58 protein-coding genes, 4 tRNA genes and 3 pseudogenes (2 of these 65 cut by a window edge) are annotated in these 55,451 nt (G+C 69.0%); 25 read left to right on the top strand and 40 right to left on the bottom strand.

Translation table 11 applies throughout. From position 1 onward, the window contains the following. Both CGZ93_RS06255 and CGZ93_RS06250 read right to left on the bottom strand, forming a co-directional pair. A tRNA-Lys gene (locus CGZ93_RS06255) sits at positions 1-32 on the bottom strand (it extends 42 nt beyond the left edge of the window). A gap of 36 nt (positions 33-68) precedes the next feature. Further along, the gene (locus CGZ93_RS06250; protein ID WP_176451650.1) at positions 69-437 is read right to left on the bottom strand and encodes a substrate-binding domain-containing protein; all 369 of its coding nucleotides are present in this window, start codon (positions 435-437) and stop codon (positions 69-71) included. Positions 438-1,069: 632 nt separating this feature from the next. Between CGZ93_RS06250 and CGZ93_RS06240 the strand changes: the two genes are divergently transcribed. The 3 genes from CGZ93_RS06240 to CGZ93_RS06230 are packed head-to-tail and all read left to right on the top strand — an operon-like array spanning position 1,070 to position 3,559. Then, positions 1,070-1,552 carry an NfeD family protein gene (locus tag CGZ93_RS06240; protein ID WP_094363286.1) on the top strand — a complete coding sequence of 161 codons (483 nt, stop codon included), beginning with the start codon at positions 1,070-1,072 and terminating at the stop codon, positions 1,550-1,552. A 10-nt stretch (positions 1,553-1,562) separates the two neighbouring features. Next, complete coding sequence (locus tag CGZ93_RS06235; protein WP_094363285.1) at positions 1,563-2,861, top strand: SPFH domain-containing protein; 1,299 nt, start codon at positions 1,563-1,565, stop codon at positions 2,859-2,861. Between the two features lie 17 nt (positions 2,862-2,878). Further along, positions 2,879-3,559: a hypothetical protein gene (locus tag CGZ93_RS06230; protein ID WP_094363284.1), complete on the top strand. Its 681-nt coding sequence runs from the start codon at positions 2,879-2,881 to the stop codon at positions 3,557-3,559. 118 nt (positions 3,560-3,677) lie between these two features. Here CGZ93_RS06230 and CGZ93_RS06225 read toward each other — a convergent pair whose 3' ends face one another. Then, the gene (locus tag CGZ93_RS06225; protein ID WP_094363283.1) at positions 3,678-4,031 is read right to left on the bottom strand and encodes a metallopeptidase family protein; all 354 of its coding nucleotides are present in this window, start codon (positions 4,029-4,031) and stop codon (positions 3,678-3,680) included. Between the two features lie 272 nt (positions 4,032-4,303). On the opposite strand from CGZ93_RS06225, the gene CGZ93_RS06220 reads away from it, so the two are divergent. Continuing rightward, positions 4,304-5,662: an SH3 domain-containing protein gene (locus CGZ93_RS06220; RefSeq protein WP_141211103.1), complete on the top strand. Its 1,359-nt coding sequence runs from the start codon at positions 4,304-4,306 to the stop codon at positions 5,660-5,662. A 199-nt stretch (positions 5,663-5,861) separates the two neighbouring features. Here CGZ93_RS06220 and CGZ93_RS06215 read toward each other — a convergent pair whose 3' ends face one another. Continuing rightward, complete coding sequence (locus CGZ93_RS06215; RefSeq protein ID WP_094363281.1) at positions 5,862-6,779, bottom strand: SDR family oxidoreductase; 918 nt, start codon at positions 6,777-6,779, stop codon at positions 5,862-5,864. Positions 6,780-6,897: 118 nt separating this feature from the next. On the opposite strand from CGZ93_RS06215, the pseudogene CGZ93_RS20035 reads away from it, so the two are divergent. Next, positions 6,898-7,176 (top strand): annotated as a pseudogene (locus CGZ93_RS20035) (integrase core domain-containing protein); the annotation flags it as partial. A gap of 160 nt (positions 7,177-7,336) precedes the next feature. Here CGZ93_RS20035 and CGZ93_RS06205 read toward each other — a convergent pair. The 4 genes from CGZ93_RS06205 to CGZ93_RS06190 form a co-directional block, all read right to left on the bottom strand. Further along, positions 7,337-8,506 carry an NAD(P)/FAD-dependent oxidoreductase gene (locus tag CGZ93_RS06205; protein ID WP_229117242.1) on the bottom strand — a complete coding sequence of 390 codons (1,170 nt, stop codon included), beginning with the start codon at positions 8,504-8,506 and terminating at the stop codon, positions 7,337-7,339. 112 nt (positions 8,507-8,618) lie between these two features. Next, positions 8,619-8,915, bottom strand: a complete 297-nt coding sequence (locus CGZ93_RS06200) for a putative quinol monooxygenase (RefSeq protein WP_456073005.1) — start codon at positions 8,913-8,915, stop codon at positions 8,619-8,621. 2 nt (positions 8,916-8,917) lie between these two features. Continuing rightward, positions 8,918-9,487: a type 1 glutamine amidotransferase domain-containing protein gene (locus CGZ93_RS06195; RefSeq protein WP_094363278.1), complete on the bottom strand. Its 570-nt coding sequence runs from the start codon at positions 9,485-9,487 to the stop codon at positions 8,918-8,920. A 1-nt stretch (position 9,488) separates the two neighbouring features. Next, entirely contained in the window at positions 9,489-10,655 is a 1,167-nt protein-coding gene (locus CGZ93_RS06190) for a glutathione-independent formaldehyde dehydrogenase (protein WP_094363277.1), read from the bottom strand. A gap of 524 nt (positions 10,656-11,179) precedes the next feature. On the opposite strand from CGZ93_RS06190, the gene CGZ93_RS06185 reads away from it, so the two are divergent. Next, positions 11,180-11,647 carry a hypothetical protein gene (locus CGZ93_RS06185; RefSeq protein WP_229117241.1) on the top strand — a complete coding sequence of 156 codons (468 nt, stop codon included), beginning with the start codon at positions 11,180-11,182 and terminating at the stop codon, positions 11,645-11,647. Here the strand turns inward: CGZ93_RS06185 and CGZ93_RS20030 are convergent. From CGZ93_RS20030 to CGZ93_RS06150, 7 genes are all read right to left on the bottom strand, one after another. Next, positions 11,592-11,903, bottom strand: a complete 312-nt coding sequence (locus CGZ93_RS20030; protein WP_094363276.1) for a type II toxin-antitoxin system RelE/ParE family toxin — start codon at positions 11,901-11,903, stop codon at positions 11,592-11,594. The genes CGZ93_RS06185 and CGZ93_RS20030 overlap by 56 nt on opposite strands. Continuing rightward, positions 11,903-12,145, bottom strand: a complete 243-nt coding sequence (locus CGZ93_RS06175; protein ID WP_229117240.1) for a type II toxin-antitoxin system ParD family antitoxin — start codon at positions 12,143-12,145, stop codon at positions 11,903-11,905. Before CGZ93_RS06175 ends, CGZ93_RS20030 begins: the two co-directional genes overlap by 1 nt. Positions 12,146-12,571: 426 nt before the next feature. After that, positions 12,572-12,644: transfer RNA gene (locus CGZ93_RS06170), tRNA-Glu, on the bottom strand. A gap of 122 nt (positions 12,645-12,766) precedes the next feature. Then, the gene (locus tag CGZ93_RS06165) at positions 12,767-13,714 is read right to left on the bottom strand and encodes a sucrase ferredoxin (RefSeq protein ID WP_094363274.1); all 948 of its coding nucleotides are present in this window, start codon (positions 13,712-13,714) and stop codon (positions 12,767-12,769) included. After that, on the bottom strand, positions 13,711-14,955 hold the full coding sequence (locus CGZ93_RS06160) for a cupin domain-containing protein (RefSeq protein WP_094363273.1): 1,245 nt from the start codon (positions 14,953-14,955) through the stop codon (positions 13,711-13,713). Before CGZ93_RS06160 ends, CGZ93_RS06165 begins: the two co-directional genes overlap by 4 nt. 9 nt (positions 14,956-14,964) lie before the next feature. After that, positions 14,965-15,225 carry a hypothetical protein gene (locus tag CGZ93_RS06155; RefSeq protein ID WP_176451649.1) on the bottom strand — a complete coding sequence of 87 codons (261 nt, stop codon included), beginning with the start codon at positions 15,223-15,225 and terminating at the stop codon, positions 14,965-14,967. Between the two features lie 95 nt (positions 15,226-15,320). Beyond that, positions 15,321-16,082, bottom strand: a complete 762-nt coding sequence (locus CGZ93_RS06150; protein WP_176451648.1) for an HpcH/HpaI aldolase family protein — start codon at positions 16,080-16,082, stop codon at positions 15,321-15,323. 207 nt (positions 16,083-16,289) lie between these two features. On the opposite strand from CGZ93_RS06150, the gene CGZ93_RS06145 reads away from it, so the two are divergent. The 6 genes from CGZ93_RS06145 (at position 16,290) to hglS (ending at position 21,541) form a co-directional block, all read left to right on the top strand. Beyond that, positions 16,290-18,182 (top strand): hypothetical protein, encoded by a 1,893-nt coding sequence (locus CGZ93_RS06145; protein WP_141211102.1) that lies wholly within the window; start codon positions 16,290-16,292, stop codon positions 18,180-18,182. A 27-nt stretch (positions 18,183-18,209) separates the two neighbouring features. Next, positions 18,210-19,007 (top strand): SUMF1/EgtB/PvdO family nonheme iron enzyme, encoded by a 798-nt coding sequence (locus tag CGZ93_RS06140; RefSeq protein WP_229117239.1) that lies wholly within the window; start codon positions 18,210-18,212, stop codon positions 19,005-19,007. Between the two features lie 105 nt (positions 19,008-19,112). Then, positions 19,113-19,186 (top strand) — tRNA-Asp (locus tag CGZ93_RS06135). 67 nt (positions 19,187-19,253) lie between these two features. Further along, a tRNA-Phe gene (locus CGZ93_RS06130) sits at positions 19,254-19,327 on the top strand. 60 nt (positions 19,328-19,387) lie between these two features. After that, the gene (locus CGZ93_RS06125; protein ID WP_094363270.1) at positions 19,388-20,137 is read left to right on the top strand and encodes a fructosamine kinase family protein; all 750 of its coding nucleotides are present in this window, start codon (positions 19,388-19,390) and stop codon (positions 20,135-20,137) included. Positions 20,138-20,140: 3 nt separating this feature from the next. Next, the gene (gene hglS, locus CGZ93_RS06120; protein WP_229117238.1) at positions 20,141-21,541 is read left to right on the top strand and encodes a 2-oxoadipate dioxygenase/decarboxylase; all 1,401 of its coding nucleotides are present in this window, start codon (positions 20,141-20,143) and stop codon (positions 21,539-21,541) included. 67 nt (positions 21,542-21,608) lie between these two features. On the opposite strand, the gene CGZ93_RS06115 is transcribed toward hglS, so the two are convergent. Then, positions 21,609-22,889: an NAD(P)/FAD-dependent oxidoreductase gene (locus CGZ93_RS06115; protein WP_324252435.1), complete on the bottom strand. Its 1,281-nt coding sequence runs from the start codon at positions 22,887-22,889 to the stop codon at positions 21,609-21,611. A 97-nt stretch (positions 22,890-22,986) separates the two neighbouring features. Between CGZ93_RS06115 and CGZ93_RS06110 the strand changes: the two genes are divergently transcribed. Genes CGZ93_RS06110 through CGZ93_RS19335 form a run of 7 tightly spaced genes read left to right on the top strand, consistent with a single transcriptional unit; the run spans position 22,987 to position 26,519 of the window. Further along, positions 22,987-23,862, top strand: coding sequence for a TIGR00366 family protein (locus tag CGZ93_RS06110; protein WP_094363268.1), 876 nt, complete (start codon positions 22,987-22,989; stop codon positions 23,860-23,862). 2 nt (positions 23,863-23,864) lie between these two features. Next, positions 23,865-24,188, top strand: a complete 324-nt coding sequence (locus CGZ93_RS06105; RefSeq protein ID WP_094363267.1) for a hypothetical protein — start codon at positions 23,865-23,867, stop codon at positions 24,186-24,188. 35 nt (positions 24,189-24,223) lie between these two features. Next, positions 24,224-24,682 (top strand): WXG100-like domain-containing protein, encoded by a 459-nt coding sequence (locus CGZ93_RS06100; protein ID WP_141211101.1) that lies wholly within the window; start codon positions 24,224-24,226, stop codon positions 24,680-24,682. A 1-nt stretch (position 24,683) separates the two neighbouring features. After that, positions 24,684-24,944, top strand: coding sequence for a hypothetical protein (locus CGZ93_RS18310; RefSeq protein WP_141211100.1), 261 nt, complete (start codon positions 24,684-24,686; stop codon positions 24,942-24,944). Next, entirely contained in the window at positions 24,832-25,311 is a 480-nt protein-coding gene (locus CGZ93_RS06095; RefSeq protein WP_094363265.1) for a DNA/RNA non-specific endonuclease, read from the top strand. The genes CGZ93_RS18310 and CGZ93_RS06095 overlap by 113 nt, the downstream gene beginning before the upstream one ends. Before the next feature lie 20 nt (positions 25,312-25,331). After that, a complete protein-coding gene (locus tag CGZ93_RS06090) occupies positions 25,332-25,790 on the top strand; it encodes a hypothetical protein (protein WP_094363264.1) in 459 nt (152 codons plus the stop codon). Between the two features lie 9 nt (positions 25,791-25,799). Then, positions 25,800-26,519, top strand: coding sequence for a TIGR00366 family protein (locus CGZ93_RS19335; RefSeq protein ID WP_229117237.1), 720 nt, complete (start codon positions 25,800-25,802; stop codon positions 26,517-26,519). On the opposite strand, the gene CGZ93_RS06080 is transcribed toward CGZ93_RS19335, so the two are convergent. The 18 genes and pseudogenes from CGZ93_RS06080 to CGZ93_RS05995 form a co-directional block, all read right to left on the bottom strand. Beyond that, the gene (locus CGZ93_RS06080) at positions 26,448-27,485 is read right to left on the bottom strand and encodes an alpha/beta hydrolase (protein WP_094363263.1); all 1,038 of its coding nucleotides are present in this window, start codon (positions 27,483-27,485) and stop codon (positions 26,448-26,450) included. The two genes, CGZ93_RS19335 and CGZ93_RS06080, sit on opposite strands and share 72 nt — an antisense overlap. A gap of 9 nt (positions 27,486-27,494) precedes the next feature. Continuing rightward, positions 27,495-27,713 carry a DUF3073 domain-containing protein gene (locus CGZ93_RS06075; protein WP_094363262.1) on the bottom strand — a complete coding sequence of 73 codons (219 nt, stop codon included), beginning with the start codon at positions 27,711-27,713 and terminating at the stop codon, positions 27,495-27,497. A 106-nt stretch (positions 27,714-27,819) separates the two neighbouring features. Further along, complete coding sequence (purM, locus tag CGZ93_RS06070; protein ID WP_094363261.1) at positions 27,820-28,920, bottom strand: phosphoribosylformylglycinamidine cyclo-ligase; 1,101 nt, start codon at positions 28,918-28,920, stop codon at positions 27,820-27,822. After that, a complete protein-coding gene (gene purF / locus CGZ93_RS06065; RefSeq protein WP_094363260.1) occupies positions 28,913-30,406 on the bottom strand; it encodes an amidophosphoribosyltransferase in 1,494 nt (497 codons plus the stop codon). Before purF ends, purM begins: the two co-directional genes overlap by 8 nt. A 10-nt stretch (positions 30,407-30,416) precedes the next feature. Next, positions 30,417-31,343, bottom strand: a complete 927-nt coding sequence (gene glsA / locus CGZ93_RS06060; RefSeq protein WP_094363259.1) for a glutaminase A — start codon at positions 31,341-31,343, stop codon at positions 30,417-30,419. Between the two features lie 20 nt (positions 31,344-31,363). After that, on the bottom strand, positions 31,364-31,783 hold the full coding sequence (locus CGZ93_RS06055; protein WP_094363258.1) for a DnaJ family domain-containing protein: 420 nt from the start codon (positions 31,781-31,783) through the stop codon (positions 31,364-31,366). A 3-nt stretch (positions 31,784-31,786) separates the two neighbouring features. Next, positions 31,787-33,118 carry a dipeptidase gene (locus tag CGZ93_RS06050; RefSeq protein WP_094363257.1) on the bottom strand — a complete coding sequence of 444 codons (1,332 nt, stop codon included), beginning with the start codon at positions 33,116-33,118 and terminating at the stop codon, positions 31,787-31,789. Positions 33,119-33,128: 10 nt separating this feature from the next. Then, complete coding sequence (locus CGZ93_RS18305) at positions 33,129-33,905, bottom strand: hypothetical protein (protein ID WP_141211099.1); 777 nt, start codon at positions 33,903-33,905, stop codon at positions 33,129-33,131. Between the two features lie 187 nt (positions 33,906-34,092). Then, positions 34,093-35,043 (bottom strand): hypothetical protein, encoded by a 951-nt coding sequence (locus CGZ93_RS06040; RefSeq protein ID WP_141211098.1) that lies wholly within the window; start codon positions 35,041-35,043, stop codon positions 34,093-34,095. Positions 35,044-35,207: 164 nt separating this feature from the next. Beyond that, on the bottom strand, positions 35,208-35,744 hold the full coding sequence (locus CGZ93_RS19720) for a hypothetical protein (protein ID WP_176451647.1): 537 nt from the start codon (positions 35,742-35,744) through the stop codon (positions 35,208-35,210). 93 nt (positions 35,745-35,837) lie between these two features. Then, a complete protein-coding gene (locus tag CGZ93_RS06030; RefSeq protein WP_229117236.1) occupies positions 35,838-36,476 on the bottom strand; it encodes an RNA polymerase sigma factor in 639 nt (212 codons plus the stop codon). Between the two features lie 196 nt (positions 36,477-36,672). Continuing rightward, positions 36,673-37,737 carry a hypothetical protein gene (locus CGZ93_RS06025; protein ID WP_094363252.1) on the bottom strand — a complete coding sequence of 355 codons (1,065 nt, stop codon included), beginning with the start codon at positions 37,735-37,737 and terminating at the stop codon, positions 36,673-36,675. Positions 37,738-37,905: 168 nt separating this feature from the next. Beyond that, positions 37,906-38,769, bottom strand: a complete 864-nt coding sequence (locus CGZ93_RS06020) for a hypothetical protein (protein ID WP_094363251.1) — start codon at positions 38,767-38,769, stop codon at positions 37,906-37,908. A gap of 112 nt (positions 38,770-38,881) precedes the next feature. Next, complete coding sequence (gene purL, locus CGZ93_RS06015; protein ID WP_094363250.1) at positions 38,882-41,146, bottom strand: phosphoribosylformylglycinamidine synthase subunit PurL; 2,265 nt, start codon at positions 41,144-41,146, stop codon at positions 38,882-38,884. A 9-nt stretch (positions 41,147-41,155) separates the two neighbouring features. Then, on the bottom strand, positions 41,156-41,605 hold the full coding sequence (locus CGZ93_RS06010; RefSeq protein ID WP_094363249.1) for a hypothetical protein: 450 nt from the start codon (positions 41,603-41,605) through the stop codon (positions 41,156-41,158). A gap of 508 nt (positions 41,606-42,113) precedes the next feature. Beyond that, entirely contained in the window at positions 42,114-42,797 is a 684-nt protein-coding gene (gene purQ / locus CGZ93_RS06005) for a phosphoribosylformylglycinamidine synthase subunit PurQ (RefSeq protein ID WP_094363248.1), read from the bottom strand. Positions 42,798-42,880: 83 nt separating this feature from the next. After that, a pseudogene (purS, locus tag CGZ93_RS06000) lies at positions 42,881-43,117 on the bottom strand (phosphoribosylformylglycinamidine synthase subunit PurS); the annotation flags it as partial. A gap of 50 nt (positions 43,118-43,167) precedes the next feature. Continuing rightward, positions 43,168-43,716 carry a hypothetical protein gene (locus CGZ93_RS05995; RefSeq protein WP_141211097.1) on the bottom strand — a complete coding sequence of 183 codons (549 nt, stop codon included), beginning with the start codon at positions 43,714-43,716 and terminating at the stop codon, positions 43,168-43,170. On the opposite strand from CGZ93_RS05995, the gene CGZ93_RS05990 reads away from it, so the two are divergent. Continuing rightward, on the top strand, positions 43,685-43,888 hold the full coding sequence (locus CGZ93_RS05990) for a hypothetical protein (protein ID WP_094363245.1): 204 nt from the start codon (positions 43,685-43,687) through the stop codon (positions 43,886-43,888). The genes CGZ93_RS05995 and CGZ93_RS05990 overlap by 32 nt on opposite strands. A 256-nt stretch (positions 43,889-44,144) precedes the next feature. Here CGZ93_RS05990 and CGZ93_RS05985 read toward each other — a convergent pair. Further along, positions 44,145-45,017: pseudogene (locus tag CGZ93_RS05985) on the bottom strand (phosphoribosylaminoimidazolesuccinocarboxamide synthase); the annotation flags it as partial. A gap of 73 nt (positions 45,018-45,090) precedes the next feature. Between CGZ93_RS05985 and CGZ93_RS05980 the strand changes: the two are divergent. Both CGZ93_RS05980 and CGZ93_RS05975 read left to right on the top strand, forming a co-directional pair. Next, on the top strand, positions 45,091-46,062 hold the full coding sequence (locus CGZ93_RS05980; RefSeq protein ID WP_229117235.1) for a diacylglycerol/lipid kinase family protein: 972 nt from the start codon (positions 45,091-45,093) through the stop codon (positions 46,060-46,062). Positions 46,063-46,095: 33 nt separating this feature from the next. Further along, the gene (locus CGZ93_RS05975) at positions 46,096-46,389 is read left to right on the top strand and encodes a hypothetical protein (protein ID WP_141211096.1); all 294 of its coding nucleotides are present in this window, start codon (positions 46,096-46,098) and stop codon (positions 46,387-46,389) included. Between the two features lie 149 nt (positions 46,390-46,538). On the opposite strand, the gene purB is transcribed toward CGZ93_RS05975, so the two are convergent. The 4 genes from purB to CGZ93_RS05955 all read right to left on the bottom strand — a co-directional run bounded on the left by purB (position 46,539) and on the right by CGZ93_RS05955 (position 51,255). Beyond that, positions 46,539-47,972 (bottom strand): adenylosuccinate lyase, encoded by a 1,434-nt coding sequence (purB, locus tag CGZ93_RS05970; RefSeq protein WP_094363242.1) that lies wholly within the window; start codon positions 47,970-47,972, stop codon positions 46,539-46,541. Further along, a complete protein-coding gene (gene purD / locus CGZ93_RS05965; RefSeq protein ID WP_094363296.1) occupies positions 47,969-49,285 on the bottom strand; it encodes a phosphoribosylamine--glycine ligase in 1,317 nt (438 codons plus the stop codon). Before purD ends, purB begins: the two co-directional genes overlap by 4 nt. A 106-nt stretch (positions 49,286-49,391) precedes the next feature. Further along, positions 49,392-50,675: an adenylosuccinate synthase gene (locus CGZ93_RS05960; protein WP_094363241.1), complete on the bottom strand. Its 1,284-nt coding sequence runs from the start codon at positions 50,673-50,675 to the stop codon at positions 49,392-49,394. 88 nt (positions 50,676-50,763) lie between these two features. Further along, entirely contained in the window at positions 50,764-51,255 is a 492-nt protein-coding gene (locus CGZ93_RS05955; RefSeq protein WP_094363240.1) for a DUF3151 domain-containing protein, read from the bottom strand. Between the two features lie 79 nt (positions 51,256-51,334). On the opposite strand from CGZ93_RS05955, the gene CGZ93_RS05950 reads away from it, so the two are divergent. The 3 genes from CGZ93_RS05950 (at position 51,335) to CGZ93_RS19715 (ending at position 54,883) form a co-directional block, all read left to right on the top strand. Further along, positions 51,335-52,099, top strand: coding sequence for an SGNH/GDSL hydrolase family protein (locus tag CGZ93_RS05950; RefSeq protein ID WP_094363239.1), 765 nt, complete (start codon positions 51,335-51,337; stop codon positions 52,097-52,099). A 210-nt stretch (positions 52,100-52,309) separates the two neighbouring features. Beyond that, a complete protein-coding gene (locus CGZ93_RS05945; protein ID WP_094363238.1) occupies positions 52,310-53,080 on the top strand; it encodes an SGNH/GDSL hydrolase family protein in 771 nt (256 codons plus the stop codon). A gap of 165 nt (positions 53,081-53,245) precedes the next feature. Further along, positions 53,246-54,883, top strand: a complete 1,638-nt coding sequence (locus CGZ93_RS19715; RefSeq protein WP_094363237.1) for a M23 family metallopeptidase — start codon at positions 53,246-53,248, stop codon at positions 54,881-54,883. A 120-nt stretch (positions 54,884-55,003) separates the two neighbouring features. On the opposite strand, the gene fbaA is transcribed toward CGZ93_RS19715, so the two are convergent. After that, a protein-coding gene (gene fbaA / locus CGZ93_RS05935; RefSeq protein WP_094363236.1) for a class II fructose-bisphosphate aldolase crosses the window boundary here: on the bottom strand, positions 55,004-55,451 show its 3' end. The gene runs 581 nt beyond the window's last position; only the last 448 of its 1,029 coding nucleotides appear in the window; the start codon falls outside the window, past its right edge; its stop codon occupies positions 55,004-55,006.

The following is a 55,451-nucleotide window of genomic DNA, read 5'->3' as shown; positions in this document are numbered from 1 at the left end:
TCCGCTGCTCTGACCAACTGAGCTATAGGGGCCCGTCAACTCTAGCGTGGTCAGGTATCGGGATTCACTCAATTCGCCTGGTCGACTGCCGCACGATCAGCTTGGGCGCCAACACCAACGTGGGTGCTGTCGACCGTCGAGCCCTCGGCCCGGGCGAGGGGCTCGGCGGCCCACTCGGCGAGTTCGTGGATCGGCTGCACGATCACGCCGACCTGGGGGTTCACCAGCCGGGCCCAGTGATCGTTGTCCACCCCGATCAGGGCGAGGTCATCGGGCATCCGGTGGCCCAACCGCTGCGCCGCCTGGTACGGCCCGGCGGTCGAGAGCCCGTTCACGCAGAACAGCCCGTCGATGCGCTCATCGGCGAGCAGGCGTTCGGACACCTGCTCGCTGACCTCGACGCGAACGTTGGTGGTGACGACGTGCTCGTCGGCCACCGGGCGGTCAGCCGAGCTGATCGGCGGGAAGCGCCCAGGTGTTGCAGCCGGCGTACCCGGGACCAGACCGACCCGCGGCCGCCCAGCGCGCCTAGGTGTACCCGCTAGTGTGGGGCCATCTCTCCGGCGGTTGGCGCATGGGGCTCCGATCGCCGCTGAGCACGGCCGTGGTCAGGCAGATCGCCTGCCGGTCCACCCGCCGCTGAAAGGTCGGGACACTTCCGAGGTGCAGGTGCAGGGACGCGTCCCAGGTGATCCCGCCGGCCGCTTGCAGATGGTGGGCGAACGCGAACGCGATCGGGTGCTCGTCGACGCTCGGGTCCGGGTCGAACCCGAGCTCGGGCGGCACCCGATAGCCGATCGCCTGCAGATCGGCGCAGTAGCCGAGCTCTCCGCCGACCAGCCGGCCCGGGCAGTAACTGCCCAGCGTCGCCCGTCACCACCTCCAGCAGCACCGCCCTCGGCTGGTGGTGATTGGCCCGCTCGAGCTCGGCCTGGTGGGTCGTCACCAGTCATCCGAGCATGTCCCGCAGGTACGCCACCCACTCGGGGAGGCGGCAGGGACCTGGCGTACGCCGACCACCCGGAGGCTTGGAAGGATCTGGGACAATGGAACCGGAGGAGGTGGCTCGATGGCGGAGTGGTTCGGTCAACACCTCTGGGCGATCTGGCTCTGCCTGGCACTGCTGCTCGGCTCCGCGGAGATGTTCAGCGGTGATCTGATCCTGCTGATGCTCGCTGCAGGCGCCCTCGCCGGGGTAGCCACCTCGTTGATCGCGCCCGGGCTGATCCTCGTCCAGGTCATCGTCGGCGTACTGGTGGCAATCCTCACCATGTTCCTGCTCCGTCCGGTGCTGTTGTCGCGGATGCGCAACAGCGTCGGCTATCGCTCCTCGGTGGACCAGATCGTCGGGTCCGAGGGCGTCGCCACCCGCGAGATCACCGCCGCCGCAGGTGAGGTCAGGGTGCGCGGGGAGACCTGGAGCGCCCGGGCGTACGACCCCGACCTGACCATCGACGCGGGCGAGCCAGTCGACATCTTCGAGGTCGACGGCGTCACCGCACTGGTCCACCCCCGCAACCGTCCCATGCCGGAAATCCCACCCTACAACTGAAAGGCGCCCGATGGAGTTCATCTGGATCCCGATTCTGCTGGTCTTCCTGATCGCACTGCTCACCTCATCGATCAAGGTGATCCGACAGCAACAGGTCGGTCTGGTGGAACGGCTGGGCAAGTTCCACAAGACGCTTGAGCCGGGACTGCACTTCGTGGTGCCGGTCATCGACCGCATCTCCTACAAGATGGACATGCGCGAGAATGTGGTCTCGTTCCCCCCCCAAGGAGTGATCACCGAGGACAACCTGATGGTGGGGATCGACTCGGTCATCTACTTCCAGATCGTCGACCCGGTGCGGGCGGCATACGAGGCGCAGAACTACGAGTCCGCGATCGAGCAGCTCACCATGACCACGCTGCGCAACATCATCGGCGGGCTCGACCTGGAGCGCACCCTCACCTCGCGCGAGGAGATCAACCAGCAGCTGCGTCTGGTGCTCGACGAGGCGACCGGCAAGTGGGGCATCAAGGTCAATCGGGTCGAGCTGCGCTCGATCGAGCCGCCGGCAACCATCCGCGACGCGATGGAGAAGGGGGCCCGCGCCGAGCGGGACAAGCGGGCCCAGATCCTGCTCGCCGAGGGCCAGCGCCAGTCGCAGATCCTGCAGGCCGGCGGTGATCGCGAGTCCGCGATCCTGCGGGCCCAGGGTGAACGCGAGGCCGCGGTGCTGCGCGCCCAGGCCGACCGGCAGTCGGCGATGCTGCGCGCCGAGGGCGAGGCGCAGGCGATCACGACCGTGTTCGGCGCAATCCACGCCGGGGAGCCGGACCAGGCGCTGCTGTCCTACCAATACATGCAGATGCTGCCGAACCTGGCCAAGGGTGACTCGAACAAGATGTGGATCGTGCCCAGCGAGCTGAACGATGCGCTCAAGGGGCTCGGCAACACGGTCAACCAGCTGAACGACGCGATTCCCACCCAGAGCAACACTTCCGGTCGTTTCAAGGCTCCCGAGAAGGTGGACGTGTTCGCCGAGATCCAGCAGCAGAAGTCCGAGGACGAGGAGCGGGCCAAGCGCACCGTCAACGAGGCGGTCGAGGAGGCCCAGGCGCTGGAGAACCCGGCGGCTCGGGCCCGGCGGCACGAGAAGCAGCAGCACCAGCAGCCTGCCGAGGCCCAGCGCGATGCGGACGAGCAGGGCCAGCCGGCACTCGATCGCGGGCCGCAGCAGCCGCCCTACCAGGGACAGCACCAGCAGCCGCATGAGCAGCCTCAGCACCAGGGTCAGCATCAGCAGCAATACCCGCAGGGACAGCCCGGCCCGCAGCACTACCAGCAGCCGCCGAACGAGGGCGGGTGGCGCTGACCCCGGACGGCTGAGCCGTGGAGACCTGGCAGGTCGTGCTCGCCGTGGTGATGGGGCTCGGCACCGCGGTCATCCTGCTCGGCGGGTTCTGGGACCGGGAGCGCCGGTTGCGTCATCAACGCGCCGCGACCCTCCCCCCCGAGCGCCCCATCCCGGGGTTGGCGAGCGACGCGGCACCGCCGAACTACCTCGACCGCGCCTCGGCCATGCGTACGCCCGAGGGCGCCCCTTCGCTCGCCCTGGCGGATCCTGCCCGCGCGGTGCTGCGCTCGCGGATCGCCGCCAGCACGGCGGTCGAGGCTGGGCTGCTCAGTGACGCCTTCGTCACCGACCCGGAGACGGGGTGGGCCGTGGCCGACGACGCTCTGGTGGTGGTCTGCTCCGAACGGGTGGACACCGTGCGCGAGCTGCTGGCCGTGCTGGAGTCGGCGGTGTCTGAGGAACGCCCCCTGGTGGTGGTCGCCCCGCAGCTGCTGCCCGAGGTGCGCGCCACCCTCGAGGTCAACCAGACCCGGCGTACCCTGCGGCTGATCGCGGTGACCGCCGATCACGAGCGCCTCTATCGCCTCGCCGAGTTGAGCGGGGCCACACCGTTGGAGCGCCACGACCTCCAGGCCGGGTACGCCCCAGCGGCCGCCCTCGGCGGCGCGCGCACCTGGGTCTCCTCGGCTCGCCAGACCTGGGTGCTGAACGACTGAGAACGAATTCTCATCACCCGTACGGGCGAATCTCACCTGTGGCTTGAGGCTTTCTGGGCGAGCGATCATCGAGCCCGGGAGGAGCCCGGCCGAGCGGTCCGCGCACGCTGGCCGGGGCTCAGGCGTACCCCAACTCGTGCAGTCGTTCGTCGTCGATCCCGAAGTGGTGCGCGATCTCGTGGACCACCGTGATGTGCACCTCCTCGACCACCTGATCATGGTCCTCGCACATCTCCAGGGTGGGGTTCATGTAGATGAAGATGCGATCGGGAAGCACCATCGTGTAGTCAGTATTTCGTTCCGTCAAAGGGATTCCGTCATAGAGCCCGAGCAGTCCGGGCTCGTCGGCCGGCGGGTCTGGTTCGATGATCACGATGCAGTTGTCGATCAGCGCGACGAGCTCGTCGGGCACCTCGTCGAGGGCGGTCGCCACGAGCTGCTCGAACTCCCCGAAGGTCATCTCCACGGCCATGCAGCGAACCTAACCCAGCCCGCAAATCACAGGTGCGTAGTTTTTCCGGAGATCGCGGCGTGTCGAGTTGCTTCTGTGACAAAAGAGTCTCGATCGCATTGCTGATGAAGCTGATTCGAAACTAAAGTCCTGCGCAGTCTGGGGTGAGTGTGACGGACGGGGTTGCGTAAACCGGGGAAACGGCCAAGGCACCCACCCGAGGACTTCCCGACCCTGGGGAAGGGGCCGGGCCCACTGACGCGATGACCGACGGTCATCGGGGAGGAAACCCTGTGACTGTCCTGCGCAGATTCAGGACAGCGGCCGCACTTGCCGGCGCCGCTGCCCTGCTGTCGACCGGTGGCGTCGTCGCCGCAATCGCCCACGGCAAAGCCGCCGCCGCCGACCCGTTCTCGGTCCGCGCCAACGGCGGGCTGAACGTCCGATCCGGACCTGGCCTGAGCCACCCGATCATCGGCAACCTGCCCAGCGGCGCCCGGATCGATTCGGTCGGCCGCGCCCAGAACGGGTGGATGCCGATCAGCTTCGGTGGGCGGACCGGGTGGGTCTCCGACCTCTACCTGACCGCGCAGGGTGTCGGGCAGACTCCCGCCAACAACGCCGTGCCGAGCGGGTCGGCGTACACCACCGCCGCACTGAACGTGCGGACCGGCGCCGGGATCAGCTATCGCGTGGTCACCGTGCTCGCCAAGGGCGCCCGGGTGCAGACGACCGGTGTCCAGACGAACGGGTACGCCCAGATCGTGCTCGACGGACAGGTGCGCTGGGTGTCCAGCCAGTATCTGTCCGGCAGCGCGGCCCCCGCGCCGACACCGGCGGGCCCCGGCCTGCCCGCGATCACCGGACGGGCCACCGCCACCGCCGAGCTGATGATCCGGACCACTTCCGGCGACGTGTTCCAGGTGATCCGCGACGTCCCGGCCGGGACCGTGCTGCAACTCACCGGCGTCACCGAGAACGGCCGGACCCAGATCGTCTTCGAAGGGGCCGTGCGCTGGGTGAACAGCCTCTACCTCTCCGACAGCGCCACGGTCAGCCGACCAGTGACCGGCGGATTGCCGGCCGTGCGAGGACAGCGGTACGCCACCACCGCGCTCATCCTGCGTTCGGGCTCAGGGGACGTGTTCACCAGCTATGGTGACGCGCCGGCCGGGGCGCGGCTGGACGTGACCGGCGTGGTCGAGAACGGCCGGGCCCAGATCGTCTACAACGGCGCCGTGCGCTGGGTGACCGCGAAATATCTCAGCGACACCGCACCCGGCCCGACCGGCGGCGGGGGCGGCAGTTCGGTGAGCGGGCAGGGTGGCCTGTCCCCGAACGCGCAGCGCGTGCTGGCGCAACTGCAGGGCCGTTTCCCGCAGGTGCGCAGCTACATCGGCGTACGCCCGGACTCCCTACCGGACCACCCGTCGGGTCGCGCCATCGACGCCATGGTCTACAACGACGCCGCGACCGGTCAGGCGATCGCCGACTATGTCCGGGCGAATGCAGCGTCGTTGAACGTGGACTACATCATCTGGAACCAGCGCATCTGGTCGGTGGCACGCTCGTCGGAGGGTTGGCGCTACATGGCCGACCGCGGATCGAACACCGCCAACCACCGCGACCACGTGCACATCACGGTGCGCTGACCTCCCGGGGCCGGCTTCCGGAGCGCTATCTTGCCTCGGTGTCGGGCTGGTGGATACCGAACACGTTGTTTTCGGTGTCGTAGAAATAGCCTGCCAGGCGCGGCCGCGCGATGGACGTCGGCGGCGTGGATCTCGAAGTGGACCACTCTGGTCATGGGCCAAGGGTGACACCGAGGACTGACAGCGCGCCAGAGCAGGGTCAGCCGGGCAAGGCGGTCCCGGTGAGCGACTCGGCGACCGCCCAGAGGGACGCGGCCAGGGTCGGGCCCTTGGCTCTGCGATAGATGGCGGCCTCGCCGGTGGGTCCGACCGATCCGAATCGCCCGGTGGGTCCGTAGTAGCGGCCACTGACCGCCGTCGGGTCCGCTGCGGCGTACAACAGGGGTTCGCTGCCGGTCTCCACCTCCTGACTGGGGACCAGGTCGACCTTGGTCAGCCGCCGCAGCATCGTGTCGCGGCCCGAACCGAGGGCGGCCCCGGCGGCCTGCAGGTTGGTGCGGGTGTAACCGGGGTGGGCGATCGTCGACAGCAGCGGCCAGGAGCGTTCGTCAGCGGCCTTCGCCAGGTGCAACCCCATCAACAGGTTGCCGAGCTTGGACTGGGCGTACGCCAGCGCCGGGCGATAGCGCTGGGACCAGTTCAGGTCACGGAAGCGGATCGAACCGAATCCGGCGACCGCGCTCGACATGGTGGCCACCCGCGGCCGCTCCGACTCGAGCAGCAGCGGCAGCATCAGGTTCGTCAGTGCGAACGGTCCGAGGAAGTTGGTCCCCCACTGCAGCTCGAACCCGTCCCTGGTGAGCAACCGGTCCGGTGGGGCCATCACCCCGGCGTTGTTGACCAGCGTGTGCACCGGTCGGCCGTCGGCCCGGAGGTCCTCGGCGAACCGACGTACGCTGGCCAGATCCGCCAGATCGAGTTGGCGGATCTCCAACCTTGCCTGGGGAACCAGCCGCACGATCTCGTCGTGGGCGACGAGCGCCCGTTCGTGGGAGCGGCAGGCCAGCACCACCTCGGCCCCGGCCGCCGCCAGTCGCTTGGCGGCCTCCTTACCGGTACCGCTGTTGGCACCGGTGACGACGATTCGGCGGCCGGTCTGATCCGGGACGTTGTACATGGGTCATTGATAGCACCGGCTCTGATGGGGCCGACCGGCGGTGGTCTGATCCGGCACCTCGCACGGATGATCACCACCGTGCCGCTCAGCCCTAGTTGGACTGGCCTGACCCCGGTTCGGCGAGCCGTGGCGCAACGGCTACGTCGAGTCGTTCAACTCCCGGATCCGCGACGAGTGCCTCAACATCACCATCTTCTGGTCCCTGGCACAGGCCCGGGTCGTGATCGCCGACTGGAAGGAGGACTACACCAGACCCTCGCGGGTGGCCGAGCTGACCCGCACCGCCGTACACGATGCCGTGCAGCCGGATCGCGTCGGAGGAGCCAGCCGGTACGAGCTGGTTGTCTCCGGTCAAGGCAAGGCGTCGTGGAAGAACAGGCCGACCGTACGACGGTGAACGCGGGGCTTGGCGGTGAAAGCGGGCTTCCTTTCCCGCTTTCACCGGCAAAGCCCGCTTTTGGGAGGCACGAGCAGCCATTCGAAGCGTGTCGGGTAGATCCGCTCACTCCGGGGGGCCGCATGATTCACCCCAGCTGGCTGAGGGCGGCACCCGTGGGTCACATCTGCTGGTCCTGGGCCTCGCCGAGGCGCGCTTCGGGCGTGAGCTCGGCGGAGAGACCGCCGCCGGTCGCAGCCCGGGCGAGGGCGCGGCCCAGCGATGGTGCCTGCTTGAACAAATTGTGCCCGGCCACGAAGAAGACAGAGCCTGCCTCCCACACGGCCACGCCGTCCTCACTCCACGGGAGGTCGGTCACCCAGCAGTGGAGGAAGTCGCGCGGCTCTGGGTGGAGGCCGGGCAGCGCCCGTGCCACGTAGTCGCGTGCGCGTTCGTCCAGTGATCGAATGGCCGCAGGGTCGATGAAGGTTCCGTCGTTGCGGACGCCGACGGTCTCGCTGAGTCCGACGGAGTAACTGCTGTTGCCCGGTAGTGGCGTCGCGTAGACGCCGACTTCGCCGAAGACGCCGCTGCTGTCCTGCAGGCACGCGACTCGTGCCGGGGCGGTGGCTTTCACGTCGAAGGTCAGGCGTACGTGTGCGGCGAGGCGAACCGGCAGCGACAGGCCGATGCTGCGTGCCAGGCGGGCGGTTTCGCGGCCGGCGCACACGACCACCTTGGAGTAGGCAGCCCGGTCGGTGACGCTGCGCACCTCGACCGTCCCATTGGTGCGGGGTTCGATGGAGATCACTTCTCCGGTGGTGACGGCGTCTCCGAGGGCACCGACGAGTGCCCTGATCGCGGCGCGGGTGCGGATCGCGCCGCCGGACTCGTCGAGCACCGCTGGCCCCGAGTACTCCGCAAGCAGCGGCATTCGCTGGGCGACCCCGGCTGGATCGAGCTCGTGCGCTTGCACGCCGCCGACCTGGTCGAGCACACGGAGCCGTGCCAGTGCGCTGTCGCCGATCGCCACGACACCGTCTGATGAGATCAGCTCGACGCCGAAGTGGTCAGCCCACTCATCCCACACGCCGCGGCTCTCTCGCGCGAACGCCACGAGCCGCGGGTCGTCGTGAGCATGCCGGAAGATCCGCGACTCGCCTGCGGACTGACCCGTGCCGGGCAGACCGGCCTCATACAGGCGCACCGGTACGCCCTGCTCTCGCAGCGCGTACGCCGTGGACAGGCCGACGATCCCTCCCCCGATCACTGCCACCTCGGGTGATCGCGTCGTGGCGGCGCCGTTGTCAGGTTTCGTCAACGAGGTTCCCTTGTCTATCTGTTGGGACATGCGATAGGCACAAGAGAAGGGGCCGCTGCGACGCCGTCAGCGGGCTGGGCAAGCCCGAAGTTGGCGTGTGCAGCGACCCCTCCTCTCTGGCCAGTACTCCCGGTCTGTGGTGTCAGGCGGGGAGCTTGGTGGCCAGTACGTCGAGCTTCTCGATCGTGGGTTCGGAGAACAACGTGCCGGTCTGCTCGCCAAGAGCTACCGCTACGGGGCCGGACAGGTGGGCGTCACGTCCGGCGTCATCGGGGAATACGTCGAAGATCCCGAACGAGGACGGCCCGAGGCGGATCGCGAACCACGCGGTGGTCGCCTGCTCTTCCTCGACAAGCGCACGACCGCTGTCAAGGAACTCCCTCACGTCGTCCTCCTTCCCGGGCAACGCGTCAAACCTGACCAGCAGTCCCTTGGTCACACTCATGACTTCTCTTCTTCCTGTTTCGGGGTGCCCGCGAGTTGGGACACTATTGCGTCGGAGAACGCAGACAGGTCCTCCGGCGAACGGCTGGTGATGAGATTTTTGTCGACCACCACGTCTTGGTCGACGACGTCGGCGCCGGCGTTGCGCAGGTCCGTGCGAATGCTCGGGAACGACGTCAGGGTACGACCGGTAACCACGCCGGCCTCGATCAGCGTCCACGGCCCGTGACAGATCGCCGCCACTGGCTTGCCGCTCTCGACGAAGTCGCGGACGAAGGAAACGGCGTCCTTGTCGACCCGGAGCTGGTCGGGGTTAACCGTGCCGCCGGGCAGCAGCAGGGCGTCGTAGTCGCCCACCGAGGCGTCGGCGACCAGCCCGTCGACAGTGAACGTGCCCGCTTCATCCAGGTCGTTCTCACGGGCCTTGATCTCGCCGTCGTGGATCGAGAGGACCTCGGTCCGAGCGCCGGCCCGGTCCAGTGCCTCTCGGGGCTGCTCAAGTTCGACGCGCTCGACCCCGTCCGCGGCGAGAATCGCGACCCTCCTGCCCTGCAGATCCGCTGCCATATTAGCTCGCCTTCTTTCCGCTCGACATGCCGGGCTTGATGACGACCTTGGTCCAACCCTCAGACCTGGCGTCGAAGTTCCTGTAGGCGTCGGCAGCCTGCTCCAGCGAGATCTCGTGGGAGACGATCCAGGACGGCTTCGCCTTGTCAGCCGCAATCAGATCCCGCAGCCGGCGGTTGTACCGCTTGACCGGGGCTTGACCGGTTCCCATGGTCTGCCCCTTCAACCAGTGCATGCCGAAGTCGATTGCCGCCTTGCCCTGCTTGGCCAAGTCGCTCTTGGCCCCTGGATCCTGAGGAATGAACACGCCGACGGTGCCGATCCCGCCGGTGAAACGAACCGCGTTGATGAGCATGTTCAAGGTGGCAGCAGTGTCTTCGTTGCCCTGAGGATCGTGTGCCTGATAGCCCACGCACTCGCAGCCACGGTCGGCACCGAGTCCCATCGTCTCGTCCAACACAGCCTGCACAGGATCGGTCTTGGAGTCGTCGATGGCGATCGCCCCGATCTGCTCGGCCAGCGCGAGCCGGTCGGGGTGGCGATCGACCACCATCACCTTCGAGGCGCCCTTGATCGTCGCGGACAGGGCAGCCATCAGCCCCACCGGTCCGGCCCCGGCGATCACGACGCTGTCGCCCGGGATCACGCCAGCCATCTCGGTGGCGTGGTAACCGGTGGGGAAGATGTCGGAGAGCATGACGTAGTCGTTCTCCTTCTCCTGCGCGTCCTCACCCAGGCGCAGCGCGTTGTGGTCGCCGAAGGGCACCCGGAGCAGCTCCGCCTGCCCGCCGCCGTACGGGCCCATGTCTGCGAACCCGTAAGCCGCACCGGCGAACGACGGCTCCGGCTGCGTCGTCAGGCAGTAATTCGTGAGCCCGCGCTCGCAGTTCTTGCAGAACCCGCACGAGATATTGAACGGCAGCACGACCCGGTCGCCCACCTTGACCTTCTCCACGCCCTGACCGACCTCAACCACCTCGCCCATGTTCTCGTGACCGAACGTCCGGCCCTTTTCGAAAGAGGTCCGCCCCTCATACATGTGCAGGTCCGAGCCGCAGATGTTGGTGGTCGTAACCTTGACCAGTACGTCGGTGGGTCGCTCGATCTTCGCGTCCGGAACATCCGTGACCGCGACATCGCGAGGTCCCTGATAGACCACAGCCTTCATGGTGAGTCTCCAATCGTCGTGCGTGGCGAACTTCCAACCTCTTCACACTCACAGTGGGACGTCGGTGAGTCAAGTGAGAGTGTCCCGCGTCAAGATTTGGCAGGATTTCCTTGGTTCGAAAGGCGGTGTTCTCCGGTCGGCCCAGCCGAGGTGGACCTCCTTGGGCCGGTTCCAGTCGATGGCCTCGTGTGCAACTTCTGGCGCGCGCGGTTCTTACCCAACTAGACGTCGCCCAACGCGTGAAGTTGAGTCCCCGATAGCGTTACCCACGACCGACGTGAGCGAGTTGACGGCCGGCCATCTTCAATCGGCTCGTCGTGAGCGATGCGATGGATCGAGCCCGCCGCGCAGAACTCTCAGGAAGTGTGTCAAAAGTGTGTAACAGCGCCCCTGATTCTCGAAAGGATTGTGTCAAAAAGTGTGTAACAGAAGACGCTCGATGTTCGATTGATCCGGCGCAGCTGAATGCCTCGTCGAAACCACCCAAGGTTCACTAATTTGCCGCTGACCTCAGGTGGAACACGATGACCGCAACAACCACCACTCTGTGGCGCCCTTGCAACGATGCCGAGTTGGCGATCGTGGCAGAGAGCGGCTGGCAGCGGTGTCCACCTCGCTTGGACTGGCAACCGATCTTCTATCCGGTCCTGAACGAGGACTATGCGACGGAGTTGGCCCAGGAGATTCAGGTGCCAGCCCACGGCGTGGGCCATGTCACCCGATTCGAAGTCGAGACCAGCTACCTCGACCGTTACGACGTGCAGCGAGTCGGCGGCGACACGATCCTCGAGTATTGGATCCCGGCCGAGGACTTGGAGGAGTTCAACGACCACATCGTCGGGCTGATCAGGGTCGTTGCCACACATCGCGGTGACCCCGACACACCGATGCGTGCGCGAATGCCACCAGACCGCGGAACGTTGCTGGGACTCGGGTTCATGAGTCGCCCAGAAGCGACTCATAGTCCTGGCCCCCAGCAAAGATCCCGATGACGGTCAGAGTGCCGGCGCTGTCATCGACCACAAAAGCGACCATCACCCGCTTGCGGAAACTCGTGACCCGCAGGCCCTGGCGAATGTCATCCCGACTCGTACCCCGATGCGGAAACACCCCCAGGCCCTCGCAATAGGCAATGATCGAGTCCACGTACTGAGCAGCTATCTCAGGTGCACTCGCCGCCGCGACATAGCGACGCAGAGCGACGAGTTGGTCGGTTGCCTCGGGTGCGAATGAGACCGTGACCGCCACTATCCAGCATCCTGCGCCAGTCGAGCACGCACCTGATCTGCGGTCATAGCGCGCGCGGGATCCTCGACAAGCCGGTCGTACGCCGGACCGACCTGATCATGCAGCCACGCCTCGACCGCTCGGTCGCGTGCCGCCAGAGCGCGCAAGCCCTCACGAATGACCTCGCTCTCCGAGGCGTATTCCCCCGAGGAAACTCGGGCGCGGACCATGTCTGCCATCTCGTTGGGCAGGGTCACGCTCATTTGCCTGGTCGTCCGCATGGTCAGCCTCCTACGGGTAGGATTCAATCCTACTCTAAGAGGGCGATCCATCGCGGCGGAGCCGCAGTGACGCCCATAGAACCTGCTGAGAGCGAGTGTGATTATGAGCATTCGGCTTGTCGAGATCTGGCGCCACTCCGACTAGTGTGACGCAATAGTCGACTTAGGGGTGCGGGGCCGATGTGAAGGTCGTCCAGCAGATGCTGGGACACAAGTCGGCGACCCTGACGCTGGACAACTATGGGCACCTGTTCGGGGACCGGCTGGACGAGCGATGCGATGGACCGCGCCCGCCGCGCAGAACTCTCAGGAAATGTGTCAAAAGTGTGTAACAGCGGCCCTGATTCGACCAGAATTGACGCCGAGGTGATTTCCATCTCCCCTGGTCAGGACCAGTTTGATCATGAGTATCCCCTACGGGATTCGAACCCGCGCTGCCGCCTTGAAAGGGCGGTGTCCTAGGCCGCTAGACGAAGGGGACCCGTCCGGGCGTACTCCACCGCGGACCGGACCAGCATAGGGCAGTTGCCGCGGGCCCACCAACGCAATCCCCTGGGCTTCGACTTGCTCGTTCCTCGCCGCTCAGCCAACGTGGGCGACTCCTCAGTCCACCGCCGCCAGGGGCCGCAAGTCGTCGACGACGGCCAGCAGCATCCGTTTCGGCAGGTCGGCCTTGCAGGTCAGGAAATCCGCCTCAGTGACCCGCTGGTGGCCGGTCACCTCGACCAGGACCTCGTCGACGTCGAGCACGACCCGCCACTGCTCCCCGTCCGATTCCTCGGAGATCGGGTGCACCTGGTCCCAACGCAGCGGTCCCATCTGCCGGTATGCCGCCACCGCGGCCGCCTGCGCCCAGGCCGGGTGGCCGGTCGGCCCACGCAACTGGGTGGGGTCGACCCGACCGGCTACATGAGCCCGCACGATCGCCTCCACCGACTCCGGATCGATCCCGCCATAACAGGCACCGTCCGGAAGCAGGAGCAGATTACCGGCGAACCGGTCCCCGCCGGTGTGCGTGCACTCCCAGGTCGCCTCGGGCCACAGCTCGGCCGCTCGTGCCGCGACCGGACGGCCCCGGGTGGCGCAGCAGACGTCCTTGCGGCCGTGGGTGCACACCATCAACAGCTCCGGCTCCCCCGGACTCACCTTGACCGGCTCGAGCTCGTTCAGCTCAGGGTTCGCCCCGGCGAACAGTTCCGCCGCGCGCAGCACATCGGCGTCGGAGTCGGCGACCCCCCAGCGGACCCGTCGCGGCGCAAGAGGATCCACCACACACCACCGCCGCCGGCCACCCCCGGTCACGGTGTCGCGCCCGTGCCCCGGTCGGCGGATCAGCATCAGCCGGGCCTCGGCCAGGTTCAACACCCCCTGCAGCAGGTCCTTCATCGGCGCCGCCACGTCCAGCCCCGCCCACGCGGTCGCACCCCAACCGCCCGGCTGCTCGACCAAAAACCAGCGCCGCGCTGGCGGTGCGGTACCGACGAGCTGATCACCCCGGGCACGGGCCGCCGTGGAGCAGGCGAAATCGGCGGGTCGTTTTGGAGAGCTCATCGATCCTCCCCGATCTGCGCCAAGCCGTGTCGGACGAGCATACGCAGCCCGTTCAGGTCAGCTCCGCTCACCCCGTACAGCTCCTCGACGGTGGCGGGTCCCTGCTCCAGTCGTCGGAGCGCCCGGGCCACCGAATCTGGCAGCACACACTGCCCCGCCCGTGACTCCGCCCGCCAGTCACCATCTCCGGCCGACTCCAGCCGCAGCATCAGCCCGGGCCGCAGCCGCAACCGATTCGCCGGCGCCAAGGATTCGGCCGCGGACAGGGTCGCGAACGGGGCAACCGCGGCAGGGCGCTGCGTGCGGGCGGCCCGGCGCCCCAGCACCTCGGCGACCTCTTCGGCTGACACCTCGGCCAAGGTCTCCAGCAGCCGCCGGCGTACCAGCTCCAGCTCGGCCTCGATCCCGGCCGCCTCACCAACAGCGACTCCCGGAGCCAGCGACCGCCGCAGTTCCGGATCCTCGCGAAGCCGGGCGGTCGCCGCGTCGACCAGTTCGGTCGCCAGCGCCTGCGGCGTCCAGTTGTGTACGCCGACGGTCAGGTGGGCGGCCAGACCGCCGGTGGCCCGCGCCGCGTGGACGAAACCGCGGGGCAGATAGAGACAATCACCCGGCTCCAGCACCACCCGCAGCAGAGGCTCCTCGATCCCCCGCGCCCGCACCTCGTCCGCCCGATCGGTCCAGGGCTGGTCGCGCAGCGGGTGCTGCAGCACCGGCTCGTGCACCACCCACTCCTTGCGGCCGTGCAGGTGCAGCACGAACACGTCGTGCACGTCGTAGTGATGGCTGAACCCCTGCTGTCGATCCGGGGTGAGATAGCAGTTCACCTGCACCGGGTGCCCCAGCTCGGCGACCAGGTCGTCCACGAACCGGCGTACCGGCGGCCAGGTCCGGTGCAGCGCCTGCAGCACCAGGGTCGCGCCGGAGTCGAGCTGTCGGCGTACCCTGTCCTCGTCGACCTGATCGGCGATCCCCGCCCCTGCTCCCCCACCCGCGGTGAAATCCTTCTCCGGCAGGGTTTTCCCGTCCTTGGCCATCCGCACGAACGGGGTACGCAGTCCCCGATCGGCGATCAGTTCGTCGGCGGCGGCCAGCGAGAACAGCTCCCCGAAGTCCCCGCCCCCGCGCTCCTGGCGTCGCGCCAGCAATGGCGAACGGCCCCAGAACCGTTCCGCGAAATCCGCGGCGGTGTGCCCGGTCAGCCGGGCGAGCACCGAGGTCTGGGGCCGTTCGTCGTTCACTGCGTGGTTTCAGTTGGCGCCGGAGTCGGCACCACCATCGGCCCCACCGTCACCGGCAGCACCGCTCTCGGCGCCACCGTCGGCCCCACCGTCACCGCCGGCAGCGCCGTCCGCGCCGCCATCACCGGCCGCACCATCCGCGCCGCCGTCGTTGGCGGCCGCGCCCTGGCTCCTCTCGGCACCGCCGTCGGCGCCACCGTCTCCACCGGCGCCCGCGTGGCCGTCGGAGCCCATCGCCTGGTCCTTGTCCTCGTTAGCGAAGTCCGTCACTGCACATCTCCCTCGGATCTGGATGGATGCGGCGAACTGCCGCAGACCTCAGTCTTCTCCCCGATGTCGACACCGCGCAAGGGTCAGTTTTCGGATCAGTAGCCGGTCCGTCCCCGCTCCTGTCCGGCGGCCTGTCGGAACCCGTGGGTGAGCACGTCGAAGTCGGTGGTGGCGGTGACCAACCGGAACCCGAGACCGGCCCATTCGGCAACCGGCGCCGAGGTGCCGTGGATCCCGGGCACCACCCCGTGCGCGCTGGCGGTCTCCGCAATCCGTTCCAGCGTCGGCATCAGGTCGCGGATCGCCTCCGGGGTCGGCGTCCCCCCGAGGCTGATCGACAGGTCGAACGGCCCCACATAGATCGCGTCCAGCCCCGGTACCGCGCAGATCTCCGCAGCCTTGTCCAGGCCCGCCCGGGTCTCGATCATCGGGATCACCAGCACCCGCTCGCTGGCGGTGTCGGCATAGTCCAGGCCATAACGCACCATCGCCCCGATCGGACCATAGCTGCGCTCCCCCTCCGGCACGTAGCGGCACGCGGTGACGGCCTCCTCGGCCTGGGCAGCTGACTCGATCCCGGGCACCACGATGCCCATCGCCCCGGCGTCCAGGGCGCGCCCGATCAGCCCCTTGTCCAGCGACGGTACGCGGACGATCGCGGTCGCCTTGCCGGGTTGCAGGGCGCGGATGGCGGCGACCATCTGCTGGTGGTCCATCATCCCGTGCTGCATGTCGATGCAGACGAAGTCGAACAGCGCGGCGATCGACTCGATCACCACCGGGTCCAGCCTGGTGAACAGGAAGGCGCCGATCGCCGGCCGCCCCTCGTCCCACGCCTCACGCACCCGCAACGCCATCTCGTGCCCTCTCCTGCTCAGCCCGCCGCTGCACTGCCTCCGGCGTTCGCCGGCAGCGGTGCGACGAGACCGAACCCTCATCCTCCCCGGGTACGCCGACCCTCGCCAGTCCGCGTACCGCTGGACGGTCCGGAGCACCGCCCAGCGTGTCGGCCGCCACGTTGTCGATGCACCGGATCGCTGTTTCGGATGGATACGATGGCCGACATGCCCACGCCGGAGGACTTGTCGACTCAGGACACGTCCCCCGCCGCGAAACAGTCCACGAAGCCCGGCACCGACGCCTCGGGACCCCCCGCGAAGGGGCGCGACAATCACGATGGCAGGGGCAGCGGCGACGGCGTACCCGGCTCCCACCTGGGCCGCGCCTGGTTGGCCCTGCGGATGGTCTTCACCCCCAACCACGTGGCGCTGGCCGCGCCGATCCTGATGGTGGCCTATCTGGGTTGGCAGCAGCGCTGGGTCTCCGACGACGGCTGGATCAACATCCGGGTGGTCGATCAGGTGCTGGGCGGCAACGGGCCGGTGTTCAACTTCGGAGAGCGGGTCGAGGTGACCACGTCGACGATCTGGTTCTGGATGCTGTTGGCCGGGGCCCGGATCCTGCCCGGGACCGAGGCTCAGATCACCGGGGTGGTGGTGGGGTGGTTGCTCACCCTGCTCGGCATGGTGACCGCCACGGTGGGCGCCACCCGACTCTTCCGCGACCGCGGGAAGACGATGCTGCTGCCGGTCGGCACCCTGGCCATGGCGGCCATTCCGCCGTTCTGGGATTTCGCCACCTCGGGCCTGGAAACCGGTCTGTCGTTCTGCTGGCTGGGGGTCTGCTTCTGGTTGCTCACTCGGCGGATCGGATCCGATCGCCCGGTGTTGCGGCTCCGGCCGCTGCGCCGATGGCCCTTCGTGGCCGCGGCGTGGATCGCTCTCGGGCCGCTGATCCGCCCGGACTTCGGGCTGTATTCGGTGGCCTTCGCGCTGGCCCTGCTGGCGACCGACTTCCGCGGCTGGTGGCGCTGGATCATCTGCTTCACCGTGGGTGCCCTGCCGCTGGTCATCTACCAGATCTGGCGGATGGGCTACTACGCCAGCCTGGTTCCCAACACTGCGCTGGCCAAGGATGCCGGGACTGCGCGGTGGGACCAGGGCCTGATCTATCTGATCGACTATGCCGGCCTCTACACCCTGCTGGCACCGATGCTGATCTGCCTGATCGGGAGTTATCTGCACCTGTTCGACGCCTGCCGGGCCCGGGACTTCGGCCGGGCCGCGGTCGTCCTGGCTCCCGTCCTCGCCGGCCTCGCCCACGGCCTCTACATCGTGCGGGTGGGCGGGGACTTCATGCACGCCCGCTTCCTGCTCCCCGACACCTGGGCGGTGATGCTGCCGCTGGCGGTGATCGGGGTCGGCCGGATCCGCCGTGAGGCGGTGCTGACCACGGTGGCGTTCGTGGCCGGCTGGGCCGTCGCGGTGGCCGGGGGAACGCGGATGCCCTACGAGGGGATCGGGCCCGACGGCATCTCCAACGAGCGAGGCTACTACGCGGCACTGACCACCCGGCACAAACTGGTTACCCGAAACGACTGGTTGGGCAACCCGTTCGCCCGGGGTGGTCTGCTCGCGAAGTGGGACTTCGAGGCGGGCTGGAGCTACTACGAGACCGGTGACGAACGGATGCCTTCGCGCACCGGAAGCGGCGTCTATGTCGCGCACTACAACATGGGCATTCTGGCGGTGCTGGCCGGCAACAATGTGGTGATCGTGGACAAGTTGGCGTTGGCCGACCCGGTGACCTCGCACAGTGTGGTCGACCCCCGACTGCGGGACCCCAAGGAACGGGTCGGGCACGAGCCACGCCCGGAGGCCTGGCGTACCGCCCGCTATGCGGCCGCACGTCCGGACGAGCCGCCGTCGGTCGAGCACGCCCGGCACGCCCTGAACTGCGGTGACCTGGCGCTGCTGCAGCTGGCCATCTCCGAGCCGTTGACCCCGGAGCGGTTCTGGGCAAATGTCGCCCTGGCACCGCGATTGACCAGCTTCACCTTCCCCGCCGACCCGGCGGAGGCGCGCAAGGCGCTGTGCGGGTGGCAGCCGGGCTGGTGAGAGGCCGCGGCCCTGGGCGAACACGGCGTGGAGCAGGCGACGATCCCCGCCGGGGTGTTCACGATGGGAGGTCGCCACGGCGACCAGAGCCCCGCCGACGGCGTCCGACCGGTCCACCCCGTTGAGTTGTCGCGCTGGCAGATCGACACCACCTGCGTGACCAACGCCGACTTCGCCCGATTCGTCGACGCGACCGGCTATCGCACCGAGGCCGAGCGGTTCGGATATTCGGCCGTCTTTCACCTTGCCGTCGCCGACCCGAAGGCAATCCTCGGACAACCGCCGACGACTGCCTGGTGGCTGGGGGTGCGGGAGGCCAGCTGGCCAGCCGGGTGGTCCGGGTCCGGCCTCGCGGGCCTGGAGGACCATCCGGTTGTGCACATCAGCCACACGGACGCGGAGGCCTATTGCGCCTGGGCCGCACGGCGGTTACCCACCGGGGCAGAATGGGAGTACGCCAGCCGCGGCGGTCTGCCGGATGCCCGATTCCCGTGGGGAGACGAGCTGCTCGACGCCGACGGCACCTGGCGATGCAACGTCTGGCAGGGCGACTTCCCGCGCGAGAACACGCTGGAGGACGGCTATCTCACCACCGCACCGGTGCGCTCCTATGAACCCAATGGCTTCGCCGGTGGCTGGCAGCCCGGAGTGACCTATGAGGTCGGGGCCAGCTCCGGCTCCCAGGGGTTCGTCTGGTCGCGCACCTTTACGGTGGGCCGATCCTCCGGCGGGTCCAAGGATTCCGCCACCTCGAAGGACACCTCGCCCTCGAAGGCACCGAAGGACACCGAGGCACCGCGCGGGCTACCGCACACGGGCGTCTGAGGCGGGTTGCGCCGGCCCGGAAACCGATTTGGTGAACCCCCAGATGGGTGCGCTATAGTTTCCGGGCTGGCGCAGGCCAGCGGTCCGGACCAGTTCCGGTTCCCAGGCCCCGTAGCGCAGTTGGTTAGCGCGCCGCCCTGTCACGGCGGAGGTCGCGGGTTCGAGTCCCGTCGGGGTCGCGGAAGCGGTGGTGCACCAGCATCGCCGCTTTTGCAGCAGATAAGGCCATTTCGGCCGTGTCTGTGCGGCCAGGTAGCTCAGTTGGTAGCAGCGTTCGCCTGAAAAGTGAAAGGTCGCCGGTTCGAACCCGGCCCTGGCCACGATCGAGAAGCCCGTCCCAGCAGGGGCGGGCTTCGGCGTCTTCGCGAACGGAGGAACCGATGGACTTCCGCAAGCAGAACCCGCACGCCCCCAGCGGGTTCTTCGCCGTCGAGGCAGCCGGTCTGCGCTGGCTGGCCGCCGCGGGCGGGGCGCGCGTGGTGGGCGTACGCCGGGTCGACGAACGGTCGATCACCCTCGATCGGTTGCGGTCGGTCTCCCCCACCGCCGAGGCGGCCGAGGAGTTCGGCCGGGCTTTGGCCCACACCCACGCGGCCGGCGCATCGGGTTGGGGTGCTCCGCCACCGGGCGCGAACGAGACCGGTTTCATCGGACCGCTGCCGCAGCGCAACCGGGTCGAGGAGCGTTGGGGGCAGTTCTTTGCTGAGCACCGGGTGCGCCCGTTCGCCGAACAGGCGTACGCCGCCGGCAGCCTCGACGACTCGGGCCGGGACGCGGTCGAGCGGGTGTGCGAGCGCCTGAGCGCCGGCGATTTCGACGACGTCTCCCACCCGGCGCGCATCCATGGCGACCTCTGGTCGGGCAACGTGATCCCGACCGCCGACGGTTGGACGCTGATCGACCCGGCCGCCCATGGCGGGCACCCGGTGACCGACCTGGCGATGCTGGCGCTGTTCGGGAATCCTTACCTGGACAGGACGTTTTCGGCGTACGCCGAGGCGGCAACGTTGCCCGACGGATGGCGGGAGCGGATCGAATTGCACAAGTTGCACCCGCTGCTGGTGCATGCGGTGCTCTTCGGGGGCGGGTACGCCGACCGCGCGGTCCGGATGGCGCGGGCGTACGGTTGAGTGGTGGAAATCGTTGCACAGTGGCAGCTGCGGGCGAGGCTGGCCTCCTCCCTGTCCTCGCTCTATGGGCGTGAGGTGCCGGCGTACCGCACGCTGGTGCAGGTCGCCGAAGCGGTCAATCACCGGGTGCTGGGGCGTGACGGTTCGGCCGCCGAGCGGCTCGGTTCGATGGAGCGGGTGACCGCGGAGCGGCACGGTGCGATCCGCGTCGGCACCCCGCGCGAGCTGTCCCAGGTGGCCAGGATCTTCGCTGCCGTGGGGATGTATCCGACCGGGTTCTATGACCTGCGCGACGCCGCCCCCAACCCGATCCCGGTGGTGTCGACGGCTTTCCGGCCGCTGCGGCGCGAGGAGCTGGCCCGCAACCCGTTTCGGATGTTCACCTCGCTGCTGATCACCGACGACCGCCGCTTCTTCGACGCCGAAACCCAGCAGCGGTTGGACGATTTCCTGTCCAGACGAGAAATCTTTGCCCCCGAACTGCTGCGGCTCGCCGACCGATCGATCGCCGGCGACGGTCTCAACGCCGCCGACGCGGACCGCTTCGTCGCCCTGGCCACCGCCACCTTCGCGCTGTCCGACGAGCCGGTCGATCGGGCCTGGTACGCCCACCTCGAACGGATCTCTGGAGTGGCGGCCGACATCGGTGGGGTCGACTCGACCCACCTGAACCACCTCACCCCGCGGGTACTGGACATCGACGACCTGTACGCCTCCATGCAGGCGGCCGGAATCACCATGATCGAAGAGATTCAGGGGCCTCCCGCCTGGCCCGGCCCCGACGTGCTGCTGCGCCAGACCAGCTTTCGCGCGCTGGCCGAACCACGCCGCTTCCGCGAGGCGGACGGACGCCAGGTCGACGGTGAGCTGCGGGTCCGCTTCGGCGAGGTCGAGGCCCGCGGGGTGGCGCTCACGCCGACCGGGCGACGGCGCTATGACGCCATGCTCGGCGAGGTCGCCCGCCGCGTCGCCGAGACGCACGCTTCACGCGCCGAGGTCGCCGCCGCCGTGTGGCACGAACAACTCCCCGACACCGACGCCGAGCTGGCCGCCCAGGGCCTGGCCTACTACACCGCGGCGCTCAGCCCTAGCCCGCCCGCGGGCGAACCGCCGAGCGACCTCGCCACCCTGGTGCGGCAGGGATGGCTCGATCTGGAACCCGTTGTCTACGAGGATTTCCTGCCGCAGTCGGCCGCTGGAATCTTCGCCTCCAACCTGACCGGGGCCGGCGAGCTGGACGCGTCCGGGGCCGGCTCACCGCGCGACGAGGGGTGGCTCGCCGAGGTGGTCGGCGGCACTCTGCACGACCCGCACGACGGGTACGCCGCCCAGCGCGACGCCGCCCTCGACCGGGTGGCGCGGGAGCTGAACCTGCCGGCCATCACGCTTCCCGACGGCGCCTGAGCGACAGCGGCCCTTCGACTCGCTCGTTCCTTGCTTGCTCAGGGAACGGATCGTCGCGGCGTACGCCTCAGGAGCCGTGCTTCCGCGGGCCGGGCAGTTCCCCGGTCTCGGAGTCGGCCAGGTCACCGACGATCGCGTTCGCGTTGCGCGGATAGAGCAGGTAACGGAAGCCCAGGTTGATCATCGCCTGGATCCGGTTGCGGCCACCCAGCAGGAAGGACAGGTGCAGCGCCACCCACATGCTCCAGGCGGTGAAGCCGGTGAACTTGGTGCCGTTGGGCAACTCCACCACCGCGGCGCTGCGACCGATCGTGGCCATCGTCCCCTTGTCCTTGTAGCGGAACGATTCCATCGGCTGGCCGTGATCGAGTGCCTTGATGTTGCGCGCCACCAGCTTCCCCATCTGGATCGCAGGCTGGGCCAGCTGCGGAGACGGGTCGTCCTCGACGACGGCTGCGTCACCGACCGCGAACACCTTCTCCTGGTCGCGGACCCGCAGATCGGGATCGACGATGATCCGTCCACCCCGGCCCTGTGGTATCCCCCACTGCTTGACCAATTCGTGCCCGCCGATACCGGCGGCCCAGATGACCAGGTCGGCCCGCTCCACCTGGCCGTCCTTGAACTCCACCTCGTGTTCGCGTACTTCGGCGATCGCGGTGTCCAGGCGTACGTCGACGCCGCGCTCGCGCAGCTGGCGCAGCGTGTAGCGGCGCAGCGATTCGTCGAACGGCGCGAGCACGTGTGGCGCCATCTCGACCAGCATCACCCGCACCTGCGTCGGGTTGATCTCGGGATAGGCGACGGGCAGTCCCTGCATCCGCATCTCCGCCAGGGTGCCGGCCATCTCCACCCCGGTCGCACCTCCGCCGACCACGACCACCGACAGTTCCTGGTTGGGCGCGGCGACGGTCAACCCCTCGAGCAGGCCGAACAGCAGGTCACGCACCTCGAGCGCCTCACCGCGGGTGTAGATCGACCGGGCATACCGATCGGCCCCGGGAATGCCGAAGAAGTTCGCCCCCACCCCCTGGGCCAGCACCAGATAGTCATAGTCGACGGGCTCGCCGACATCGGTCATCACCCGCTGCTGCTCGGTGTCGATCCCGGTCACGTTGGCGCGGCGGAAACGTACCCGGCCGCGCTTTTCCGCGGCCAGGGCGCGCAGCGAGTAGGTGACGTCACCGGGGTTCAACCCACCGGTCGCCACCTGATAGAGCAGCGGCTGGAAGGTCGTGTAGGGGTGCCGGTCGATCAGGGTGACTCTGGCACCGGCGGCGACCAGGTCATTGGTGGCATGCAGGCCGGCAAAACCGGCTCCGACGATGACGACATTGGGAGCACTCACCTGTCCATTGTGACGTCCGCGGACACTGACCGTGTACGCGCCCCCTCGAGGTTGGTTATCGTGCCCGAGAGCCGGCCCGCAACGATGAGGAGCAGCCATGTCCAGTCAGGTCACCGAGGAGACCGAGCCCGACAACGAGGGGATGATGGCCCGCACCGCGCAGGCGCTGGCCCGCTTCACCGAGAAATGGTTCCCCGACGCGTTCGTGTTCGCCGCCTTCGGCACCGTGCTCGTGGCGATCCTCGCCCTGGCCAACGGAGGCAGCCCGGTCCAACTGGTGTCCACCTTCGGCGACGGGTTCTGGGACCTGGCGGCGTTCACCCTGCAGATGGCGATGGTGGTCCTCACCGGTTATGTGGTGGCCACCTCGCCGCCGGTGATCAAGATCATCGAGGCGTTGGCGCGGATGCCGAAGGGCCCCCGTTCGGCCGTGGCGTTCGTCGCACTGATCGCCCTGCTGGTGTCGCTGCTCAACTGGGGCCTGTCCCTGATCACCGGTGGCCTGCTCGCCCGGGCGGTCGCCCGGCGTACCGATCTCAAGGTGGACTACCGCGCCCTCGGCGCCGCCGCGCTGATGGGGTTGGGCGCGGTCTGGGCACTGGGGTTGTCCTCCTCGGCGGCCCAGCTGCAGGCCACCCCCAAATCCATCCCGCCGGCGGTGCTGAAGATCACCGGCGTGCTCGACTTCGGCAAGACGATCTTCACCTGGCAGTCGATGCTGTCCGCCCTGATCCTGATCGTCATCACCGTCGCCATCGCCTATTTCTCCGCGCCCCGCGGCAACGCGGTACGCACCGCCGAGGCGATGGGCGTCGACGTCACCGACGAGGTGGAGGAGCCGGAGCCGCGGACCCGGCCGGCGGAGTGGTTCGAGTACAACCCGATCCTTTCCATCGGCGTCGCCGTCCTCACCGCCGGCTGGGTGGTCTACCAGTTCGCAACCAAACCTCAAGAATGCCAAGGAGATGGGTAAACATGGCTGACCAACTGCAGTATGACTTCACCAGTCTCGACGGTTCGAGCAAGCGGATGGAGGCGGCCGCCCAGGACCTGGCCACCAAGACCAGTTCGCTGATGGGCGAGGTGTCCGATGCCACTGTGCTCGGCACCAACGACACCTTGGGCTCGATCGCCTCGATGCTGTACAGCCTGGCCGTGCAAGCCGTGCAGGAGTCGGTGGACCCAGTTCAGGAGGAGTACGGCGTCCAGGGCGGCAAGATCGCCAACGCCAGGGCGGCCTTCGCCGCCGCCGAAGAAGGCTTCGCCGAGGCCGGCGACAAGATGGTGGGTGACGAGTAATGGCTGTCATGTTGCCCCCAGAGGCGTCCAAGCTGTTGAACGAGCTCGGTTTCGAGTGGCCAGAGGGAAATGAGGACAAGGTCTTCAACTATGGCAACCGGTGGATGGCTTACGGCGGCGAGATGGGTGGGGTGGTCACCACCGCCACCGATGGCGCCAACACCGCGCTGACCAACAACCAGGGTGACGCCATGGAGGCGTTCCAGAAGTCGTTCACCAAGACCGAGGGCGTTGACGACGTCGCCAAGCAACTGCAGTTCGGGTCGAACCTGGTGGGGGGCTGCCTGTTCGTGATCGGCGTGGCCATCATCGCCTTGAAGATCGCCTTCGTGGTCAACCTGGTCATCACCGTGATCCAGATCGCCATGGCTATCGCCGCCGCGATTCCCACGGCGGGTGCCTCGCTGGGCTGGATTCCAGTGGCGAGGCTGTTGTGCAAGCTGGCCCTGGACATGGCGATCAACTTCGCCATCAGCAAGTTGCTGGGGGGCTGAGGTGCCAAAGGTCGCCACGCCCCTGAAGGGCTTGTTCAAGAACATGGTGGGTGACTACTTGCGGGTGGTGGCCAAGGAGGGCGGTCAGGCGGCTGGTCGCGAGGGCGGTCAGGCTGCTGGACGAGAGGCGAGCCAGGCTGCGGTGAAGGCTGCCGACGCCCCGCTGCCCAAGGCCAAGCGCAGCCGCTCGACCGAGACCGGGCTGGGCCCCCAACCAGCACTACAGCGGCGGCAAGACCGGCAAGGGCAAGCCGCGCTATGAGTACGTCACCGACGACAAGGGCCGCATTCGCGGTGCCTATGGCGACCTGAAGCTCAAGCCCGAGGGCCAGAAGCGCGGCAGCCACAACTCCAAACCAGCCGGCAAAGTCACCGGAGATGACGCTGGCCACCTGTTCGCTGACCGCTTCGACGGCGCTGGCGGGTTGGACGACATCGTCGCCCAGGCCCGTGATCTCAACCAGGGCGCCTGGAAAAACATGGAACAGGACTGGGCCGACGCGTTGAACTCCGGCAAGAAGGTCGAGGTGTTCACCGAGGTGCACTACGGTGGCGGCAGCAGACCAACCGGCTTCACTGTCACCTACGAGATTGATGGCCGACGCGTCATCCAAACTTTCGATCAGTAGCCAACGACCAGGAGGTCACGTTGAACCAGGATGCAACCGACGCCGTCAAGACCGCCTACGAGGCCTACACCCAACACGCCCTGCAGACTGCGGTCAACTACATCGAGGGTGACCCAGCCGTGGACACGATCTGGATCTACACCCTGATCAACCACGGCGCCCTGGAAACCACGGCCTTCTTCCGCTTCAACGGCAAGTTCGTGGACGCCTACGACCTCGCCGAGGCCGACGCCAACCGGGACTACGACCCCCACCAACTGGTCAGCGACCTGGCCCGCGACGAACATCGCGCCCTGGGCAAGGCACTGAAACTGCTGCCGCAGCCCCCCGAGCGCATCATCACCACCTACAACCCACAGTCTGGCGAAGTCAAGGGCGACTGGGACTATGAGGGCGTCATCCTTGACGAGGACGACACCCCGGGGCGGGCCCGCGACCGCTGGATCACGTCCATGGGCGGCACTCCGCTCCTCACCTAGGCTGGGTTCATGGCCCACGCCCAGATGTTCGACGAGGACGACCCCACACTGGCTCGCCTGGAAGAGCTGTGCCTGGGCTTTCCCGACGCCAAGATGAAAGTCAGCCACGGCCGTCCGGCGTTCTACACCACCAACGTGTTCGCCTACTACGGCGGCTCGATCAAGGTGGACGGCAGCTACGTCCAGCACGGTCAGTCGCTGGTGTTCCTGCCATCACCCGACGAGGCCGAGGCCTTGGCCCAGGACGAGCGGATCTATCGCCCGGCCTACTTGGGCGCCTACGGTTGGCTGGGCCTGGACCTGGGCCCCGACCCCGACTGGGACGAGGTCGGCGGGCACACCGTCTCGGACCGGCTGGCCACCATCTTCACCTCCTTCGGCGGTGGCGGCGGGTTCGCCGTGGTGCTGGCCATCTACACCGCGATCCTGGGCCTGCTCGTCCCCTCCGGTGGCGGCAAGTGGCTGGTCGAGGCGCCCTATGTGATGCATGCCGCCAACGACCTGCAGTACAACCTGGGCTGGACGGTGCAGATCTACAACATGGCCGAGGCGCTGCCCAACCTGATCAACCCGTTCTTCATGCTGCCGCTGCTTGCGATCCTCAAGGTGCGCGCCCGCGACCTGGTCGGGTTCACCTTCCTGCAGTTCATCTTCCACCTACCGGTGGTGCTGCTCCTGGTCTGGCTGCTCGGGATGACGTTCAGTTACCAGCCCCCGATCATCCCCTGACGCCTCGGGACCGTACGCCCGCAGCCAGCGTTCCAGCTCGCTGAACACCGTGGCGCGGACCGGTTCGGCCGACAGCACCAGGTCGTGCATCCCGTCGACAATGCGGACCACGGTCACGGTGTGGCCGAGCCGGGTCGCCTTGGCGGCGATCTGCTCCACATCGAGCACGATGTCGGCCCGGGTCAGCTCGTCCGACCAGCGCCGGGAGAAGTCCGAGCGGGTGGAGCACAGCACCAGCACCGGGCAGTCGATCTCGAGTCCGGTGGCGATCCGGGCGTGACCCCGCAGCACCGCCCGCAGCCAGCCGACTCGGATCGGCGCGGCCGGGGTGGACTTCAGCGTCAGGTCGTAGTCCCACTCACCCCCTTCGCTGGTGTGCAGCGCCCGCTTGTAGAACCCGGAGTCGGGCAGCTTCAGCACCGCGGTCGGCAGCTGCTGGCCCAATCCCTTGACCAACGGCGCGCCGAGGGTGCGCACCAACGGGGAACCCTGGAGGTCGAGCCAGGGCGAGTTCAGCACCACCGCCGCCAACCGGCCGGGTCGGTGGGCGGCGTACAGGGACGCGACCAGGCCGCCGGTGGAGTGCCCCATCAGGATGACCTGATCATGGTCTTCCATGATCAGATCCAGGCTGCGGTCGATCTCCTCGGCATAGTCGCCGAGCTGCGTGGTGAACCCCAGATATTGCCCGTCGACCCAGGAGCGGCCGTAGCGGCGCAGGTCGAGCGCGTGGAAGGCAAACCCCAACTCGGCCCAGGCGTCGGCCAGGTGCCGTTGGAAGAAGTAGTCGTTCCACCCGTGCAGATAGAGCACCGCACGCCGCCCGCTCGGGCGCTCGCCTGGGCGTACCAGGACGGCACGTAGGGACCCCTCGGGTTCTCCGGGCGCCACTTCGGCGTCGGGAAGGGGAAGCACCAACTGCTCGAAACCGTCGAGCAGGTCAGCCTGCCAGGCAGAGGCGGTCACGCGGCGGGACTAACCGGACTTGCGCAGGCCCTCATAGCCGTCGTCATCATCCCCGTACTGTTCCGCCAGGTCGGCGTACGCCTCGGGGATTTCCTGGTGATCAGTGTGGTCCTCGGGTGAATCGCCCCGCAGTTCACGCTCCAGCGAGGTGAAATCCGTGTCAACCGACCGGTACTTCAACTCGCGAGCGACCTTGGTCTGCTTCGCCTTTGCACGGCCGCGCCCCATTGGGTCGACCCCCTCGCATGTCCGTCGCGGTCTTGCCGCGGCACTGTCAGATAAATGTCGTGGGGACAGATTACCCAACGAACCGGTCCGGACCAAGACGAGTCCGTCAGCGCGCCGGATGTTCTCCGACGAGCCTCACCTCGGCCGGAGCGGCGCCCGCGGACGGCCCCTCGGCGCGCCCGGCAACCCACGCCGGAACGCCCCGCTCGGCGAGCAGTTCGAGCGCCCGGTCCGCCTCGTTCTCGCTGACCAGGGCCACCATGCCGACCCCCATGTTGAGCGTGTTCTCGACATCGTCGGCGCTCAGGCCGCCGACCTCCCGGACCAGGCCGAAGATCGGCGCCGGCTGCCAGGTCGCCCGGTCGATCGTCACCGAGATCCCGGCGGGCAGCACCCGGGCCAGGTTGTTGGCCAGGCCGCCACCGGTGATGTGACTCATCGCATGCACCTCGACCGCCTCGATCAGCGCCAGGCAGTCCTTGGCGTACACCCGCGTCGGGACGAGCAGGGTCTCACCCAGCGCCCCGCCGAGCTCGGGCACCTCGCGATCCAGCGCCCAGCCGGCCTGCTCGAGCAGCACGTGCCGGACCAGGGAATAGCCGTTGGAATGCAGCCCCGAGGACGCCATCGCGATCGCCACATCGCCCGGGCGGACCCGATCGGCGCCGAGGATCGCGTCCTTCTCGACCACCCCGGTGGTGGCGCCGGCGACGTCGTATTCGTCGGCGTGCAGCAGCCCCGGATGCTCCGCGGTCTCCCCGCCGAGCAGGGCACAGCCGGCCTGCTCACAACCCGCGGCGATCCCGGCGACAATGGCGGCGATCCGCTCGGGCACCAGCCGGCCGCAGGCGATGTAGTCGGTGACGAACAGCGGCTCGGCCCCGCACACCACCAGGTCGTCGACCAGCATCCCGATCAGGTCGATGCCGATCGTGTGGTGCCGGTCCATCGCCTGGGCGATCGCCACCTTGGTGCCGACCCCGTCGGTGGAGGTGGCGAGCACCGGGTGCCGATACCCGGCCAGCGCGCTGGCGTCGAAGAATCCGGCGAAACCACCGAGCCCGCCGAGCACCTCGGGACGATGCGTACGCGCGACCGACGCCTTCATCAAGGAGACGGCGCGTTCCCCCGCCTCGATGTCGACGCCGGCGCGGGCGTACGCCCCCTTCGACGGGTCGGCTGAGCCTGTCGAAGCCTGTTCAGTCATCGGTGTCCTCGTCGTCATAGTCCAGCTCGTCCAGGGTGGGCTGCAGGTTCTCCCGGTAGGCCGAGGGGACGGGCACCGGATAGATCCCGTCGAAACAGGCCCGACACAGGTGGTCCGCCGGCTGATGGGTGGTCTGGATCAACCCCGGCAGCGAGATGAACCCGAGCGAGTCGGCACCGATCGCGGTGCACATCTCCTCCACGCTCATCCCTGGGGCGAGCAGCTCGGCGCGGGTGGCGAAGTCGATGCCATAGAAGCAGGGCCACTGCACCGGCGGCGCGGAGATCCGCACGTGCACCTCCTTGGCCCCGGCCTGGCGCAGCATGGCGACCACCTGGCGCTGGGTGTTGCCGCGCACGATGGTGTCGTCGACCACCACCAGCCGGCGCCCCGCCACCACGTCGCGCAGCGGGTTCAGCTTCAGCCGGATGCCGAGTTGGCGGATGGTCTGGCTGGGCTGGATGAACGTACGCCCCACGTAGGCATTGCGGACCAGGCCCTGCCCGTAGGGGATGCCGGACTCGTCGGCGTACCCGATCGCGGCGGGGGTGCCGGACTCGGGGGTCGGGATGACCAGATCGGCCTCGGCCGGGTGCTCCTGGGCGAGCAGCTTGCCGATCTTCACCCGCACGTTGTGCACCCGACGCCCCTCCAGCAGGGTGTCCGGCCGGGAGAGGTAGACGTATTCGAAGAGGCAGTGCTTCGGCCGTGCCGCGGCGAAGCGGACGCTGCGCAGCCCGTTCTCGTCGATCATGATCATCTCGCCCGGCTCGACATCGCGGACGAAGGTGGCGCCGACGATGTCCAGGGCGGCGGTCTCGGAGGCGACCACCCATCCGCGCTCCAACCGACCCAGCGCCAGCGGCCGGATCCCCTGCGAGTCGCGCGCGGCATAGAGGGCGTGCTCGTCCATCCAGACCAGGCAGAACGCCCCCTTCAGCCGGGGCAGCACCTCGAGGGCGGCCTGCTCAAGGCTGCGGTCGCCGAAGGTGCCGAGCAGCGCGGTGACGATCGAGGTGTCGTTGGTGGAGTCCATCCGCTCCTTGTGCGGCACCGGCTCGCTGGAGCGCTCGGCCAGCCAGGACTCCAGCTCGTCGGTGTTGGTCAGGTTGCCGTTGTGGCCCAGTGCCAGGCCCCCGTTGGCGGTGGAGCGGAAGGTCGGCTGGGCGTTGTGCCAGACGCTGGCGCCGGTGGTCGAATAGCGCGCGTGGCCGATGGCGAGGTGTCCGTTGAGGGAGTTGAGGGTGCCTTCGTCGAACACCTGGGAGACCAGGCCCATGTCCTTGAACACCATGATCTGCCGGCCGTTGCTGACCGCGATTCCGGCGGACTCCTGGCCGCGGTGCTGCAGGGCATAGAGACCGTAGTAGGTGAGCTTGGCCACCTCTTCCCCGGGGGCCCAGACGCCGAATACCCCGCAGGCGTCCTGCGGGCCGCGGTCGGCTGGGTCCAGTTCGTGGGTCAACCTGCCGTCTGCGCGAAGCACGCGGGCCAGCCTAGCGCAGCACGTGCAGCCCGAGATCCTCACTCATCCGCTCGAACGCGAGGATTCCGCGCACCGAGTTGCCGTGCTGATCGAGCCGCGGTGAATGGACCGCGATCCCGCAGCGGCCGGGGACCACGCCGATGATCCCGCCGCCGATCCCACTCTTGGCCGGGAGCCCGACCGTGCTCACCCAGTCGCCGGCCGAGTCGTACATGCCGCAGGTGAGCATCACCCCGAGCACGTGCCGGACGTGCTCCTCGGCCAAGCAGCGGTCCTCGGTGCCGGGCACCACGCCGCGGTTGGCCAGAGTGGCGCCCATCCGGGCGTACTCGATGGTGCTGGCCTCGATCGCGCACTGTCGGGTATAGCCGGTGACCACGCCGTGCGGTTCGTCCGGCAGCTCGCTGACCGTCTTGAGCATGTGCGCGATGGCCAGGTTGCGGTGCGCGTCTTCCATCTCCTGGCTGAAGCAGTCCTCGTTGACGGCGAGGTCGCGGCCGGCCATCCGCGAGAGCAACGCCAGGATCCGGTCGACCCGGTGCTCGGCGTCGGGGCCGGTGACCAGCGAGTGGGCGGTGATGGCTCCGGCGTTGATCATCGCGTTGGCGGGCCGGTTGGAACCCGGGTCAAGTGCGATCCGGTTGAACGCCTCACCGGAGGGCTCGACGTCGATATACCGGTTGACCTCCGCCAGGCCGAGGCACTCGATCGCCAGGGCGTATACGAACGCCTTGGACATCGACTGGATCGGGAACGCGAACTCGGCGTCCCCGCTCGCGGTCACGTTGCCATCGGTGTCGACGACCGCGATCGCGAATCGCGACAGGTCGGCGTTGGCGTGCACCGGCAGCGGGTTGGGCTCACCGTCGTCCTGGTCGCGGAGATCGTCGATCAGCTGGTCGAGATATCCCTGCAGGTCACGATCTGGCGAATTCATCCACCCGAGACTAACCGCACCTAACCAGCGGCCGCTGACCGACGCCGCCTCCACTCGGCGATCACCTGGTCCACATTCAGCCGACTCACCACGATCATCGGCCCCTCGCCGCGGCGCAGCCAGGACTCCTTGATCCGCTCGTTGAGGTCGACCACGATGGCTCGGGCGCGTTCCTCGGTCGGCACGTCGGCCAACGTGCGTTGGATTTCCTCGCGTTCGCGGCGTAGGGCGAGCGACTCGGGCAGCGGGGGTTTCAACCCTTCGCGTTCCAGCTTCTGCTTGATCCACCAGTTCTCGTCGCGGTCGCCAAGGTTGGGGATCGGCTTGCCCATCCCGGGCAGGTTGTCGAACTCCCCGCGCTCGATGGCCTCCCGGACCTGTCGGTCGATCCAGGACTCGAACCGCACCTGGGGTCGGCGCGGGCGCGGCTCGTCAGACACGGCTCAGCCCTGCCCCAGCCGCTGCAGGAACAGCGCCTCGGCCCGACACGCCTTGGCGAAGTCGCCGAGGTGCAGCGACTCGTCGGTCGAGTGCATCCGTGAGGTCGGGTCAACCACGGCGCTGGCCAGGATCATCGCGTTCGGGTGGTGCTGCTGGAAGGCACTGGCGAGCGGGATCGATCCGCCCATCCCCATCTCGACCACCTCGACCCCCCACGCTTCGGCGTACGCCCGACGTGCGGTCTCGGCGTACGGCCCGGTGAGGGGCATCTCGCAGGGTGCCCCACGCTCACCGGGGGTGATCTCGACGTGGGCGCCCCAGGGAGCGTGCTGGCGCAGGTGGTCGGCCACCAGCTGCTGGGCCCGGGCCGGGTCGTCACCTGGGGCGATCCGGATGCTGAGCTTGGCCCGGGCAGACGGGATCAGCGTGTTCGAGGCACGGTGCACCGGCGTGGCGTCGATGCCGATCACGGTGATCGAGGGCTTGGTCCACATCCGCTGCACGGCCGAGCCGTCGCCGATGAACTCGACCCCCTCCAGCACGGCCGTCTCCTGCCGCAGTCGCTCCAGCGGATAGTCGAGGCCGGGCGCCTCGGTGGCGACAAGTCCTTGCACCGCAACATTTCCGGCGTCGTCGTGCAGGCTGGCCAGGGTCCGGGTGAGCGCCATCAGCGCATCGGGCACCACGCCGCCATACTGTCCGGAGTGCAGTCCGTGGTCGAGGGTGGACACCTCGACGGTCAGGTCGGTCATCCCGCGCAGCCGGGTGGTGAACGCGGGCTGCCCGACGTCCCAGTTGCCGGAGTCGGCGATCACGAACACCTCGCAGGCCAGTTTGTCGCCGTGTTCGGCCAAGAACTCTGCCAGGCTTGGCGAACCGATCTCCTCCTCCCCCTCCACGAAGACGGTCACCCCGACCGGCGGCCTGCCGTCGAAGGCGCGCAGCGCGGCCAGGTGTACGCCGAACCCGCCCTTGTCGTCGGCCGCACCGCGGGCGTACAACCGCCCGTCGCGTTCGGTGGCCGTGAACGGGTCGCCCTGCCACTGGCTGACGTCGCCGACCGGCTGGACGTCGTGGTGGGCGTACAGGGTGACCGTCGGTTTTCCTGCCGGGGCAGGGAACGTGCCGATCACCGCCGGCCTTCCGCCGCCGGAGCTGACGATCTCCACCTCGGCCCCGAGCTCGCGCAGTCGTTCGGCGACGAAATCGGCGCTGCGGCACACGTCTGCCTCGTGGGCCGGATCGGCGCTGATTGACGGGATCGCGACCAGGCGTTCCAGGTCGTGCCGGACAGAGGGAAGGACGCGGTCCACCGCGGCGAGCAGGTGGGTCATGCTCGCCACTCTAGCCAGCCAGGGGATGCGAGCGGCCCACCCCGGAATCGGGGCCGGGCCGCCCGTGGGGCCAGGTCAGGCTCAGCTGGTGATCGAGCTGAACGGCTTGTGCCAGACGGTGGTGTCGCCCTCGGTGATCATGACCATCTGGGTGTTGCTGGGCCAGCCGCCAGCCGGGGCGTTGACGGTGTCCACGAGAGTGCCATCCGGACCCACAGTGGCGACACCGGCCTCGGTCGGGGGCTCGCCCGTGTTGGCGGTGGCGTGGCTGACCGAGACCTGGGGCGCCCGGGCGCAGGCCCTTGGCGACCACCTGGACCGGCTCGCTCCGGTTGCCCGGTGCGGTCAGCCGCCCCTCGGAGCCGATCTCCGGGCTCACGATGGCCACTCGGAAGTCCACCTGCCACAGCATCTTGCCACCAGGGGTCTGCAAGCTGAGCGCTGTCGTGTCCGGCCAGCCGGCCGCCGGGGCGGGGATGGTGTGGATCACGCTGCCGTCGCTGCGGACGGTGGCGGTGCCGGCGTCCACGGCCTCGTCGGTATTGGCGGCGCCGTGGGCCAGCTTGACCTGCGTGTTGGGGGTGAGCCCATACCCATAGACGGTGACCGCTTCGTGCGGTGACCGCGGGGTGGTGAGGCTGACGGTGGGCGCCTGCCGGGCGGTGGTCGCCTTCACCGTGGCCGGGCCGGGCGCCGGGCTCGGCGCGGCCATCGCCAGCGGGGTGGCGAGTCCGGTACCGACGATCGCGCTGGTCAGAACGGCTGCAACAGTTGTTCGGGTAGGCATCTTTCGGACCTCTCAGTCGGGTTCGCCGTGGTGGCCTTCACCAATGGAGACGAGCCCGATGGCCGAAAGGTTGGGTGAACGACGGATCTTTCTGGATGCTCCGCCCATGGACGCCTCGATCGCGTACCCCGCCCACGTTGCGGGAGCGTCTGGCCAGCGCCCAGCGGCGCTGGCCAGAGTCGCTCGCTCACCAACCGGTCTTCGCCAGTCCTCCGCTGTGATCGGCGCCGCCGGTCTTCCCGGGAGCCCCGCCCCCGCTCTGGCTTTCGGTGCGCCTCTGCTGCGGTCCAACGAACCGATGGGAGCTGACCTGACCGTTGGCGCTGAAGGTGAAGCTGTACGCCTGGCCCGGCAGCCATCCCTCGGTCGGTGCGGGGATCCGTCCGCTGACCGTGCCGTCGGCTCCGGCACGCAGCTCGTAGTGGTAGCCGGCCTCCACGCCAGCCCGCTCGATCCCGCCGTCGACGTCGATGAAGTCGCCGGGGCGCAGGCCGGTCACCTTGAACGGCACGTCGGCATGACTCGTCTGGGGTGCCGACAGCGAAACCTGGAACCGGGTCGCCGACGGTGACGAGGTGGCGCCGCCGTTCGCCCCACCGTAGTTCGGGAACCTGACCGTCCCTCGAACCACCTGTCCCGAGTCGAGCCCGTTCACCTCATAGGTTGCCAGGGCGCCGGACGGCCATCGCCTGTTCGGCGGCCGGACGATCAGTGTGGCGTTACCTCGGCGATCAGCCGTGGCGCTCGCTCCCGAACCGTCACCGCCGATGACCACCCACACGTCCAGCGATTCCCCGATAGGGGCGCCGGACACCCCGATCACCAGTTGGTTCTCGGCCAAGGTCGGCGGATTGGCCACCGCCCCCATCCGCGTGGCTGCCGGGCCGGCGCTGGGGGTGCTGCCCGCCGTGGTCGACGTGGCGGTGGGTCGCTGAGTGGGGCTCGCGGACGCCGGCGTTCCCTTGCTGGGTGCGGATGTCGGCGTCGCCGACGTGGTGGCGACCGCGGGGGTGGGCGTTCCCGGAGCGGACGGGGACGGGGTCGGGGCGGCGATGGCGGTGCCGAGTCCGACGACGAGGACGGCGGTGGCGGAACAGGCGAGGACGGACAGTCGGGTGAGGTGGGCGCAGGCGGACATGGTCGCTCCTTCACGGAGTCGCAGAGGCAGGTGGGATGACCGCTTTCCCTTGACTGGTTGGGATCGCGGTCACCCTGAACGAGTCCGCCCCAGCGACGCCGGTTCCGCCGAAAGGTCACGACTTGGTGTCGAACCCGGAAGGCACACCCCATCGGGTGCAGCCGTTAGCCGCCCGTGCCGGGCGTCAGCGACGGCCGGGCGGTGCCCGGTTTCGGCCCACCACCGGGGCGTGCGCTGCCGGTCGCCGTCGGCTGGGTCGGCCTGGGTTCGGCCGTCGGCGTCGGGGGTCGCGGCGTCAGGGTGACGGACGCGGTCGGGGTCGGCGTGGGGGTCGGGGTGGCACTGGGGGTGCGGGTGGCAGTCGTCCGTCGCCCGGGCGCTGGCGCGGGCGGGCCGGCGGACGGTGTTGGGGTGGGGGTCGCCGTGGGGTCCGGCGACGGGATCGGCGATGGGGTCGGCCCGGGCTCGGGCTGGATGACCGCCGGCGTGGGCGTACCCGCGGGCTCCACGATCCGGGTCGAGGTGTGCGCCAGCACATAGCCGCCACTGCCCACGACCGCGCCCACCACCACGGCAGCCACCGCAACCATCAACGGCCAGCTGCGCCGGGCGGGTTCTGCGAGGCGCTGCTGCTCGATGATTCGGGCGAGCATCTCCTCGGCGTCGGGAAGGTCCCGCTCACGCAACGGATCAGGCCCCATCTGCGCTCACCTCCCGGGTCTCGTTCCTGCCACTGGCACCCGGAAAGAGTCCGGCGGCGACACGGGAGTTCCACCGTGTTGGTGAGAACGCGCTCATGAGTCGCCTCCCAGCAGTTGTGCGACCTCGGTCGTGGCCAGCTTCTGCCGGGCCCGGCTGAGCCGTGACTTCACGGTTCCCACCGGTACGCCGAGCACCTCGGCGCACTCGGCCATGTCCAGGTTGCTCCACACCACCAGCTCGATCACGGCCCGCTGGTTCTCCGGCAGCACCGCCAGCACCTGGCGTACCCGAGCCATCCCGGCCTCCTGGGCCAGCCAGTCGTCCACGTTGGCCGAGACCCGCTCCGGCTGGTCGATGATCCGCTGCACCAGCCGCAGCCGTCGCTGTCCGCTGCGGGCGTTGTTCAGCACCTCGTGCCGTGCCATCGCCAGCAGCACCGGGGCGGCCGAGTCGCGCTGCAGCGGCTCGATCTGCCTGTCGACGGCCCGACGCCAGAGCGTGGCGAAGGTGGCCTGGGTCAGATCCTCGGCCTGGGCCCAGGAGGCGGTGGCTCGGAAGGCGAAGTTGTAGACGAGCTTGTTGTGGCGACGGAACAGCGTCGCGAAGTCTGCCTCGATGCCGTCGCACAGCCCCTGCCACAGGACCCGGTCGGACGCGGCGGCCGCGAAGTCCATGGGGGCCGTGGCGGCCGCGGCAGCCGCGACAACAGGCCGCGCCACCCGCTCCGTCATCGCGACTCCTCCCGAGTCCCAGTCACCCGCCCTCGTGGGGCAGGAGTCCACCGACGCTGGCCGCGTTCCGGGACTGGCTAACGGTTGTATAACGGTACCGGGGGTCGTGCGCCCGCCTGGCCGGGCGGTCGTCCGGAGTCGGGTCCGGCCCCGCACCCCCCGAGCGGGTGCGAGGCCGGATCCGGGGGCGCCGGTCTCAGACCCCGGTTTTGGCGAGACCACCGGACTTGTCCTTGGCGGGGCGGCTCCCGGAAGCGGTGCCACCCGTGCTGCCCGGCCCGCCGAAGGTGAAGGTGGCCATCCAGATGTGGTCGCCCTGACCCTCCTCGTCGACCACGACCGCATACTTCTGACCGCGCTGCCAGCCGTTCTTCGGGGCGGGCACCGAGATCGTGACGGTCCCGTCAGCGCCGACCGTCCCCTTGGCGCTGCTGGACAGGTCTTCGGTCCCGTCGAGACCGACCCGCACGCTCACCTTGGCGCCCGGGCGTACCCCCTTCATCCGCACCACCACGGGTCCGTCGGCCGAGCTGGGCGGGGTGACCGTTCCGGAGGCGTTCGGGCTGGACTTGCCCGGAGCGCTGAAGCCGTTGGTGGCAACAGTGCCGTTGGCGTGCACCCGGACGTCGTAGTGGGCGCCCGGCGCCCAGCCACCCGCCGGCGCCTCGATCCTGATCGTCACGGTGCCGTCGGCGCTGGTGCGGCCGCCGCCGGAGAGGACGCTGCCGGAGCCCGCCCGTCGCACCTCGGCGGCCGCGTTGCCGCTCTTCACCCCGCTCACCCGGATGATGACGGCGTCGGTGGACGACTTCGGCACGGTGACATCGACACCGACCTCGGTCGGGTTGGTGGTCGGCGCGCCCGCGAGGGTGAACGTCCTGGTGACACTGCGGCCGTTGTGGGTGACGGTGAAGTTGTACGCCGTGCCCTTCGGCCAGCCGGCTGACGGGGCCGGAATGACCAGGCTCATCGGGCCGCCGGCCTGGTTCTGCCGCTCGTAGTAGTAGGGAGCTTCCTTGGTCCAGCCAGTCGGCTTGCCGGCGACCTCGATGTGGTCGCCCTTCGGGACACCGGTGACGGAGATCCGCACCGAATCCTGGGGGCCCGTGGGTGCGGTCAGGGTGACGCCGAGCTGTTCGGCGCGGGGTGCGGCCGAGCTGGTCGGGGTGGCGGTGGGCGCTGCGATCGCGGCCGGGGCGATGAGCAGAGCGCCGAGCGCGGCGGTGAGGACCGCGGTCCCCCAGACGATGGTGTTCTTCATGGTGTGCCTCCGGTGCGGGGAACGCCCCGAATGGCGTTCACCCTTCAGATGCGTGCAGTCGCAGAAAAGTTGGCTGCCAGATCGCCGAGTTTTCCGGAGCGGTACGCCCCTGGCACGCCGAAGGGCCCGTCCGTGTGGACGGGCCCTCGGTGGGAGTGGGCGTACGGCTCAGGCGCCGGTCTTGGCCAGGCCGCCGGTGGACTCGTTCGGGGTCTTCACCGGGGCGGTGCTGCCGCGGCCGGGGGCGGTGAAGTGGCCCACCCAGCCCTGCTCGCTGCCGCCCTGCTCGCCGACGCCGACGCTGTAGCGGGCTCCGGGCACCCAGCCGCCCGTGGGCGCAGGGAGGGTGATCTCGACGGTGCCGTCCGCGCCGACGGTGGCCTCGGTGCTGGTCGCGTCCTCATCGAGCTCTTCACGCCCGGCGCTGACCGAGAGCCGGGTGCCGGGCTTGAGCCCCTTGACCCGGATCCGCACCGGATCGCTGCTGGTGGCGGGCGGTTGCATCGAGACCGAACCGGTGTTGGAGGCGCTGCCGGGGGTGCGGAAGCTGCCGGTCGCCTGCCCGTCCCCGGCGTTCTCACCCCCCACGCCGTAGCGGTAGGTGGCGCCCGCGGGCCAGCGTCCGCCGGGCGGTGCCAACCGGATCACCGCCCTGCCGCTGGCGTCCGCGGTCGCGCTGCCGATGGCCTCGGCCTGGGCCTGGTCGTTGCGTCCCGCGGAGGCACTCACCGTGGAGCCGGGCCGGGCCCCCGTCACCGTCAGCACCGCCGGGGCGGTGGCCGAGGACGGTGCCTGCACTTGGACCTTGAGGTTGCGGGACTGGGCCTGGCTGGGGGTGGCTGTCGGGGTCGCAGTGGCCCGGGCGCTCGGCGCGGTTGTGGTGGCCTTGGCGCTCGGCGTCACCTTGGCCGGGGTGGCCGCGGCCGACGGGGTCGGGCCGGCGGTGGGGGCGGCGATAGCCGCTGGAGCGACGAGCAGGGTGCCGAGCGCAGCGGTGAGAACTGCGGTGCCCCAGACGATTCTGGTCTTCATGATGTGCCTCCGGTGCGGGAGCGCCCCGAATGGCGCTCACCCTGGAGATGCACGCGTCCGCAGAAAAGTTGCCTGCGACTTTGAAACTTTTTTTGGCGCAGCGGTTGCCGGTTCAGCGCATGGCGTTCGGGATGGTGTCGCGCCAGGTCTGGCGCAGCTCCTCGAGCGGCAGCTCGAACAACCCTTCGACCTGCAGCGCCGCGCCCGATTCGGTGACCGTGCCGAGCCGGGCCACCGGCAGGGCGGCGTCCGGTCCGCTGGCCGCGTCCTGGAACCGCTGCGCCAGCTCGGGAGACACCGTGACCAGCACCCGCCCGGTCGACTCCGACCACAGCTGCACGGTCGGGTCACCCTCGGGCAGGCGTACCGTCGCCCCGAATCCCCTGCGCAGGCAGGATTCCGCCAACGCCTGGGCCAGGCCACCATCGGCCAGGTCGTGCGCCGACCGCAGCAGCCCCTCCGATGCCGCCCAGACCAGGAAGGCGGCCAGCCGCTTCTCATGGCCGAAGTCGATCGCGGGCACCTTGCCACCGAGGTGTCCGTCATGCACCACCTCGGCCCACGCCGAGCCGGACAACTCCTCGCGGGTCTGGCCGATCAGCCAGATCTCCTCACCGGCACCGCTGAACCCCATCGGCGTACGCCGGGCGACGTCGTCGATCACGCCGAGCACGCCAACCGTCGGGGTGGGCAGGATCGGGGTTTCTCCGGTCTGGTTGTAGAAGGACACGTTGCCGCCGGTGACGGGCGTACCCAGCTCGCGGCAACCGTCCACCAGACCGAGGATCGCCTCGACGAACTGCCACATCACCGCCGGATCCTCGGGCGAGCCGAAGTTGAGGCAGTCGGTGATCGCGAGCGGCTGAGCTCCGCTGACCGCCACGTTCCGGTAGGCCTCGACGAGCGCGAATTGTGCACCCAGATAGGGATTGAGGAATGCCATCCGGGAGTTGCAGTCGGTGGCCAGGGCGATGCCGAGACCCGTGTCGGGGTCGATCCGCAGCATGCCGGCGTCCTCGGGCTGGGCGAGCACGCTGTTGCCGCGGACGTAGCGGTCGTACTGGTCGGTGATCCACGACTTGTCGCAGAGGTTCGGCGATCCGACCAGCTGCAAGAAGGTACGCCGCAGCGCCTGCGGATCGTTGTCCCGCGGCAGGGCGTTGGCGTCGTCGGCCGCCACCTCGTCGACCCAGTCGGGGCGGGCGTACGGGCGCTCGTAGACCGGGCCTTCGTGCGCGACGGTCTTCGGGTCCACGTCGACGATGGTCTCGCCGTGCCAGTCGATGATCAGCCGGTCACCCTCGGTGACCTCGCCGACGACGGTGGCCTGCACGTCCCATTTGTGGCAGATCTCCATGAACCGCTCGACGTTCCCGGGCTCGACGACGGCCATCATCCGTTCCTGGGACTCGCTCATCAGGATTTCCTCGGGCGACAGCGTCGAGTCGCGCAGCGGCACCCGATCCAGCTCGACGTGCATGCCGCCGTCTCCGGCGGAGGCGAGTTCGCTGGTGGCACAGGAAATCCCGGCGGCGCCGAAATCCTGGATGCCGTTGATCAGCCCCGCGGCGAACAGCTCCAGGGTGCACTCGATCAGCAGTTTCTCCATGAACGGGTCGCCAACCTGGACGCTGGGGCGCTTGCTCGGCTTCGCGTCGTCAAAGGTTTCCGAGGCGAGGATCGAGGCGCCGCCGATGCCGTCACCGCCGGTCGCGGCGCCATACATGATCACCTGGTTGCCGGCACCGGAGGCGTGCGCGGTGTGCAGGTCCTCGTGCCGCAGCACGCCGACGCAGAGCGCGTTGACCAGCGGGTTGCCGGCATACGACTTGTCGAAGGCGACCTCGCCGCCGATGTTGGGCAGCCCGAGGCAGTTGCCGTAACCGCCGATCCCGGACACCACCCCCGGCAGCACGCGGCGGGTGTCGGCGGCGTCCAGCGGACCGAACCGCAGCGGGTCCATCACCCCGATCGGTCGGGCCCCCATGGCGAGGATGTCGCGGACGATGCCGCCGACGCCGGTCGCCGCGCCCTGGTGCGGCTCGACGTAGGAGGGGTGGTTGTGCGACTCGGCCTTGAACGTGACGGCGTACCCCTGACCGATGTCGAGCACGCCGGCGTTCTCACCGATCCCGGCGAGCATCCGGCCGCGGGCGGTCTGCTGGGACAGCTCGCCGAACTTCTTCAGGTGCACCTTGGAGGACTTGTAGGAGCAGTGCTCGGACCACATCACCGAATACATCGCCAACTCGGCCCCGGTCGGGCGACGACCGAGGATCTCGCGGATCCGGTCGTATTCGTTCTGCTTCAGCCCGAGCTCGGCCCACGGCTGGTCGACGTCAGGGGTCTTCTTGGCATTTGTCACGGTGTCGGCCACGGGGCGAATCTATCGCAGCGCGACGAAAGACCGGCCCGGGCCGACTGGCCCGGGCCGGTCCGCCGAGGCGCTCCTCAGACACCTGTGTGCGGCAGTCCTCCCGTGGTCTCGGCCGCGGCCGCGCCCCGACCCGGTGGTGCCGGTGCCGGTGGAGCCAGGCTTGCTCCCGGCGCTGCAGCCGCCGGTGGCCCCGTCGACGGTGTACTTGAACAACCAGGCGCCAACCCGTTGCCCGTGATCGTCGTATTCGCCCTCGACCCAGACCAGATAGGGCCCCTTCTCCCAGCCCCTGGCTGGCGCGGCGATGGTGACCGAACCGCTGCCGTCGGCATTCACCACCACCGAGCCCTCGCCGAGGTAGGCGCTCTGACGATCCCCGCGCAGGGTCCCCTGCTGGAAACGCAACCACTCCTGCGGCACTTCGTACGCGACGGTGTTGCCGAAGTCGGGCACCGCCACCCAGCCGGGACCTCTGCCCGGCAGCGTGGGGATCGGTACGGGAGTCGCCCCTCGCGGTGCATTGCCCGGGCGGCTGGGCAGGGGAATCGTGGGAACCGAAGTCAGATGGCTGCTCAGCCAGTCGATCGTGCCCGCACCGAGGGAGAGCAGCAGACAGGCCGCCAGCGCCAACCCGGCGAGTGGCCAGCGGCCCAGCCGGAAGCCAGCGACACCTCGCGCCGGCGAGTCGTTTCGCGGGAGCGGAGGCGGCGCCGCGGCAGGTTCCTCGGTCGGTGGCGGGTCGGGCAACTCCCCGGGCGGGGTGAAGTCGGGGCCGCGTACGCTTCCCGGTCCGGCTCGCTTGGCGGATCCGCGGGATTCGAACCGGTCACGAGGTCTCCAGACGCTCGCTCACTCCTGGCCCGGTCACCCCGACAGGCTAACCCGCCACCCGGTCAGGGCCGCTCGCTGGTGGACTGTTGGCCGATCTCCAGCATGTCGGTGCGAGCGCGTTCGGTTCGGCTCGGCCTCAGACGCCGACGCGCTCCAGGAACCGTGACACCGAGGAAAAGAAGCCGCGCCCATCCAGGGTGGGGCCGGTCAGCTCCTCGACGTTGTGCTCGGGGTGCGGCATCAGCCCCACGACATTGCCGCGCTCGTTGGTGATCCCGGCGATATCGTTCACCGACCCATTGGGGTTTCCTTGCAGGTAACGAAAAACGACCTGATTCTCACCCTCGAGTCGGCGTACGGTCTCGGGGTCGGCCTGGAAGTTGCCCTCGCCGTTCTTCAACACGATGGAGATTTCCTGGCCCGCGGTGAATGCGTTGGTCCACACGGTGTCCTCGGTCTCGACGCGGAGCAACTGGTCGCGGCAGACGAAGGTGCGCACGTCGTTGCGGATCAGCGCACCGGGCAGCAGGTGGGCCTCGCAGAGCACCTGGAACCCGTTGCAGATGCCCAGCAGCGGCATCCCCTGCTCGGCCCGGCGGATGATGTCGTCCATCACCGGGGAGAATCGCGCGATCGCCCCGCAGCGCAGATAGTCGCCGTAGGAGAACCCGCCGGGCAGGATCACCGCGTCGACCCCCTCGATGCTGTCGGAGCCGTGCCACAGCGGCTTCGGGGTCATCCCGCACACCTCGACGGCGCGCAGGGCGTCCTGGTCGTCCAGCGACCCGGGAAAGGTCACCACGCCGATGGTGGGGCTCACTTCTTGGCGTCCTTGCCCGACTTGCCGGTCTTCTCGGCCTTCGTCTGGTCGGCGTTCTCGGCCTTGTCCTCGACCGACAGCTTCTCGATGTGCACCTCGAAGTTTTCGATCACGGTGTTCGCCAGCAGCTTGTCGGCGGCCTCGCGGACCCGGGTCACCACGTCGTCGGTGATCTCGCCGTCCACCTCGATCTCGAACAGCTTGCCCTGGCGTACCTGCAGGCCGGTGAAGCCGAGCCGCTCCAGTGCCCCGGTCACCGCCTTGCCCTGCGGGTCGAGAATCTCGGGCTTGGGCATCACTTCCACGACTACACGCGCCATGGGGCGATCCTAGCGCGATCGGGCGGACTCGACCGCGCGATCGCGGCCCCTCACAGCGGCCGTAGCGAGGAGATGATCTGCCGTTCGATGTCGGGGGACAGTTCGCGCTCGATGCCCAGGTCGCTGTCGATGATCAGCAGTGCGCGGGTCCGGTCTGGCAGCTCGATCGCCGCCGCGCTCAGCCGGAAGCGGGGGGCCGGACAGTCCTTGTCGGGGGTGGAGTCGTCGGCGGCGATCGTGGCGACCGTCGCCTCGAGACCGGTGACCGTGCGGAGCCTGGTGACGGTCGGTACCGGTACCGGGCCGACGGCGCCGGTGTCATGGTCGGTGTTGCTGAACTTGGCCCAGAGCTTGGCGTACGCCACCGGGTCGCTGGCCCGGTTGGTCGAGGAACCATGGGTGACCAGACCCACACTGGTGCGGCTGTTGGTCTGTTTGCCGCACACCCCGCGCTGATAGAAGGCGCCGCAGTGGGCGAGCACCATTTGCGCCTTGGTCTCCTGCCCGAACAGCACCCCGAGCTGAATCGAGAAGTCACCGGGCACGTCGAAGGCGGCCCGATCCTTGGTGGATCCGATCGCCGTCCAGCCGGGGATCACCGGAGCCACCTGGCGGGTGGGGCACGTGGTGTTGGAGGTCGCTTCGGCGCTGGTCTGCGGGGTCGGCGTGGAGCTGGTCCGTGGGGTCGGTGTCCGGGAGGGGGACGGGGAGGCCGAGCGTGTCGTCACCGGGGGGCTGGTTGGCGGTTCCGGTTTCGGGTCCCGCAGCTGAATGGCGAGCAGGGTGACCACCAGACCGATCGCGCACCCGATGACGACGGCGGCGATGGTGAAGCCGACCCGACCGCGGGGCGGTTGCGGCGGGCCGGGTGGCGGACCCTGCCACTGCGGCGGGCCCTGCCAGGGCGGCCCAGGCGGTCCAGGTGGTCCGGGTGGGGGTTGCCAGGGCGGCCCAGGTGGCCCCTGCCAGGGCAGTCCCGGAGGAGGTCCCGGCGGTCCCTGCCAACCGCTCACGGTCGGAATTCGCTTCCGGTCAGCCGTTGGTACGCCTCGGCGTACCGCTGCCGGGTCGCGGCGACCACCTCCTCGGGCAGCGGCGGGGGCGGCTGCTCACCGTTGCGGTCCCAATCGGGCTGGTCGAGCAGCCAGTTGCGGACGAACTGCTTGTCGAACGAGTCCAGCGAACCGGGCCAGGTGGCGGCTTCCCAGAACCGCGACGAGTCCGGGGTGAGCACCTCGTCGGCGAGCACGATGGTGCCGTCGGCGCGGCGTCCGAACTCGAACTTCGTGTCGGCCAGGATGATCCCGCGTTCGCGTGCGAGCTGCTCCGCTGCGGCGTACACCTGCAGCGTCAGCCGGCGGATCTCCTCGGCGGTCTCGCGTCCGACCTGGTCAACCACCGTGGCGAAGTCGACGTTCTCGTCGTGGTCGCCGAGCTGGGCCTTGGTGGCGGGGGTGAAGATCGGCTCGGGCAGCCGGGCACCGTCGCTCAACCCTTCCGGCAGGGGTACGCCGCAGACGCTGCGGTCGCGCTGGTATTCGACCCAGCCGGACCCGGTCAGATAGCCGCGGGCCACGCACTCGACCGGGATCATCTCCAGCCTCTGACAGATCACCGCCCGTCCCCGCACCGGCTCGGGCACGTCCAGCGAACGCACATGGTTGTCCACCAACCCGCCCAGCCGATCGAACCACCACAGCGAGAGCTGATTCAGGATCGCCCCCTTGTCCGGGATCCGGCTGGCCAGCACCCAGTCGAAGGCGGAGATGTTGTCGGTGGCGACCATCAGCATCACGTCGTCGCGCTCGGGCAGGGCGTACAACTCACGCACCTTGCCGGCGTGCAGCAGGGGCAATCCCAGCACATCGGCGAATTGCGGGTCGATATGGTTCGTTGGCACGCGCTCAGCCTAGTGCCGCCGACTTCCCACCCCCGTTCGCGAGTTGTCGATACTTTGGGAAATGATGGCTCCCATGCCAACTGCCGCAGTCGTGTTCAACCCGGTCAAGATCGACGTCGATGACCTGCGCAAGGTGATCGACCCCGCCGCCGCGCAGGCGGGCTGGGACGAGTCGATGTACCTGGAGACCAGTGAGGACGACCCCGGCACCGGGATGGCCCGCGAGGCGGTCGAGCGACAGGCGTCGGTGGTCCTCGCCGTCGGGGGCGACGGCACGGTCCGGGGGGTGGCGGAGGGGCTGCGCGACACCGGCGTACCGTTGGCGCTGTGCCCCCAGGGCACGGGAAATCTGCTCGCCCGAAACCTCGATCTCACCCTGGACAACCTGGAGGAGTCGACCGCGGCCTGCTTCAACGGCGTCGACCGGCCGATCGACCTCGGTGTCGCCATGTGGAGCCGGCCCGGCGGCAAGCAGGAGGAGCACTCCTTCCTGGTGATGGCCGGCCTGGGGCTGGACGCGCAGATGATCTCCAACTCCGATGAGGAGTTGAAGAAGAAGCTGGGCGTCGCGGCGTACGCCAAGTCGCTGGTCGTGTCGCTGAAGGACAACCACCGGATGCGGCTGCTCTACCGGCTCGACGAGGACGAGCTGCGCAAGGCGCGGCTGCACACGATCATGGTCGGCAACTGCGGGTCGCTGCAGAACAATGTGTTGCTGCTGCCCGATGCCGCGGTCGACGACGGGGTGCTGGACGTGGTGGCGATGCGGCCACAGGGACTCTTCGGGTGGGCGCAGATCATGTGGAAGGTGCTGGTGGAGAACGCGCTGCTGCGCCGCTCCGACACCCGCGCGCTGGTCCCCAACCGGGACGAAGATCGACAGTTGAACTATCAGCAGTGCCAGCGGGTCGAGCTGTTCTTCCGGGAGCCGGAGGAGATCGAGCTCGACGGTGATCACTTCGGTGAGGTGTTGGCGGTGCGGATGTCGGTCGATCCGGGCGGGCTGGTGGTCAAGATGCCACCGGGGTGGACCCGCGAGGGCTGAGCCGCTGCCCCGCCGCCTCGCTACCGTGATCGGGTGAAGGTCACGGTGGAGCACTTCCGGGATGCCGATGACCCGGACGAGAACGGGGAGTACTCGTACTACTACGAGGGCAACTGGTTCACGTTTGAGGAAGGCGACGAGACGGTGGCGGCCACGGTCTACGTCGACGAGGCCGACGTCGCGTACCTTCGCCCGCTCACCTGTGAACAGGCGCAACGGTCTCCGCTGGCCCGCGCGGCCGCCGCGCACCTGAGGGATCGGGGCGTGACCACCTTCAAGTGCTACGACGAGGAGACCGGTTACCAGTACTGTCCGGACCTGGACTGAGGCCGCCGTACCGTGGCGCGGGTGAGCCCGCCCCTGTTCGGGAGGTACCTGCTCACCTGGCGCCGACCGAAATGATCATGACCAGATCGACGGAATTTTCCCATAGTGAGAAAACGACCCCGATCTGGTCATGATCATTCTGCAAAAGGTCAGAGCACCGCGCCGGGGGTGTACGCCGCAGCGGCCGGCCACCGCTCGGCCAGCTCCTGCACCCGACCCACCAACTGCGCGACCTGAGCCCGCGCCGAGCCGGAGAGCTCCAGCGGCTCGGTGACCAGTGCCCCGAGCTCGTCCCGCGACAGCCCCAACCGGGAATCCCCCGCCAGCCTGTCCAACAGGTCGTTGTCGGCGCGGCCGGTCTCGCGCATCTCCAGTGCCACGGCGACCGCGTGCTCCTTGATCGCCTCGTGCGCCTGCTCGCGGCCGACCCCCTTGCGCACCGCGGCCATGAGCACCCTGGTGGTGGTGAGGAACGGCAGGTACCGCTGCAGCTCGGCCTCGATCACCGCGTCGAACGCGCCGAAGTCCGCCAGCACCGTCAGGAAGGTCTCGAACAGCCCGTCCAGTGCATAGAACCCGTCCGGGAGCGCGACCCGGCGTACCACCGAACAGGAGACGTCACCCTCGTTCCACTGGTCGCCGGCCAGCTCCCCGACCATCGACACATACCCGCGCAGGATCACCGCGAACCCGTTCACCCGTTCACAGGAGCGGGTGTTCATCTTGTGCGGCATCGCCGAGGACCCGACCTGGCCCGGCTTGAACCCCTCGGTGACCAGCTCGTGCCCGGCCATCAGCCGGATCGAGGTGGCCACGTTCGACGGCGCCGCGGCGACCTGGGCGAGCGCGGTCAGCACGTCATAGTCCAGCGACCGCGGATAGACCTGTCCGGTCGAGGTGAGAACGCGCGCAAATCCAAGCTGGGAGGCGATTCTCTGCTCCAGCTCGGCCAGCTTCGAGGCGTCCCCGCCGAGCAGGTAGAGCATGTCCTGACTGGTCCCGACCGGGCCCTTGATGCCGCGCAGCGGATAGCGCTCGATCAGCTCGGCGATCCGCTCCCGGGCGACCAGCAGCTCGTCGGTCGCGGTCGCGAACCGCTTGCCCAGCGTGGTGATCTGGGCGGCGACGTTGTGCGAGCGTCCGGCGATCGCGCGATCGGCATAGTCAGCGGCGATCCGGGTGAGCGCGACCAGGGTGGCGACGATCCGGTCGTGCACCAGCCGCAGCGAGGTGAGCACCTGATATTGCTCGATGTTCTCGGTCAGGTCACGCGAGGTCATCCCCTTGTGCACGTGCTCGAAGCCGGCGAGCGCGTTGAACTCCTCGATCCTGGCCTTCACGTCGTGCCGGGTGACCCGCTCCCGGTCGGCGATCGAGGCCAGGTCGACCTGGTCGATGACCTTCTCGTACGCCGCGATCACTGCGTCGGCGGAGTCCCCACCGAAGTCGACCCCGAGCTCCTGCTGGGCGCGTAGCACCGCCAGCCACAGCTTCCGCTCGGCGATGATCTTGTTCTCCGGGGACCAGATCTCCCGCATCGCCCCCGACGCATAGCGGGTGGCCAGCACGTTGGGGATGCTCACTCGGCAGCCCCCACCGACGCGTCCGACTCGACCTGGAACAGGCCACCCTCGGGGACCTCGTAGGTCGGGATCTGTCCGAGTGCCGCCTTCTCGGCGATGTCCTTGCGCCAGAACACCTTGTCCAGGTGGAAGCCGCTGGCTGCGGCGTACACCATGTTGCGGGCGAAGCCGAGGGTATGGCCCTTGCCGGTGACGGTGAACACCCGCCCGCCGGAGACGATCAGGTTGCCGACCTCGTCGCGCGCGGTGCCGCCGTGGAACAGTTTGATGTTGCCCGAGCGGAACTGCCCCTCGAACACGCGCGTGCCGAGCACCGGCTCGCCCGGATAACCGTCAGCGGCGATCACCACCCCGACCGCATAACCGGGGGTGAACTTCAGCGGCGGGGCGTCGGCCAGCCGGCCGGTGGCGGCGGCGTACAGCACCTGTCCCAGCGGGGTCTCCAGCTGCAGCAGCAGCGGCTGGGTCTCCGGGTCGCCGAAGCGGGCGTTGAACTCGATCACCTTGACCCCGTGCGGGGTGAGCGCCAGGCCGGCATAGAGCAGCCCGACGAAGGGGGTGCCGCGGCGGGCCAGTTCCTCCACCACCGGCTTGATGATGTACTCGTTGACCTGCTCGGCGAGGTCGGCGGGTGCCCACGGCAGCGGGGTGTACGCCCCCATGCCGCCGGTGTTGGGGCCGGTGTCGCCCTCGCCGACGCGCTTGAAGTCCTGCGCGGCCTGCATCGGCACGGCGGTCTTTCCGTCGCAGATCGCGAACAGCGACACCTCGGGCCCGGAGAGGTATTCCTCCACGATGACGGTGTCGCAACCGGCGGCGTGGTCCAGCGCGGCCTGCCGGTCGTCGGTGACGACGACCCCCTTGCCGGCGGCCAGCCCGTCGTCCTTGACCACGTAGGGAGCACCGAACCCGTCCAGGGCGGCGGCCACCTCGTCGGCGTTGTGGCAGGTCCGCCAACGCGCGGTGGGTACGCCGGCGGCAGCCATCACCTCCTTGGCGAACGCCTTGCTGCCCTCGATCTGGGCGGCGGCGGCCGACGGGCCGAAGCAGGCGATCCCGGCGTCCCGGACGGCGTCGGCGACCCCGGCCACCAGCGGCGCCTCGGGGCCGATGACGACCAGGTCGACGTCGAGCTCCTTGGCGAGACCGGCGACCGCGGCCGGGTCGAGCGGGTCGACCGCGTGCAGCTCGCCGTATTCGGTCATCCGCGGGGATCCGGGAGCGACCTCGACCTCGAAAACCATCGGGTCGCGCTCCAGCGCGTACGCCAGGGCGTGCTCCCTGGCTCCGCTGCCGATCACCATCACCCGCATCTGTCCGTCCGCATTCATGCGGCGAGTGTATCGGCGTTCAGCCGGCGGGAATTACCCCTGCCAAGGTGCCCAGAGGCGGACGCGATGCCGGTTGGCGGCGTACGCCTCAGAGCAGGTCGTGCACCATCACCGACTGCTCGCGGCCGGGGCCGACGCCGATCCCGGAGATCCGGGTGCCGATCAGCTCCTCGAGCCGCTTCACGTAGTCCTGCGCCTTGACCGGCAGGTCGGCGAACTCGCGGCAACCGGAGATGTCCTCGTGCCAGCCGTCGACCTCTTCATAGATCGGGGTGGCGGCGGCGAACTCGGCCTGGGTCATCGGCATCCGGTCGTGGCGTACGCCGTTGACGTCGTAGGCGACGCAGACCGGGATCCTGTCCCAGCCCGACAGGATGTCCAGCTTGGTCAAGAACACGTCGGTGAACGCGTTGGCGGTGGCCGCCGACTCGACCACGAGCGCGTCGAACCAGCCGCAGCGGCGCGGACGGCCGGTGGTCACACCGAACTCCCCGCCGGCCTGGCGCAGCCGCTCGCCGTCGTCGTCGTGCAGTTCGCTCGGGAACGGCCCCTCGCCGACCCGGGTGGTGTAGGCCTTGGCAATGCCGACGACGCGGTCGATCCGGGTCGGACCGACACCGGTACCGGTGCAGGCGCCGCCCGCGGTCGGGTTCGAGGAGGTGACGTAGGGGTAGGTGCCGTGGTCGACGTCGAGGTGGTGGGCCTGGGCGCCCTCGAAGAGCACCACCTTGCCCTCGTCCAGTCCGTCGTTCAGCAGGCGCGTGGTGTCGGTGACCATCGGGCGCAGCCGATCGGTGTACGCCGTCAGCGCCTCGATCACGTCGTCGGCCTCCATCGCCCGACGGTTGTAGATCTTGACCAGGATCTGGTTCTTCTGCTCCAGCGAGGCCTCGACCTTGGCGCGCAGGATCTCCGGGTCGAACAGGTCCTGCACCCGGATGCCCATCCGGTTGATCTTGTCCGAATAGGTCGGGCCGATGCCACGGCCGGTGGTACCGATCCGGCGCTTGCCGAGGAACCGCTCGGACACCTTGTCGATGGTGGTGTGATAGGGAGCGATCACGTGCGCGTTGGCCGACACCTGCAGGGTGCTGCAGTCGACCCCGCGCTCGGTCAGCGCGTCGATCTCCCCGAACAGCACGGCCAGGTCGATCACCACGCCGTTGGCGATGACCGGGATGGCGTTCGGGTTCAGCATGCCGCTGGGGAGCAGGTGCATGGCATACTTCTCGCCGTTCACCACCAGCGTGTGACCGGCGTTGTTCCCTCCGGAATAGCGGACGCAGAAGTCGATCCGGTCACCGAGTTGGTCGGTCGCCTTCCCCTTGCCTTCGTCGCCCCACTGGGCACCCATCACGATGATGCTGGGCATCGTCAGCCTCTCTCAACGACACAGGGTCCCCAGCTGCGCCAAGGACCCTCTTGACACCCCACCCTAAACCAGGTGCCGACCAGGTGTCCTATCGGTCCGTCGGCTCCGCGGACCCTTCGGAGCCGCGCAGGGGGCGGCTGTCGCTCAACTCGTCATAGGCGGTGAAGGAGGAGTCCTTGAGGAACTGGCTGCAGCGCCGGGCCTCGTCGCTCTCCCCGATCCGGTCGGCGGCGACCGCCAGCGCCCACAGGCAGCGCAGGAATCCGCGGTTCGGGCCGTGCTCCCACGGCACCGGACCGGCCCCCTTCCAACCGGCGCGGCGCAGCGCGTCGAGCCCGCGGTGATAACCGGTCCGGGCATAGGCGTACGCCGTGACGTCGGCGTCGGGGCTGCCGATGCCGAGCGCCCCCTCGGCGAGCAGCGCCCAGCACAGGCTGGACTGCGGGTGGCGCCGGACGATCTCGACGAACCGTTCGCGCCCGTGCTCGGCGATCTCCGCGGCGGCGGGATCCTCCGGCAACCGGGTGGCCGGGGTGGTGCCGTGAGTGGCGAGCAGGTTCTCGTGCGGCTTCTGGGTCACCACCCCAGCCTAACCGTGCCCGGCGGGCCAGGTCAGGGCCCGTGCTTGGAGTTCTGGCCAACTGTCGAAACAATGGGTCATGCCACGCCCCCTGAGCACCCCGACGCGACCTGTCGCGCTGCTGCTCGGGGCTGCACTGTTGGCGTTCGGCGCTCTGGCCTCCCCGGCTCGGGCGTACGCCGACGAACCGGTGACCCACAGCGATGAACGGGGCGCGGCCTACACCGGGGACCGGCCGCGGGTGCTGGTCGGCCTGGGCGACTCGGTGCCGGCCGGCACCAACTGCGTCGACCCGAACTTCATCACCCTGCTCGGCCAGCGCGGCGGCTATCAGGTGGTGAACCGCGCGATGGGCGGTGCCACGGTCGCCGACGTGTACGCCGAGCTGGCCGACCCGAGCCTGCGCGCGGACCTGGCCGCGGCGACCGAGGTGGTGCTGATGATCGGCGCCAACGACCTGGACGCCGCCATGCAACCGGAGACGGCGGGTGAGGACCCGGCCGAGGAAGTGACCGAGGTGCGCCGCCAGTTCGCGCGGTTGCTGACCGAGATCCACCAGCAGAGCAACGCCCACATCGTGCTGGTCGGCTATTGGAACGTGTCCACCGCCGGTGCCGTGGCCGAGACGTTGCCGCCGGAGGTCCGCGCGGCCGACGAGGCCGCCACCCGGCAGCTGAACCAGATGCTCGCCGAACTCGCCGCCGAGCACGACGCGTCCTTCGTCGACCCGTCCGAGGCCTACGGGGCCGACCCGACCGAATTGCTCACCGACGACGGGGATCACCCGAACGGCGCCGGGCACGTGGCCCTGGCCGACGCCACCGAGCCCGCCCTGCGCCGCTGAGACCTTCGCTGGCTGAGCCTGTCGCTGGCTGAGCCTGTCGAAGCCACTTGGTCATAACGTGCCACTCGTTGCTCCGGCTGGCCCTGTTTCGACCCAACAGGGCCGTTGAGTGGCACGTCATGACCAGATCACCGTGGGCCAGCCCGCACTCATCGCGGGTGCACAACGGCTGCACAGAAAATCCACAGCCCGGCCCGATGGGCTGGTCCCATGATCGGAAAGCGGCTGCTGGCGGGACTGCTGACCACCTTGCTGCTGACGTTCGGGGCGGCGGGCGGGGCCACCGCCGCCTGGGCCGGTACCAGCACCACGACCAGCTATGCGGCGAGCCAGCAGGCGACCCGCACCGAGGTGGTGGTCGGGCTGGGCGACTCGGTCACCTCCGGCTATCGCTCCGATGAGTCCTACGTTCAGGCGCTGGCCGCCTCGCTGACCACCGCCACCACCGCGGCGGCGGCCGACAACTTCGGGGTACCGGGGCTGACCACCACCGGCCTGCTGGCCCAGTTGAACCTTCCGCAGGTGCAGTCTGCCCTCGAGCAGGCCGACCTGGTGGTGATCACCATCGGCGCCAACGACTTCACCGTCGACGACGCCGACGCGCCCGACCTGGACGACCAGCTGACCGCGCTGCGGCAGCACATGGCGCTGGTCCTCACCGAGGTGCAGGCGTACGCCCCGAACGCGCGGATCGTGGTGACCGGCTATTGGAACGCCTTCACCGACGCCTCGGTCAGCGGCGCCGACCAGGCGTACACCGACACCGCGATGGGGCTGACCGAGCGGATCAACACGGTGCTGCAGCAGACCGCCACCGACACGGGCGCCGGCTATGTCGACCTGGTCGCGGCCTTCAACGCGGCGAGCAGCGACTGGTCCACCCTGCTGGCCGACGACGGGGACCATCCCAACGAAGCCGGGCACGAGGCGATCGCGGCGGCCATCGGCACGGTAATCAGGGGCTCGACCACCGCGCTCTGAGCCCCGGCTCGCCTCGGGCTGGGGCCGACACCCCAACCCCCTGTGGGCCCGGCTACTCATCCTTGCCGCGGCCGGAAAAATCCGCCCGGACACGGGTTGGGCGGTGCCCGGTGGGGCTCCTAGCGTCCTGCGCATCAGCCGGATGCCAGAGACAGGACCCACGTCATGAGCCTCACCCGCCGCACCGCCGCCCTGACCGCCGCCACCGTCACCGCTGCCACCGCCCTCGCCGCCGGCGTGGGCCTCTCCCAGTCCGTCGCCGGCACCGCCACCGTGAACGGACACACCCTCAACTCCCCCCAGGTCAAGAACCTCAAGTGGTTCGCCAGCCAAGCCTATCCGCGCCTGGCCGGGGACCGTGAGGCCCGCCTGAACCTGCTCTCCCGGACCACCTGGTGGTCGCTGAAGGAGGGCACGATGGACACCGACAACAAGTTCAGCAACTGCAACTTCCCCGGCGGCGACCGCCGGACCGGACCGACCGACCTGTGCCCCGCCGGCCGCGCCTGGCAGGTCGGCCTGGCCGGCGTACAGGTGCCCAACTCGAGCCTGGCCGACAACGAGGGGCTCGCCCGCACGCTGCACTCCACCAGCCCGGATGCCGTGCTGCAGCGGGTGATGAAGGACGCCGGGCTGAGCCAGGAACAGCAGCGCACCGTGCGCGACACCCCGGTGCTGCGCAAGGCGTGGCTGCTCCGCGACCCGGCGATCGGCGCCACCCAGCTCCACCAGGAGGTCGAGTCGGAGTGCATCCGCGCCAACCTCAGCTGGTGCCATGGCAGTGGCTGGGACACCTCGGCGATGTACGCCGCAGACCGCGCGACCGCCGAACGCAGCCAGGCCGACCTGCGCCGGCTGATCGCCGGCTGGACGGGCACCGGATCGAAAACAGCCGGCTCCAGCCCCACCGCGACGACGACCACCACCCGCCCGGCCCCATCACGTCCGGCGGCCTCGGGTCCGGCGACCTCCGGCACCGCGGCGCGGGTGTGGAACCTGGGCGGGATGCCGCTGAACGTGCGGCAGAGCCCCAGCCGCAGCGCCGCCGTCGTTGGCACACTCAACGAGGGGCAGCCGCTGACCATCCGCTGCCAGATCCGCGCCGAATCGGTCACCAACGACGTCGCCGGGGTGTCCAGCACCCTGTGGGACTACGTGCCCGAGGCCGGCGGCTGGGTGGCCGACGCCTGGGTGTGGACGGGTACGCCCGAGCAGGTCGCCCCGACCTGCTCCGGTATGCCGAGTGCGAAGCCGCCGGCAACCCCGAAGCCCCCGGCAACCCCGAAGCCCCCGGCAACCCCGAAGCCGCCGGCCGGATCAGCCGGCAAGGTGCTGAAGGTCGCCGACATCATCGAGGGCCCGGACGAGGAAACCCAGCCGTTCGGGATCACCCCGTGGAGCCAGGAAAACTGCTGGATGTACGAGTACGCCCCCAGCGTGGGCCAGCCGGCCTGCTCGCATCCGGGAGTGGACCGGGCCGCCCCGCGCGGCACCAAGGTGGTCAGCCCCGTCGCCGGCAAGGTGATCGTCGCCGGGGGCAGCGGCTCCTACTACGACGACGCCCGCACCAAGAACACCCCCGGAATCGGAGATCTCAGGATCCAGCGCGAGAACGGCGACGTGGTGATCCTGGGGCATCTGTCACGGATCGACGTTTCCCTGGGGCAGCAGGTGCAGCCCGGCCAGGCGGTCGGTGCTGTCGGGTGGACCCTCGGCGCCCACGTGCACCTGGAGTATCGGGTGCCTGATGCGTCGCAGACCACGGGTCAGCGAGCCGTGGACCCCCACACCAAGCTCGGCTGACGAACCCGAGACGCACCGCAGCCCCACGAGAACGATGAACTCGTGGGGCTCCCACGCGTCGACCCTGTCAGGTCAGCGGGCCAACCGCCAGCGGTTTCCGCAGGCGGCGGCACCGATCGCTCACTGGTGCTGGCCGGCCGACTTCAGGTCGCGGCAGGCCTGGACCACGCGGGCGGCCATGCTCGACTCGGCCGCCTTGCCCCAGGACCGCGGGTCGTACTGCTTCTTGTTGCCGACCTCGCCGTCGACCTTCAGCACGCCGTCATAGTGGCGGAACATGTGCGCGGCGACCGGGCGGGTGAACGCATACTGGGTGTCGGTGTCGACGTTCATCTTCACCACGCCGTAGGTGAGCGCCTCGGCGATCTCCTCGGGCAGCGAACCGGAGCCGCCGTGGAACACCAGGTGGAACGGCTTGGCGCCCTCCTCCAGACCGAACTCCTTGACCACGGCCTCCTGCGCGTTCTTCAACACCTCGGGCTGCAACTTCACGTTGCCCGGCTTGTAGACCCCGTGCACGTTGCCGAAGGTGAGCGCCGTCATGTAGTAGCCATCGTTGCCGTAGCCG

It is taken from the genome of Enemella dayhoffiae, from assembly GCF_002250625.1.
GTDB lineage: Bacteria > Actinomycetota > Actinomycetes > Propionibacteriales > Propionibacteriaceae > Enemella > Enemella dayhoffiae.
This window is presented reverse-complemented; position numbering and strand designations above follow the sequence as displayed.

Excerpts from the sequence above, each read along its gene's own strand:
- CGZ93_RS06030 (WP_229117236.1), bottom strand. The coding sequence starts at position 36,476 with ATGACGGAGCGGGTGGCGCGGCCTGTTGTCGCGGCTGCCGCGGCCGCC.
- CGZ93_RS06190 (WP_094363277.1), bottom strand. The coding sequence starts at position 10,655 with ATGAAGGCTGTGGTCTATCAGGGACCTCGCGATGTCGCGGTCACGGAT.
- CGZ93_RS06050 (WP_094363257.1), bottom strand. The coding sequence starts at position 33,118 with ATGACCCACCTGCTCGCCGCGGTGGACCGCGTCCTTCCCTCTGTCCGG.
- CGZ93_RS06235 (WP_094363285.1), top strand. The coding sequence starts at position 1,563 with ATGGAGTTCATCTGGATCCCGATTCTGCTGGTCTTCCTGATCGCACTG.
- CGZ93_RS18305 (WP_141211099.1), bottom strand. The coding sequence starts at position 33,905 with ATGCCTACCCGAACAACTGTTGCAGCCGTTCTGACCAGCGCGATCGTC.
- CGZ93_RS06185 (WP_229117241.1), top strand. The coding sequence starts at position 11,180 with ATGACCGCAACAACCACCACTCTGTGGCGCCCTTGCAACGATGCCGAG.
- CGZ93_RS06215 (WP_094363281.1), bottom strand. The coding sequence starts at position 6,779 with ATGTACAACGTCCCGGATCAGACCGGCCGCCGAATCGTCGTCACCGGT.
- CGZ93_RS06025 (WP_094363252.1), bottom strand. The coding sequence starts at position 37,737 with ATGAAGAACACCATCGTCTGGGGGACCGCGGTCCTCACCGCCGCGCTC.
- CGZ93_RS19715 (WP_094363237.1), top strand. The coding sequence starts at position 53,246 with ATGAGCCTCACCCGCCGCACCGCCGCCCTGACCGCCGCCACCGTCACC.
- glsA (WP_094363259.1), bottom strand. The coding sequence starts at position 31,343 with ATGAATTCGCCAGATCGTGACCTGCAGGGATATCTCGACCAGCTGATC.
- CGZ93_RS05945 (WP_094363238.1), top strand. The coding sequence starts at position 52,310 with ATGATCGGAAAGCGGCTGCTGGCGGGACTGCTGACCACCTTGCTGCTG.
- CGZ93_RS06105 (WP_094363267.1), top strand. The coding sequence starts at position 23,865 with ATGGCTGACCAACTGCAGTATGACTTCACCAGTCTCGACGGTTCGAGC.
- CGZ93_RS05960 (WP_094363241.1), bottom strand. The coding sequence starts at position 50,675 with ATGCCCAGCATCATCGTGATGGGTGCCCAGTGGGGCGACGAAGGCAAG.
- CGZ93_RS19335 (WP_229117237.1), top strand. The coding sequence starts at position 25,800 with ATGGCCCACGCCCAGATGTTCGACGAGGACGACCCCACACTGGCTCGC.
- CGZ93_RS05950 (WP_094363239.1), top strand. The coding sequence starts at position 51,335 with ATGCCACGCCCCCTGAGCACCCCGACGCGACCTGTCGCGCTGCTGCTC.
- CGZ93_RS06110 (WP_094363268.1), top strand. The coding sequence starts at position 22,987 with ATGTCCAGTCAGGTCACCGAGGAGACCGAGCCCGACAACGAGGGGATG.
- CGZ93_RS06125 (WP_094363270.1), top strand. The coding sequence starts at position 19,388 with ATGGACTTCCGCAAGCAGAACCCGCACGCCCCCAGCGGGTTCTTCGCC.
- CGZ93_RS06075 (WP_094363262.1), bottom strand. The coding sequence starts at position 27,713 with ATGGGGCGCGGCCGTGCAAAGGCGAAGCAGACCAAGGTCGCTCGCGAG.
- CGZ93_RS06195 (WP_094363278.1), bottom strand. The coding sequence starts at position 9,487 with ATGGCAGCGGATCTGCAGGGCAGGAGGGTCGCGATTCTCGCCGCGGAC.
- CGZ93_RS05980 (WP_229117235.1), top strand. The coding sequence starts at position 45,091 with ATGCCAACTGCCGCAGTCGTGTTCAACCCGGTCAAGATCGACGTCGAT.
- CGZ93_RS06145 (WP_141211102.1), top strand. The coding sequence starts at position 16,290 with ATGCCCACGCCGGAGGACTTGTCGACTCAGGACACGTCCCCCGCCGCG.
- CGZ93_RS06240 (WP_094363286.1), top strand. The coding sequence starts at position 1,070 with ATGGCGGAGTGGTTCGGTCAACACCTCTGGGCGATCTGGCTCTGCCTG.
- CGZ93_RS06175 (WP_229117240.1), bottom strand. The coding sequence starts at position 12,145 with ATGAGCGTGACCCTGCCCAACGAGATGGCAGACATGGTCCGCGCCCGA.
- CGZ93_RS06150 (WP_176451648.1), bottom strand. The coding sequence starts at position 16,082 with ATGGCGTTGCGGGTGCGTGAGGCGTGGGACGAGGGGCGGCCGGCGATC.
- CGZ93_RS06165 (WP_094363274.1), bottom strand. The coding sequence starts at position 13,714 with ATGAGCTCTCCAAAACGACCCGCCGATTTCGCCTGCTCCACGGCGGCC.
- CGZ93_RS06205 (WP_229117242.1), bottom strand. The coding sequence starts at position 8,506 with ATGTCCCAACAGATAGACAAGGGAACCTCGTTGACGAAACCTGACAAC.
- CGZ93_RS19720 (WP_176451647.1), bottom strand. The coding sequence starts at position 35,744 with ATGGGGCCTGATCCGTTGCGTGAGCGGGACCTTCCCGACGCCGAGGAG.
- CGZ93_RS06020 (WP_094363251.1), bottom strand. The coding sequence starts at position 38,769 with ATGAAGACCAGAATCGTCTGGGGCACCGCAGTTCTCACCGCTGCGCTC.
- CGZ93_RS06225 (WP_094363283.1), bottom strand. The coding sequence starts at position 4,031 with ATGGCCGTGGAGATGACCTTCGGGGAGTTCGAGCAGCTCGTGGCGACC.
- CGZ93_RS06040 (WP_141211098.1), bottom strand. The coding sequence starts at position 35,043 with ATGTCCGCCTGCGCCCACCTCACCCGACTGTCCGTCCTCGCCTGTTCC.
- purD (WP_094363296.1), bottom strand. The coding sequence starts at position 49,285 with ATGCGGGTGATGGTGATCGGCAGCGGAGCCAGGGAGCACGCCCTGGCG.
- purM (WP_094363261.1), bottom strand. The coding sequence starts at position 28,920 with ATGACTGAACAGGCTTCGACAGGCTCAGCCGACCCGTCGAAGGGGGCG.